48 protein-coding genes, 1 tRNA gene and 3 pseudogenes (1 of these 52 running past the window's edge) are annotated in these 57,671 nt (G+C 64.2%); 17 read left to right on the forward strand and 35 right to left on the reverse strand.

Annotated elements, in window-relative coordinates; genetic code table 11:
- Positions 1-126: 126 nt before the first annotated feature.
- The 9 genes and pseudogenes from ISG32_RS24360 to ISG32_RS24400 all read right to left on the reverse strand — a co-directional run.
- Positions 127-360: pseudogene (locus ISG32_RS24360) on the reverse strand (STY4526/YPO1902 family pathogenicity island replication protein); the annotation flags it as partial.
- A 15-nt stretch (positions 361-375) separates the two neighbouring features.
- Positions 376-1,968: a ParB family protein gene (locus ISG32_RS24365; protein WP_194773619.1), complete on the reverse strand. Its 1,593-nt coding sequence runs from the start codon at positions 1,966-1,968 to the stop codon at positions 376-378.
- On the reverse strand, positions 1,961-2,209 hold the full coding sequence (locus tag ISG32_RS24370) for a hypothetical protein (RefSeq protein ID WP_008268494.1): 249 nt from the start codon (positions 2,207-2,209) through the stop codon (positions 1,961-1,963). The genes ISG32_RS24365 and ISG32_RS24370 overlap by 8 nt, the downstream gene beginning before the upstream one ends.
- A complete protein-coding gene (locus ISG32_RS24375; RefSeq protein WP_008268124.1) occupies positions 2,193-3,068 on the reverse strand; it encodes a ParA family protein in 876 nt (291 codons plus the stop codon). Before ISG32_RS24375 ends, ISG32_RS24370 begins: the two co-directional genes overlap by 17 nt.
- 42 nt (positions 3,069-3,110) lie before the next feature.
- Positions 3,111-3,323 carry an AlpA family transcriptional regulator gene (locus ISG32_RS24380; protein ID WP_014603611.1) on the reverse strand — a complete coding sequence of 71 codons (213 nt, stop codon included), beginning with the start codon at positions 3,321-3,323 and terminating at the stop codon, positions 3,111-3,113.
- 118 nt (positions 3,324-3,441) lie between these two features.
- Complete coding sequence (locus tag ISG32_RS24385; RefSeq protein ID WP_179062976.1) at positions 3,442-4,197, reverse strand: hypothetical protein; 756 nt, start codon at positions 4,195-4,197, stop codon at positions 3,442-3,444.
- Between the two features lie 564 nt (positions 4,198-4,761).
- Entirely contained in the window at positions 4,762-6,690 is a 1,929-nt protein-coding gene (locus tag ISG32_RS24390; RefSeq protein ID WP_194773620.1) for a tyrosine-type recombinase/integrase, read from the reverse strand.
- A gap of 238 nt (positions 6,691-6,928) precedes the next feature.
- Positions 6,929-7,002 (reverse strand) — tRNA-Gly (locus tag ISG32_RS24395).
- Between the two features lie 68 nt (positions 7,003-7,070).
- A complete protein-coding gene (locus ISG32_RS24400) occupies positions 7,071-8,561 on the reverse strand; it encodes an NAD-dependent succinate-semialdehyde dehydrogenase (protein ID WP_194773621.1) in 1,491 nt (496 codons plus the stop codon).
- A 269-nt stretch (positions 8,562-8,830) separates the two neighbouring features.
- Here ISG32_RS24400 and alaS point away from each other — a divergent pair, with 269 nt between their 5' ends.
- On the forward strand, positions 8,831-11,455 hold the full coding sequence (gene alaS, locus ISG32_RS24405) for an alanine--tRNA ligase (RefSeq protein ID WP_194773622.1): 2,625 nt from the start codon (positions 8,831-8,833) through the stop codon (positions 11,453-11,455).
- A 93-nt stretch (positions 11,456-11,548) separates the two neighbouring features.
- Here the strand turns inward: alaS and ISG32_RS24410 are convergent, their stop codons facing one another.
- Positions 11,549-13,228 (reverse strand): uracil-xanthine permease family protein, encoded by a 1,680-nt coding sequence (locus ISG32_RS24410; RefSeq protein WP_194773623.1) that lies wholly within the window; start codon positions 13,226-13,228, stop codon positions 11,549-11,551.
- Positions 13,229-13,586: 358 nt separating this feature from the next.
- A complete protein-coding gene (locus ISG32_RS24415; RefSeq protein WP_194773624.1) occupies positions 13,587-14,669 on the reverse strand; it encodes a YeiH family protein in 1,083 nt (360 codons plus the stop codon).
- Between the two features lie 204 nt (positions 14,670-14,873).
- Here ISG32_RS24415 and ISG32_RS24420 point away from each other — a divergent pair, with 204 nt between their 5' ends.
- A complete protein-coding gene (locus ISG32_RS24420) occupies positions 14,874-15,803 on the forward strand; it encodes a LysR substrate-binding domain-containing protein (protein WP_194773625.1) in 930 nt (309 codons plus the stop codon).
- Between the two features lie 31 nt (positions 15,804-15,834).
- Here the strand turns inward: ISG32_RS24420 and ISG32_RS24425 are convergent, their stop codons facing one another.
- The 6 genes from ISG32_RS24425 to ISG32_RS24445 all read right to left on the reverse strand — a co-directional run bounded on the left by ISG32_RS24425 (position 15,835) and on the right by ISG32_RS24445 (position 20,942).
- Positions 15,835-16,848 carry a GGDEF domain-containing protein gene (locus ISG32_RS24425; RefSeq protein WP_194773626.1) on the reverse strand — a complete coding sequence of 338 codons (1,014 nt, stop codon included), beginning with the start codon at positions 16,846-16,848 and terminating at the stop codon, positions 15,835-15,837.
- 45 nt (positions 16,849-16,893) lie between these two features.
- Positions 16,894-17,652 (reverse strand): tRNA (guanosine(46)-N7)-methyltransferase TrmB, encoded by a 759-nt coding sequence (gene trmB, locus ISG32_RS24430; protein WP_407645092.1) that lies wholly within the window; start codon positions 17,650-17,652, stop codon positions 16,894-16,896.
- Positions 17,653-17,671: 19 nt separating this feature from the next.
- A complete protein-coding gene (gene gluQRS, locus ISG32_RS24435; protein WP_194773628.1) occupies positions 17,672-18,646 on the reverse strand; it encodes a tRNA glutamyl-Q(34) synthetase GluQRS in 975 nt (324 codons plus the stop codon).
- Between the two features lie 68 nt (positions 18,647-18,714).
- Complete coding sequence (locus ISG32_RS27850; protein ID WP_323745989.1) at positions 18,715-19,170, reverse strand: NAD(P)/FAD-dependent oxidoreductase; 456 nt, start codon at positions 19,168-19,170, stop codon at positions 18,715-18,717.
- The gene (locus ISG32_RS27855) at positions 19,170-19,838 is read right to left on the reverse strand and encodes an FAD-dependent oxidoreductase (protein ID WP_323745990.1); all 669 of its coding nucleotides are present in this window, start codon (positions 19,836-19,838) and stop codon (positions 19,170-19,172) included. Before ISG32_RS27855 ends, ISG32_RS27850 begins: the two co-directional genes overlap by 1 nt.
- 159 nt (positions 19,839-19,997) lie before the next feature.
- A complete protein-coding gene (locus ISG32_RS24445) occupies positions 19,998-20,942 on the reverse strand; it encodes a LysR family transcriptional regulator (RefSeq protein WP_194773629.1) in 945 nt (314 codons plus the stop codon).
- Between the two features lie 130 nt (positions 20,943-21,072).
- On the opposite strand from ISG32_RS24445, the gene ISG32_RS24450 reads away from it, so the two are divergent.
- Complete coding sequence (locus ISG32_RS24450) at positions 21,073-21,774, forward strand: pirin family protein (RefSeq protein WP_194773630.1); 702 nt, start codon at positions 21,073-21,075, stop codon at positions 21,772-21,774.
- Positions 21,775-21,929: 155 nt separating this feature from the next.
- On the opposite strand, the gene ISG32_RS24455 is transcribed toward ISG32_RS24450, so the two are convergent.
- The 13 genes and pseudogenes from ISG32_RS24455 to ISG32_RS24515 all read right to left on the reverse strand — a co-directional run bounded on the left by ISG32_RS24455 (position 21,930) and on the right by ISG32_RS24515 (position 31,424).
- Positions 21,930-22,676 (reverse strand): arginyltransferase, encoded by a 747-nt coding sequence (locus tag ISG32_RS24455; protein WP_194773631.1) that lies wholly within the window; start codon positions 22,674-22,676, stop codon positions 21,930-21,932.
- Positions 22,673-23,425, reverse strand: coding sequence for a leucyl/phenylalanyl-tRNA--protein transferase (gene aat / locus ISG32_RS24460; protein ID WP_194773632.1), 753 nt, complete (start codon positions 23,423-23,425; stop codon positions 22,673-22,675). Before aat ends, ISG32_RS24455 begins: the two co-directional genes overlap by 4 nt.
- A 111-nt stretch (positions 23,426-23,536) precedes the next feature.
- Positions 23,537-23,875: a YggL 50S ribosome-binding family protein gene (locus tag ISG32_RS24465; protein ID WP_194773633.1), complete on the reverse strand. Its 339-nt coding sequence runs from the start codon at positions 23,873-23,875 to the stop codon at positions 23,537-23,539.
- Between the two features lie 63 nt (positions 23,876-23,938).
- Entirely contained in the window at positions 23,939-24,409 is a 471-nt protein-coding gene (locus ISG32_RS24470; RefSeq protein ID WP_194773634.1) for an SRPBCC family protein, read from the reverse strand.
- Positions 24,410-24,415: 6 nt separating this feature from the next.
- On the reverse strand, positions 24,416-24,799 hold the full coding sequence (locus ISG32_RS24475) for a polyhydroxyalkanoate granule-associated phasin (protein WP_194773635.1): 384 nt from the start codon (positions 24,797-24,799) through the stop codon (positions 24,416-24,418).
- A gap of 174 nt (positions 24,800-24,973) precedes the next feature.
- Entirely contained in the window at positions 24,974-25,585 is a 612-nt protein-coding gene (locus tag ISG32_RS24480) for a molybdopterin-dependent oxidoreductase (RefSeq protein WP_194773636.1), read from the reverse strand.
- Between the two features lie 11 nt (positions 25,586-25,596).
- Entirely contained in the window at positions 25,597-26,253 is a 657-nt protein-coding gene (locus ISG32_RS24485; protein ID WP_194773637.1) for a class I SAM-dependent methyltransferase, read from the reverse strand.
- Positions 26,254-26,302: 49 nt separating this feature from the next.
- A pseudogene (gene mmsB, locus ISG32_RS24490) lies at positions 26,303-27,226 on the reverse strand (3-hydroxyisobutyrate dehydrogenase); the annotation flags it as partial.
- A 31-nt stretch (positions 27,227-27,257) separates the two neighbouring features.
- Positions 27,258-27,677 carry a DUF488 domain-containing protein gene (locus tag ISG32_RS24495; RefSeq protein WP_194773639.1) on the reverse strand — a complete coding sequence of 140 codons (420 nt, stop codon included), beginning with the start codon at positions 27,675-27,677 and terminating at the stop codon, positions 27,258-27,260.
- 31 nt (positions 27,678-27,708) lie between these two features.
- A complete protein-coding gene (locus tag ISG32_RS24500; RefSeq protein WP_194773640.1) occupies positions 27,709-28,149 on the reverse strand; it encodes a TfoX/Sxy family protein in 441 nt (146 codons plus the stop codon).
- A 13-nt stretch (positions 28,150-28,162) separates the two neighbouring features.
- Entirely contained in the window at positions 28,163-29,329 is a 1,167-nt protein-coding gene (locus ISG32_RS24505; RefSeq protein ID WP_194773641.1) for an acyl-CoA dehydrogenase family protein, read from the reverse strand.
- A gap of 35 nt (positions 29,330-29,364) precedes the next feature.
- Entirely contained in the window at positions 29,365-29,811 is a 447-nt protein-coding gene (locus ISG32_RS24510; RefSeq protein ID WP_194773642.1) for a lysozyme inhibitor LprI family protein, read from the reverse strand.
- 89 nt (positions 29,812-29,900) lie between these two features.
- Positions 29,901-31,424 carry a CoA-acylating methylmalonate-semialdehyde dehydrogenase gene (locus tag ISG32_RS24515; RefSeq protein WP_194773643.1) on the reverse strand — a complete coding sequence of 508 codons (1,524 nt, stop codon included), beginning with the start codon at positions 31,422-31,424 and terminating at the stop codon, positions 29,901-29,903.
- A 162-nt stretch (positions 31,425-31,586) separates the two neighbouring features.
- Here ISG32_RS24515 and ISG32_RS24520 point away from each other — a divergent pair, with 162 nt between their 5' ends.
- From ISG32_RS24520 to mdtD, 3 genes are all read left to right on the forward strand, one after another.
- Entirely contained in the window at positions 31,587-32,498 is a 912-nt protein-coding gene (locus ISG32_RS24520) for a LysR family transcriptional regulator (protein WP_194773644.1), read from the forward strand.
- A gap of 243 nt (positions 32,499-32,741) precedes the next feature.
- Positions 32,742-34,196, forward strand: a complete 1,455-nt coding sequence (gene cycA / locus ISG32_RS24525; protein WP_194773645.1) for a D-serine/D-alanine/glycine transporter — start codon at positions 32,742-32,744, stop codon at positions 34,194-34,196.
- A 109-nt stretch (positions 34,197-34,305) separates the two neighbouring features.
- Entirely contained in the window at positions 34,306-35,739 is a 1,434-nt protein-coding gene (gene mdtD / locus ISG32_RS24530; RefSeq protein WP_194773646.1) for a multidrug transporter subunit MdtD, read from the forward strand.
- 54 nt (positions 35,740-35,793) lie between these two features.
- Here the strand turns inward: mdtD and ISG32_RS24535 are convergent, their stop codons facing one another.
- Complete coding sequence (locus ISG32_RS24535; protein ID WP_194773727.1) at positions 35,794-37,647, reverse strand: ABC transporter ATP-binding protein; 1,854 nt, start codon at positions 37,645-37,647, stop codon at positions 35,794-35,796.
- 530 nt (positions 37,648-38,177) lie between these two features.
- Complete coding sequence (locus tag ISG32_RS27860; RefSeq protein ID WP_323745995.1) at positions 38,178-38,492, reverse strand: hypothetical protein; 315 nt, start codon at positions 38,490-38,492, stop codon at positions 38,178-38,180.
- Here ISG32_RS27860 and ISG32_RS27865 point away from each other — a divergent pair.
- The 8 genes and pseudogenes from ISG32_RS27865 to ISG32_RS24570 all read left to right on the forward strand — a co-directional run.
- Positions 38,472-38,924 (forward strand): annotated as a pseudogene (locus ISG32_RS27865) (CHASE domain-containing protein); the annotation flags it as partial. The gene ISG32_RS27860 and the pseudogene ISG32_RS27865 overlap by 21 nt on opposite strands.
- A 319-nt stretch (positions 38,925-39,243) precedes the next feature.
- Complete coding sequence (locus ISG32_RS24540; RefSeq protein ID WP_323745991.1) at positions 39,244-41,379, forward strand: putative bifunctional diguanylate cyclase/phosphodiesterase; 2,136 nt, start codon at positions 39,244-39,246, stop codon at positions 41,377-41,379.
- A 64-nt stretch (positions 41,380-41,443) separates the two neighbouring features.
- Positions 41,444-41,767 carry a YnfA family protein gene (locus tag ISG32_RS24545; protein WP_194773647.1) on the forward strand — a complete coding sequence of 108 codons (324 nt, stop codon included), beginning with the start codon at positions 41,444-41,446 and terminating at the stop codon, positions 41,765-41,767.
- Positions 41,768-41,883: 116 nt separating this feature from the next.
- Positions 41,884-45,408 carry a chromosome segregation protein SMC gene (gene smc / locus ISG32_RS24550; protein WP_194773648.1) on the forward strand — a complete coding sequence of 1,175 codons (3,525 nt, stop codon included), beginning with the start codon at positions 41,884-41,886 and terminating at the stop codon, positions 45,406-45,408.
- A 54-nt stretch (positions 45,409-45,462) separates the two neighbouring features.
- A complete protein-coding gene (locus tag ISG32_RS24555) occupies positions 45,463-46,563 on the forward strand; it encodes a cell division protein FtsZ (RefSeq protein ID WP_194773649.1) in 1,101 nt (366 codons plus the stop codon).
- A 211-nt stretch (positions 46,564-46,774) separates the two neighbouring features.
- A complete protein-coding gene (gene ligA, locus ISG32_RS24560; protein WP_194773650.1) occupies positions 46,775-48,868 on the forward strand; it encodes an NAD-dependent DNA ligase LigA in 2,094 nt (697 codons plus the stop codon).
- A gap of 30 nt (positions 48,869-48,898) precedes the next feature.
- Positions 48,899-51,649 carry a penicillin-binding protein 1A gene (locus ISG32_RS24565; protein ID WP_194773651.1) on the forward strand — a complete coding sequence of 917 codons (2,751 nt, stop codon included), beginning with the start codon at positions 48,899-48,901 and terminating at the stop codon, positions 51,647-51,649.
- 111 nt (positions 51,650-51,760) lie between these two features.
- Positions 51,761-53,026: a phospholipase D-like domain-containing protein gene (locus ISG32_RS24570; RefSeq protein WP_194773652.1), complete on the forward strand. Its 1,266-nt coding sequence runs from the start codon at positions 51,761-51,763 to the stop codon at positions 53,024-53,026.
- A gap of 88 nt (positions 53,027-53,114) precedes the next feature.
- Here the strand turns inward: ISG32_RS24570 and ISG32_RS24575 are convergent, their stop codons facing one another.
- Both ISG32_RS24575 and ISG32_RS24580 read right to left on the reverse strand, forming a co-directional pair.
- A complete protein-coding gene (locus ISG32_RS24575; RefSeq protein ID WP_194773653.1) occupies positions 53,115-53,684 on the reverse strand; it encodes an NUDIX hydrolase in 570 nt (189 codons plus the stop codon).
- 78 nt (positions 53,685-53,762) lie between these two features.
- Positions 53,763-54,458 (reverse strand): fumarylacetoacetate hydrolase family protein, encoded by a 696-nt coding sequence (locus tag ISG32_RS24580; RefSeq protein WP_194773654.1) that lies wholly within the window; start codon positions 54,456-54,458, stop codon positions 53,763-53,765.
- Between the two features lie 146 nt (positions 54,459-54,604).
- Here ISG32_RS24580 and maiA point away from each other — a divergent pair, with 146 nt between their 5' ends.
- Positions 54,605-55,273: a maleylacetoacetate isomerase gene (gene maiA / locus ISG32_RS24585; protein WP_194773655.1), complete on the forward strand. Its 669-nt coding sequence runs from the start codon at positions 54,605-54,607 to the stop codon at positions 55,271-55,273.
- Between the two features lie 26 nt (positions 55,274-55,299).
- Positions 55,300-56,109: a peptidoglycan editing factor PgeF gene (pgeF, locus tag ISG32_RS24590; protein ID WP_194773656.1), complete on the forward strand. Its 810-nt coding sequence runs from the start codon at positions 55,300-55,302 to the stop codon at positions 56,107-56,109.
- On the opposite strand, the gene ISG32_RS24595 is transcribed toward pgeF, so the two are convergent.
- Positions 56,056-56,358 (reverse strand): hypothetical protein, encoded by a 303-nt coding sequence (locus ISG32_RS24595; protein ID WP_194773728.1) that lies wholly within the window; start codon positions 56,356-56,358, stop codon positions 56,056-56,058. The two genes, pgeF and ISG32_RS24595, sit on opposite strands and share 54 nt — an antisense overlap.
- 136 nt (positions 56,359-56,494) lie before the next feature.
- On the opposite strand from ISG32_RS24595, the gene phaC reads away from it, so the two are divergent.
- Positions 56,495-57,671: the 5' portion of a class I poly(R)-hydroxyalkanoic acid synthase gene (gene phaC, locus ISG32_RS24600; RefSeq protein WP_194773657.1), read on the forward strand. 536 nt of this gene lie beyond the right edge of the window; 1,177 of the gene's 1,713 nt are visible here — the first part of the coding sequence; it begins with the start codon at positions 56,495-56,497; its stop codon lies beyond the right edge, outside the window.

Raw genomic sequence — 57,671 nt, forward strand, 5'->3', positions numbered from 1 at the left:
GAGGCCACCATACCCGTTTACAAAGCGAACAGGAAAGTCAATGAAATCAACGGTCTACCCAGACCACCCCCGCGCCAGTGCTAGCTTTGCGTACCGTCACTTATTGCACTGAAAACGAGGAGACCCCTTCTCCACGTCCTGCGCCTGCTGGAGCAGCCGCCGCAGCACTTCGCGGTTGACCGTCACTGAGCACCAGGAGACGTTGGCGTTGGCCAGCACGCTGATCAGCGCGGGATGCTTGAGGGCGTCCAGCTCTGCCTCGCCAAACCCCATCAGCTTGCAGCGGCGCAGTTGCCCATTGCGCAGGTCATAGAGGGCCTGGGCGATGACAGCCTGGTTGAGTGGGTGTGCTGTGGACATGCTGGCCTCCCTCGCTTAGGTTCCAGAGTCCGCAGCGCCGGCTTCGAGATCGAGCAGGCGGCGGGCCAGTCGCAGCAGGCGGAACAGCTTGACCAGCGCGGTGTCGCTCAATCTTCGGGTTACGTCGCCCTGGCCGTACAGCAGCGCCGGCAGGTCGATGACGACTTGCCCGTTGTCCAGACCGACGTCGGCGGGCTGCTGACCGGCCAGGCAAGCCAACAGCGTATGGACGGCACGGCCCTTTGGCGCCAGGCTTGAGGTATGGGCACGGCAGGCGAAGCCGATACCGTCTGGGCGGTCATCGATGCACTCGCCCAGGTCTGCCTCGACCGCAATCTCGCGGGCGAACTGCGCGACGTGGATGCGCAGGTGCTCGGGTGTGTCCAGGCCGGGGGCGATGTACCAGACATCCGAGATCGGATAGAGCCCGCCAGCCTGCACCGGGATGGACTGCAAGACGTTCGCCGAGAAGTCGCGCGGCAGTGCATCGCCCAACTGGTCGGCGACCATGCGCTGGATGGACTCAAGCCGTTCGGTTGTCGGCGCCGGGGAGACGATGTGCTCTTGAAGCAGGCTGCCATCCGTGTCGCTTTTGCCCGTTGATGGCGTTGCCGCAGGCTTCGCGGCGGGTGGCGCGGTATCGACAGGTGGGCGCGCGATGGCCTCTGGCTCTGGCAAGGCAGGCGGTGTCGAGGGCGGCGTCGGCTCGCTGACCAAGGCACGCTGGCGGCTCTCGGATTCGGTCATGTCCAGAGCGAGCACGTCGTAATCGACGTCCAGCAATTCGGCCATCTGGCCGATCAGTTCGTCCTGTACGCGCTGCGTAGAGAACTCGTCGGCCTGGACATCGAATTGCGACAGCACTTCCTGAAAGAACTCGTCGAAGTCCTGAACCAGTGAGCGGCCTTTGGCGTAATGCTCCCAGGTGCGCTCGCAGGCCTTGCGCATGACCGACAACCGCTCGACCTGGTGACGCCCCAGGCCGGCGTAGAGCACGGTCGGGATTGCGGGCAGCAGGTAGCGTACGGCGTCGGCCATCCGGCTGATGTGCGATTGCTGCACGGGGTATCCGTCGGCGGCCAGGCGGCGAGCCAGCTCGGACTGGCTCAGGGTGGAGCGGATTTCCAGTTCGTAGAACTCGCGCGCTTTCTCGACGCCCAAAGCGCGCTCGATGAAGGTGAGGCCACCGCGCAGTTCGTTTTCCGCAAGATGCCCGGTGAGCGCGACGATCTCGCCACGCTCGGGCCATGGGCGGAACAGGCATGAGACCCGAAAAAAACGTTCGTCCCTGGTCTCCGACCAGAGTTCGCGCAGGATTGCCAGTCGCGTGTTGCCGCCATTGCGGATGATGTAGTGATCGTCGCCGGGCCGCCGGGTGATGGCCGGAGCCGCGTCCAGGCCACGCTCGCGGATGGATGCCTTGATTTCCTCGTACACCGGATTGCGCTTCTTGCGCGGGTCGTGGTCGTAGGGGCGCAACTGGTCGAGCGTCACGATCATGGGCGTGTCGGCGATCGGGTCGCTCAAGGTCGTTGCTGACGGGCCGCTGCGCTCGAACCCGGACGCGAGCAGTTTGCCGGCCATCTGCTGGGAGGTGATCTCAGTCATGGCCGCCCCCCTGCGCTAGGGATCGGGTCTCGCGCTCGGCGCGACGGATCTGCGCACGGGCGTTGAGGGCTGCCCGGTGATCGCTGGCCGTCGAGCTGGTGTAGATCGCGGCGCAGCCTGCCTTGGTGAACTTGAGGTGACCGCCCGCCGTGCGCTTTACGTGCCAGCCTTCGCCGACGGCGAACTCGATCAGAGCGCGCAGCCGGCTGTGGCCTCGGGCCAGTTCATGTGCGTTGGCCATGGGGCCTCCTGGTATCAAGAGGCTGTGGCGGACGGCCGGACACTGCGGCAAATCGATCCTGCCACTGCGGGAGCAATTCGCCAGCAAGATCGCGCATGGTGGCGAGCGCGGCGGGAGCGACTCTGCCCACTGGCTGGCGGTACTCGACCCGATGCACCGGTAGGCCGCGCGTCGCGGCACGCGGATAAGCCTCAATGGCCGGCACGTCGGTGGCCAACACGCCGATGTCGGTATGGTCTTGAAACAGATCGCGCAGCGCCTGCTGGATCAGCCGGGCGTTGGCGGACACCGGATGGACGCGGTTGATGAGCAGGTGCAGCGGCGGCGGCTCGATGCCCAGCTGCCGGTACGGCGCAATGTCCGCGAGCAACTGCATGGTGCCGCGCCGCAGCTCGCGGGCGGCGAGGATTTCCGGAGTCACGGGCGACAGCGCGAGGTCGGAGGCCAGCACCGCCATCTCCAGCAGTACCGAGCGCGCGCCCTGGGTGTCGATCAGCACCAGGTCGTAGAGGGGTTTGAGCGCCGGAAGCAGATGCCGCAGCCGCAGGCGCCCGTCTGGCGCGTGCAGCAGCAAGGTGTTCAGTTCGCCTCGGTGGTCGTTGGAGAGCACCAAGTCCAGGCCCGTGATGATCGTGCGGGACACAAGCTGGTCGAGGTCGCGCTCGTTGAAGGCCAGCAATTCATAGATGCCGCCCGGCGCGCGGTGAGCCAGCTCGTAGTAGGAGGACAAGGTGGGCTGCACATCGAGATCGAGCAGCAGCACGCGCAGCCCGGCGTCCGCAGCGAGACCACCCAGGTTTGCAGCCGTGGTGGTCTTGCCGACCCCACCTTTGGTTGAAATGATGGATACGACCTGCATGGCGTTCTCCGTATGAGGATGGAAAGTCCGCGGGAGGACGGGTCAGGCCCGGTTGTTGACGCGCTCGTCGATCCACTGATCGATTTCGATGGAATCCCAGCCCACGGCGCGCACGCCCAGACGCAGCGCCTGCGGGAACTGGCGTTTCTTCATCAGGTTGTAGATGTGGGCGCGCTTGAAACCGGATTTCGCTTCGACTTCTTCCAGGCGCAGGATGCGGCGCTCGTTTGGCTGCAGTACAGGTGTTTGCGACATGGCGGTCACTCCTGAACGCTCAGTGGCGTTTGTTGGCGTGACCTCTATTCAATAGACACGGCTGCGAAAAGACATTGCAAATGCAATCTCCGCTACTGCACATACAAGCTGGCAAATCTCAGCGGGAGGCGCTACGCAACCGGCGCCTGGCGGTGGCGAACTTGCCGTTCAATGTCCGCTCCGCGATACCCATGGCGCCGCTGTGATGGGCGACCAGCGCGCTGACCACGGCCTCCTGCGTCTTGAAGCTGGAGTACGGCGTGCCCGATGGCGACTGGCCGAGCATCAGCTCTAACAGGCCGCCAACGATGTTCAGGTAGGTGGCCTCGGCCCGATCACTGATCGGACACTGCGCGCATGCCGGAATCACCGTGGACTGCTTGAGCAGCGCGTCATGCTTGTCCTGCAACTCGCGAAGCTGACGTTTGGTCTGTTCCAGGGCGGATTTCAAAGCCTGGCGTTCGACCAGCATGGCTTGCCCTGTTTCTAGGGAGATGAATGGATGGATGATGCGCTCGCTGCGGGAGAAGAGAAAGCCGGGCCGCTGCTCGGGGTAGTGCTTGCGCATCCAGCACTTCAGATCGACATGGCGTACCGTCAGATCAGGCGATTCGATCAACGCGGTGTCGCGTGTCGTGATGCCATGCTGCCCGAAGGGCAGTTCCCCGTTGAGGATGCCGTCATAGATGCGGTCGGTGTACAGCCGCAGTTCGCCCAAACGCGGGCAGTCCAGCGACTGCGGCAGATTCATCGGCGACGAGACCGAAGCCAGGATCACCTGCTCGTATCGCAGCAGTCCGGCCCAGCGGATGGACGCTTCGAGCGGGCGGTAGAACACCTTTGATGTTGGTGCATCATTTTTGTTCTCGTGCATGCTCCGTCTCCTTCCAGGAGAAGAACTACAGGGCCGACTGCTTTTGCAGCCGTTCTCATGGTCGGCCTGTTGTCCGCGCAAGACGCGAGTGATGACGCCCGCTTTTGATGACTTCTGATCAGTTCGCGCAACGAGTAGGCGTTGTGTGCTCGATGTGCAAAAATCCATCGGGCACAAGAAAACCGAGCGTCTGTCGCGGCTCGACAGTGACGCTTGCGCTATCAGGATCGTGAGAAGTGGCTGCTCTCGCAAAACCGTATCGGTATGGTCTGATGCGCCAGCGGTTTCAAAAAGCGGCGAGCGCTCGGAATCTATTGCTCGGGGCTTGAGATTGGCAACGAAAATCCGCTGGTGTCATATCCGATCGAGATACTGATATAGCGAGATAGCATTACCGAGAAGTCGCCTATGGTGACTGCCGAGCGCTGATTCGACGCTAAACGCTGCCTGCCAAAACGTGGAAATTGCGAGTTGGCCGCGCAGAAGACGGATGGGCGGCCATGCGAAGCGATCGACGTTCCGTCCTTTGACCTTGACCGGACGGTGCTGCCGCCCCGCCTCAGCTCAACGGGCGACGGGATCTTCGGGCATATCAACCAACATTGCCGTTTTTACCAGGCGCTCTACAGTCTGCCTGGCCAGCACCGGAGACGCCTCCGATTGCTCTGCAAGCTCATCGGTTTCTATGGCATGTGCGGCGACCAGTCGAGCTGCAAGATGCTGGTTTGTCGGATCGACGGCCTCGATGACTGGACACTTGCCCAGGGCATCGTATGGCCGTAGCAGTGCGTGATAGATGTGCCAGGTGTCGATACCGCGCGGCACCAGCTTCAGGACAGCCTGAATCAGCTTGCGCTTGATGGGGTCGAGTTGCCAGTCCGGGACGCGCTGCCCACGGTGACCCAGATGGATCGACAGGAGATTGCCGGCCTGAATCTCGTAAGTGATCCAGCGGCGGGACTTGCCAACCAGCTTGGCGTAATCGGCCACCGACAGGTTGTGGGATGCCTCGAACATCTCCAGCAATTGCAAGCGCTCGCGCTGCACCTCTGACAGCGTGGGTCGCGCGTACTCGGGCAGATGCACCGCCGAAAGTCGATAGACGGAAGCTGGAACCGCTGGTGCATCGGGTGCAGGCGCAACGATCAACTGAGGGGAGTTTGGATTCAGGGCGGGCGGCTGCGCTGCCGCCTGTCCGGCAATTGTGGGCAGGCCCTGCAACGTGATGGTCAAGTGCGTGCTGGCAACTTCGACCTGATTCTGCTCGAACAAGTCCAGCCGGTCGGCCCAGTCCTGCATCATGACGCGGCGCTGCTCGACGTACTCGGCGTGGTTGTAGGTCGCGCTGATCCGATCCGGATCGGCATGCGAAAGTTGGGCGTCTACCCACTTGGGCGGATACCCCAATTCATTGAGCGCAGTCGAGATGGTGGCGCGAACGCCGTGCCCAGTGAGCCGGTCTTCATAGCCCATGCGTTTGAGCGCGCCGTTGAACGTGTTCTCGCTGAGAGGGTTTTTCAGGCACCAATCACCGGGGATGAGATACACCTGCGCTGGCTTCAGATTTCCCAGCAGATGACGAACGACTTCTTGTGCCTGCAACGACAGTGGCACGATGTACGGTGGGATGTCGGCGAAACGCTGGCGCTTCTTCTTGGTGAGCTGCTTGCGTTGCTTGAGCCTGACAACCGGGATGATCCACAGACCGCGCTCCAGATCGAACTGATCGGGCGTGGCGTAGCGCAATTCACCGGTTCTCACACCCGTGAGCAGCAGCAGACGTAGGCCCAATTGCGTATTCAGGCGACCGCTGTACTTGCGCAACGTCTGCAGCATTGCCGGCAGCTCGGGCATGCGCAGAAAGGGGTTGTTCTCCACCGGCGGCAGCGGCATCGCCACCACATCCAGATCCTTGGCCGGGTTGTCGCCCATGTTGGGCACCACCACCGAGGCGTAGGTGAATAGCTGGCTGAACCAGGTGCGCAGCTTCTCGGCTACCGACAGCGAGCCACGTTTTTCGACTCTGCCGATGATGTCCAGCAGATGGGCGCGAGTGACGTCGTAGATGGTCAGGTGGCGCAATACGGGAAACACATCCTTGGCGAAGACGCGCCCGATCTGCTTGGGCGTGCTCTGGCGGCCCTCATTTTCCAGAGAGAGGCTGCGGTGGGCCAGCCATTTGTCGTAGATGGCCTGGAAGGTGTGCTCGCCCGCCAGGACGATGGCGTGGCGCTTGCGCTTGCGCTCCGAATGCGGGTTGATGCCCTTGACCAGCATGGCCCGGGCCTCGTCGCGCAGATTGCGAGCGTCTTTCAGGGAAAGCGCCGGATAGCCGCCAAAGGTGATGCGCTCACGCTTGCCCAGCCAGGAATAGCGGAAGTGCCATACCTTGCTGCCGATGGCGGAGACGTAGAGGTAAAGGCCGTCGAAATCGGCAAGCGAGTACGGCTTGCCGGTGGCCTTGGCTTGCCGAGCCATGAGGTCCGAGAGCATATGTCCAACTCCAGAAGGCGAGTTGAATGCAATCGTTCTCTTCTAGCGCCAGCTCCTCCAGCAACAATGCGGATTGGGAACCTCGCACATTGTTTGGGCCACTTTTTGTACCAGTTTGGGCCGGTTGTCAGTGGTTCTCGCTGGATGTCAGTGGATCGATGTTTGGTGAAAATCATCAATCATGACAACGACTTGCGGCGTTCCCTGGCGTTCGGTGGAAGTCCCTGGAAAGTCGAAGTGGAGCGGGTGATGGGAATCGAACCCACGTTATTTGCTTGGGAAGCAAGAGTCCTACCATTGAACGACACCCGCGAAGCCTTTTATTCTAGCGCACCGCCTGCGGTTTACTGAGACTGGCGGTGGGCTTTTTCGTGCAGGGCTTACTTCATCACATCGCCAATGCACAGGTACTTGATTTCCACGTAGTCGTCCATGCCATGGTGCGAGCCCTCGCGGCCGATGCCGGATTGCTTGACGCCGCCGAAGGGCACGTGTTCGGTCGCGAGAATGCCGACGTTGACGCCGACCATGCCGTACTCCAGCGCTTCACCCACGCGGAAGATGCGGCCCACGTCGCGGGTGTAGAAATAGCTGGCAAGGCCGAATTCGGTGGCGTTGGCTGCGGCGATGGCTTCCTGTTCGGTCTTGAACTTGAAGACCGGGGCGAGGGGGCCGAAGGTCTCCTGCGTGGCGCAGAGCATGTCGGCCGATGCGTTGGCGAGCACGGTGGGTTCGAAGAACTGGCCCGAGCCCAGCGTCTTGAGCTGATGGCCGCCGGTGACGATGCGGCCGCCCTTGGCGACGGCGTCGTCCACATGGCGCTGGACCTTGGCGATGGCCGCGTCCTCGATCAGCGGGCCCTGGTTCACTCCGTCCTCGAAGCCGTTGCCGACCTTGGCTGCCTTGACCTTGGCTGCGAACTTGGTGACGAAGTCGTCGTATACGCCTTCCTGCACGTAGAAGCGGTTGGTGCAGACGCAGGTCTGGCCCGCGTTGCGGTACTTGCTGGCGAAGGCGCCTTCGACGGCGGAGTCGATGTCGGCATCGTCGAACACGATGAACGGGGCGTTGCCGCCCAGCTCGAGGGAGAGCTTCTTGACCGTGGGCGCGCTCTGCGCCATCAGGATGCGGCCGACTTCAGTGGAGCCGGTGAAGGAGATGTGGCGCACCACGTCGCTCGCGCAGAGCACCTTGCCGACGGCGATGGAGTTGTCTGCATCGGCGGTGATCATGTTGATCACGCCAGCGGGGATGCCCGCGCGGATCGCGAGTTCGACGGCGGCCAGCGCGGTGAGCGGCGTGAGCTCCGCCGGCTTGATGATCACCGGGCAGCCTGCGGCCAGCGCCGGTGCGACCTTGCGGGTGATCATCGCGAGCGGGAAATTCCATGGCGTGATGGCCGCGCAGACGCCGATCGGCGCCTTCATCACCATGAGGCGGCGGTTGTTGTCGAACTGCGGCAGCATCTCGCCGTTCACGCGCTTGGCTTCTTCGGCAAACCATTCGACGAAGCTCGCGCCATAGGCCACTTCACCCTTGGCCTCGGGCAGGGGCTTGCCTTGCTCGGCGGTCATGATGCGGCCGAGATCGTCCTGATTGGCCATCAGCAGATCGAACCACTTGCGCAGAATGATGCTGCGCTCCTTGGCCGTCAGCGCACGCCATTGCGGCCAGGCCTTGTTGGCGGCGGCGATGGCGGTCTCGGCATCCTTGGCGCCAAGATTCGCCACATCGGCGAGATGCGCGCCGGTGGCCGGATCGGTCACCGCAAAGCGGGATTTGCCAGCGACCCACTTGCCGTCGATCAACGCGTCCGTTTTGAGCAGGCTGGGGTCCTTGAGGCTGGCCAGCGGCGATGTCTTCATGTCCATGTCGTGTCTCCTTGGAAGTGTGGGATGGCTGCGCGCGCTGGAAAACAAGAATCAAGTCAAGACTGGCGATGCAATTCAGCCGCGCTTTGGAAATGGTTTGAATTTCTTTTAACGAGACAAATTATTCCATAAAACAAAAAATCATTCGACTGAGTGCATGTGCCGCCGCCAAACCCACGGGCGACGACAAACCTATAATGCTGGGTTCACTACTGAGGCCGCCATCCGACGAGTTTTCCGCGAGGCGCGCCCGGAACCCAAGACACACCATGAGCCAACCCACTTTTTCAGTCGCAGACATTCGCAAGACTTTCCTGGACTTCTTCGCATCCAAGGGTCACACCGTGGTGGCGTCCAGCTCGCTGGTGCCGGGCAACGACCCGACGCTGATGTTCACCAATTCCGGCATGGTCCAGTTCAAGGACGTGTTCCTCGGTGAGGACAAGCGCCCCTACAACCGCGCCACGTCCGTCCAGGCCTGCCTGCGCGCCGGCGGCAAGCACAACGATCTGGAGAATGTGGGTTACACCGCGCGTCACCACACGTTCTTTGAAATGCTGGGCAACTGGTCGTTCGGCGATTACTTCAAGCAGGAGTCCATCGAGTGGGGCTGGGAACTGCTGACCAAGGTGTTCGGCCTGCCCGCTGAAAAGCTGCTGGCCACCGTCTATGAAGAGGACGACGAGGCCTTCGACATCTGGACCAAGGTCATCGGCCTGCCGCCCGAGCGCGTGATCCGCATCGGCGACAACAAGGGCGGCCGCTACAAGAGCGACAACTTCTGGATGATGGCCGACACCGGCCCATGCGGTCCTTGCTCTGAAATCTTCTACGACCACGGCGCGCACATCGCCGGTGGCCCTCCAGGCTCGCCCGACGAAGACGGCGACCGCTTCATCGAGATCTGGAACCACGTGTTCATGCAGTTCGACATGAAGGAAGACGGCTCCATCGTCAAGCTGCCCGCACCGTGCGTGGACACCGGCATGGGCCTCGAGCGTCTGGCCGCCATCCTGCAGCACGTGCACAGCAACTACGAAATCGACCTGTTCCAGGCGCTCATCAAGGCCGCAGGCCGCGAGACGAACACGGCCGATCTGAACAACCCGTCGCTCAAGGTGATCGCCGACCACATCCGCGCGACCTCGTTCCTGGTGGCCGACGGCGTGATTCCTTCCAACGAAGGCCGTGGCTACGTGCAGCGCCGCATCATCCGCCGCGCGATCCGCCATGGCTACAAGCTGGGCCAGAAGACACCGTTCTTCCACAAGCTGGTGCAGGAGCTCGTGGTGCAGATGGGCGACGCGTACCCCAAGCTCAAGGAGCAGGAAGCGCACATCACCAGCGTGCTCAAGGCCGAGGAAGAGCGCTTCTTCGAGACGCTGGCCAACGGCATGGAAATCCTCGACAACGCGCTCGCCGGTGGCGTCAAGGTGCTGCCGGGTGACGTGGCCTTCAAGCTGCACGACACCTATGGTTTCCCGCTCGACCTGTCGAACGACGTGGCGCGCGAGCGCGGCGTGACGGTGGACGAGGCTGGCTTCAACGCCGCCATGGAACACCAGAAGAGCACTGCCCGCGCGGCAGGCAAGTTCAAGATGGATCGCGCTCTGGAATACACGGGCGATGCCAACACCTTCACCGGCTACGACAAGCTGGCCGAGCCCGCCAAGGTCGTCGCGCTGTACCGCGAAGGCGAGAGCGTGAACGAGCTCAAGGTCGGCGAGAGCGGCGTGGTCGTGCTCGACACGACGCCGTTCTATGCGGAATCCGGCGGCCAGGTCGGCGACCAGGGCAAGATCACCGTGGGCACGGCCGTGTTCAAGGTGGAAGACACCTTGAAGATCAAGGCCGACGTGTTCGGCCACCACGGCATGCTCGAGTCGGGTTCGCTCAAGGTGGGCGATGCGGCTGTGGCGGAAGTGGATACCGAAGTCCGCGCCGCGACCATGCGCAACCACTCGGTCACCCACATCATGCACAAGGCCCTGCGCGAAGTGCTGGGCGCGCATGTGCAGCAGAAGGGCTCGCTGGTCAATGCCGACCGCACGCGTTTCGACTTCGCGCACAACGCGCCCGTCACGGCCGAGCAGATCCGCGAGATCGAGGCCCGCGTGAACAAGGAGATCCTCGCCAACAGCGACACGCAGGCGCGCGTCATGGACATCGAAAGCGCCCAGAAGACCGGCGCGATGATGCTGTTCGGCGAGAAGTACGGCGAGACCGTGCGCGTGCTCGACATCGGCAGCAGTCGCGAACTCTGCGGCGGCACGCACGTGCACCGCACCGGCGACATCGGCCTGTTCAAGATGGTCGGTGAATCCGGTGTGGCCGCAGGCGTGCGCCGCGTGGAAGCCGTGACCGGCGCCAATGCGCTGGCCTATCTGCAGTCGCTGGAAGACACCGTGACCGAAGCCGCCGCGACGCTCAAGACCCCGACCTCGGAGCTCAATCACCGCATCGGCAGCGCGCTCGAGCAGATCAAGGCGCTCGAAAAGGAAGTCGCCGCGCTCAAGGGCAAGCTCGCTTCCAGCCAGGGCGATGAACTGGTGACGCAGGCCGTGGACGTCAAGGGCATCAAGGTGCTCGCCGCCAAGCTCGAAGGCGCCGACGCCAAGACCCTGCGCGACACCATGGACAAGCTGAAAGACAAGCTTGGCGCAGCCGCCATCGTGCTGGCCGCCGTCGACGGCGACAAGGTCCAGCTCGCAGCAGGCGTGACCAAGGCCGAAACCGCCAAGGTCAAGGCCGGTGAACTCGTCAACTTCGTCGCCCAGCAAGTCGGCGGCAAGGGCGGCGGCAAGCCCGACATGGCCATGGCCGGCGGCACGGACGCCTCCGGCGTGGCTGCCGCGCTGGCGTCGGTGCAGGCCTGGGTGGCTGAGCGGGTGTAATCACCGTTCGCTTCTGGCCTTCGCGGCTCGCAGCGATGTTCAAAAAAATGCCTGATTTCGATCAGGCATTTTTTTGTCTGCGTTCTTTGAGCGTTAATGCTCGAAATGCAGCTTGAGCACCGATGAGTTGGCATCCGCACCCGCAGCCGTCTGCACGCGGTCGGCCAGATGGGTGAGCAGCAGGCCCGACACATTGTCCAGTGCGGCGAGCAGTGCGGACTCGTCGCCGTCGAGCAGGTCCTGTCCATGCTGCAGCGGCGTGCCTGCGGGGCCGCCGATCTTCAGCGGTGCGCCGCTGTGCAGCAGTTCCAGGTCGAGGTTGAATTCGTCAAAGCTGCCGCGGATGCCCTCTGGCTTGCGTGTACCTGAACCTTGAATGGCTTCCGCAGCCTCCAGCGCGGCCATGGCGGCGCGTTGCACCACCTTGCGGCGCACACCCCAGGCGGCGCCTTGGGTTTCGACGAAGTTGATGATGTCGTTGTGCAGGTCGGCGGGGTTGAGCGTCTGCTGCGCGCGCTGCGCGGTTCCGAGGCGAAACAGCAGGTTGAGCACAATGACCACGAGGCCCGCCATCACGAAGCCGCTGCCGATGAGAAAGCGCCAGCTGGCAGGTACGTCCTGCGTCATCTGCGGCATCAGCATGATCGAGAGACCCGTGCAGATGGCAAGGCCCACGGTGAAGATGCCACGGCTGTCCATGGCGCGGGACGCGATCAGCTCGAAACCCGAGACGATGAGGAAGCACGCGGCGTAGAGCTCGACTGCGCCGAGCACGGGTTCGGGAATCAGCGTCAGCGCGAGCGTCACCTGCGGCAGGAACGCCGCGAGCGCGAGGATGGCGGCGGTCACCAGACCGATTCGGCGCGCGGTCGAGCGCGTGGCGTGCGCCAGCGCGATGTTGGTCGAGCAGGTGCAGGTGGGGAAGCCGCCCAGCATGCCGCTGATGATGTCCCCGATGCCGTTGGCCTTGATGCCGCCGCCCACGGCCTTCATGTTGGCGCGCTTCCAGTCGGCGTCGTCCATTTTGTCGAGCATGGTGACGCTGCCCAGATTGTCGAGCTGCGTGAGGATGGCGATGAGGCCGATGGCGATGACCATCGCGAAGTCGATCTGAAAGACGGGCGCGTGCACCGTGGGCAAGGCGACCAGCGGCGTTGTGGCGAGCGCATCGAGCCCGTCAAGTCTGCCGAGCATGGCCGCGACGATGATGCCCGCCACGATGCCCGCGAGCAGACTCAGCAGGCGCAGGCGCTTTCCGGCCCAGACGGACAGCACGATGATGCAACCCAGCGTCACGCCCGAGATGGCGACGCTGCCGAGGTTGATCTTCCATTGGTGGTCGAGGCCGAGCGTGTGCCGCATCGCGGACTCGACGAGCGCCATGCCGCCCATGCAGATCACGGTGCCCACCACGGCGGGTGGGAACAGCGGGCGCATGCGCGTCATGAGCGGCCCGGCGGCGAGCGCGACGAGACCGTAGACCAGCGCGATCACCGCCATCGCTCCGGGGCCGTGCGCAGCGACCATGGCCGAGACGAACGTGATCATGAACGGGTTGGGCATGTGCACCAGCAGCGTGCCGCTGCCGAAACGCCCGCCCCAGGCCTGCAGCGCGGTGCAGATCGCCATGCCGATGAGCGTCATCGTCACCATCGACTGCATGCCGTAGCGGTCGAGCCCCGCTATCTTCGCGGCCGCGAGCACATAGGTGATGAAGGCCATCGCCGTGGTCGCGTGCTGTGCGCCCAGCACCAGCAATGGCCCGAGGGGCACTTTGTCATCAGCGGCGTAAATCAGATCCGGCGGGCGGCGGCGAAGAGGCGAGGGAGGGAGGCTGAACCGGAACATGGGGCGCGCGTGGCGAGGCAGACAGAAGTCAACGATTGTCCGATGCGCGAGGCCTGCGGGCATGCGCGTTTGTCCTGACGGATTGGAGTGAACTTTCTTCGCGCAAATGTTACCCGGCTGAACTGCCGGAGCGAGCGCCACTCGCTGAAAACGCGCTGCCTGTGACGGACGAAAAAAAGCCTCCCGATTTGCATCAGGAGGCGATGAAAGCTGGGCAATCTGCATTGCCCGGCGCCATTTTGGTTTTCCTTTTCCTAACCTTCTTTTTTCTTTTTCAGTCCCCTTACGCCCCCAGCAGCAGTCGGCTGAGCAGACCGCCACCAATCACGAGCCACACTGCAAGGATGGCAGCCAGCAGCAGCGGCTTCACACCGGCCTTCTTGATCGAGCTGACATGCGTCGTCAGACCCAGACCCGCCATGGCCATGGCCAGCAGCACGTTGGCGGCCGTGTTCACATTGGAGACCAGTTCCTTGGGCAGCAGGTTCAGCGAGTTGAACAGCACCACGGCCACGAAACCGAATGCGAACCAGGGCAGGGTCATCTTGGTCTTCTTGCCATCCGCGCCGACCTGTGCGTTTTCCGTACGGGCCAGATATGCCGAGAGAATCACGAGGAACGGAGCCAACATCATCACGCGCACCATCTTGGAGACCAGAGCGGTGGCCGCCGCTTCGAGGCCCATGTTGCGACCAGCGGCCACCACCTGGGCGACTTCGTGCACGGTCGCGCCGGTGTAGATGCCGAATTCAGTGCCGCCACCAGGAATGAAGCCGGCCGTCAGATTCCACTGGTAGAGCATGGGGTAGAGGAACATGCAAATCGTGCCGAACACCACCACGGTGGCGACCGCGACGGTCACCTGGTCAGCGCGCGCCTTCACGACGGGCTCCGCGCCCAGCACGGCGGCCGCGCCGCAGATCGAGGTGCCTGCACCGATCAGCATGACTTGCTTGCGGTCCATGCCCATCCACTTGTGGCCGATCAGCATGGCCAGAATGAACGTGGCGCCAACGATGATGGCGTCCAGCGTCACGCCGGCAACGCCGACGTGCGCGATGTCGGTCGTGGTCAGGCGAAAACCGTAGAGCACGATGCCCAGGCGCAGCAGTGTCTGCTTGGTGAAGCCGATGCCCGTGCTGGTCGCCGGTGCAATGCTGCCATACACCGTGTTGCCGATGAACATGCCGATGAGGATGGAGAGAGTCAGCGCGCTCAGTCCGTTGGAGGCGAACCATTCGAATGCGCCAAGGTAGGCGGACACGCCGGCAATCACGCCGCAAAGCAGAATGCCCGGCAGGCGTTTGAACCAGATGGAGCCTGATGGTGGGGGAGCGTGGTGGGTAGCGGTCTTTGCGGTGGACATGGGAGTCTCTTCCTCGTTCTAATTTTGGTTAGAAGCTTTTTTGCTTCATTGGAACGAAATGTCTCAAAAACCTCATAAGCAATCCAACAGATTGTTTTTCTATAATCAATCAATGAATTCGCTTAATAACCAAAACTTCTATTAAAATCAATAGCAAACGATGACCTGCCAGTCGGGTCAAGCATGGGTTTGAAGGAAATTCCAATGGACGTGTTGCGCCTGACATTGAGGCAATTGCAGATTTTCATGGCCGTCGCGCGCACCGGCAGCACGGCCAGCGCGGCCGAGGCGATTGCGCTGTCACAGTCGGCTACCAGCTCGGCGATCAACGAGCTGGAGCGGCTGCTGTCGCTGCGCCTGTTCGACCGCACGGGCCGCCGCCTGCTGCTCAACGACAACGGCCGCGCCTTGCTGCCGCGCGCGCAGGCGCTGCTGGAAGGCGCGGTGGACGTCGAGCGCATGGGCCTCGCGCCTGAGGAGCAACTGCAGATGCTGCGCATCGGCGCGAGCACCACGCTTGGCAATCACGTGCTGCCACGCCTTCTGGCCGAATACCTGGGCGACCGCCACGCCAAGGCGGCTTCGTGGCATGCGCGCCTTGCCGTCAACAACAGCGCCGAGATCTGCGCGCGCGTGGCGGCGTTCGAGCTCGACATCGGTCTGATCGAAGGGCCGTCACACGAACCGGCGCTGGAGGTGAATCCCTGGCTGCGCGATGAACTGGTGCTGGTGGCCTCGCCATCGCATGCGCTCGCGGAGGCGGCCAGAGCATCCGGCAAGCCGCTGTCCATCGACGAGCTGCGCCGTGCCGTGTGGCTGGTGCGCGAGCAGGGCTCGGGCACGCGCGAGGCGTCAGACGCGGCGGTGCTGCCGCATCTGGGAGGCTACCAGCGCAGCATTGAACTGGGCAGTTCCGAGGCGATCCGCAGCGCGGCCGCACTGGGCCTGGGCATCGCCAGCCTGTCGCGTTTCGTGATCGATGACTACGTGCGCGATGGTCGCCTGATCGTGCTCGATTCGGCGATGCCGCATACCGACCGCCAGTGCTACTGGGTGGTGCACCGGGACAAGCATTTCACGCCCGCGCTCAAGGCGTTCGTGGCGCTGCTGGAGAGTTCGGCTAAGGTGGCTTGAGCCCGCGGTGCGACGCCAGCTCCCGCGGGGTTCAGAACAGCTCGATCTCGCCGTGCGCGATCTGCGTCTTGACCTCGCCGCGTGAGAGCATCAGGTCGTAGTAGCGCACCTGGTTGCGGCCATTTTCCTTGGCGTAGTAGAGGGCCTGATCGGCGCGGCCGAGCACTTCGACCGGGGCGCCGTCCATGGTGGAGGTGAAGCCGATGCTCACCGTGATGCCGCCGATCTGCGGGAACATGTGTTCCTCGACGGTGGAGCGAAAACGCTCGAAGGCCTGCGCCGCGTGCTCGAGCGTGGCTGAGCGCAGCAGCACCACGAATTCCTCGCCGCCGAAGCGGAATACCCGGTCCTGCGCGCGGAACGACGAGCGCAGCAGGTTGGCCACGAGGATCAGCACCTCGTCACCATAGAGGTGTCCGTAGACGTCATTGACCTGCTTGAAGTGGTCGATGTCAATCACGGCCAGCCATTGCTGGGGCGTGTCGGCTCCGGGCTCGAGCGGGCCGAAGTCTGAATTCGGTGCGGTGATGCGCGCGAAATGCTCTTCGAAGGTCTTGCGGTTGAGCAGGCCGGTGAGGGCGTCGCGCTCGCTGTAGTCGAGCAGGCTCTGGTAGTTCTGGTAGACCTGAAACACGCCCATGATGACGTCACGCTGGCGGCGCGTGAAGGGTTTGGTCTGGGTGATCTCAAGGCAGCCGTAGGCCTTTTCCTCGATCCACACCGGCAGCCAGAGCGTGTGGCTGTGGGGGGCGCTGCGCAGGGCCGCCTCGCAGTGCTCCCTGAGGCACTCGGTGAGCTCGGGCATGTTGGCGAGAATGCCGCGGGCCGGGTCGGCCGGGGCCTCGCACTCCGAGGAGATCACCTCGCCGCGATGGCTCCAGCTGCGGGGGCGCACCATCACCTGCGAGTCGCTGAAGAAGAACTCCAGCGCGCGCACTTCCATGCTCTTGCCCAGTTGCAGCAACGTGGTGAGCACCGATGCCTCCAGACGCAAGTGGTCCCGGTGTCCGGTCATCTCCACAAGGTGTTGAAGTATGGGTGTCATCGCTGACTGTTCCTGGGTTTCTTCCATGGCATTTCCGACGAAGGTTCAGCGCCTTTTGAAGACGAGATCCCACACACCGTGACCGAGGCGCAGGCCACGGTTTTCAAACTTGGTGAGTGGACGGTAGGCGGGCTGCGGTGCGTAGCCCTCGGCGCTGTTGAGCAGATGCGGATCGGCGCTCAGCACCTCGAGAATCTGTTCGGCATAGGGCTCCCAGTCGGTCGCGCAGTGGAGGTAACCACCGGGCTTGAGACGGGAGGCAAGCTTGGCCACGAGCGGCGGCTGGATCAGGCGGCGCTTGTGGTGGCGCTTCTTGTGCCATGGATCGGGAAAGAAGATGTGCACGCCATCGAGCGAGCCCTCGGGCAGCATGTTGTCGATCACCTCGACGGCGTCGTGCTGCAGGATGCGGATATTCTCGATCTGGCCTTCGCCCACGCGCTTGAGCAGCGCGCCGACGCCGGGCGCGTGGACTTCGCAGCACAGGAAGTTGTCTTCGGGGCGCACCTGGGCGATGTGCGCGGTGGCGTCTCCCATGCCGAAGCCGATCTCGAGGATCAGCGGCGCAGCGCGGCCGAAGGCCGCCGTGGCGTCGAGCGGGGCGGGCGCGTAGTCGAGCACGAAGCGCGGACCCAGCGTCTCAAGCGCCTTGGCCTGGCCCGTGGTCACGCGGCCGGCGCGCAGCACGTAGCTTTTGATGGCCTTGGGGTGGGCGACGTCGGCGGGAGCCGCAGTTGCGCCTTGCTGGCTCGATGCAGCGTCCGGGTTCGCGTCAGATGCGATAGGAGAAGTAATTGTTGTCACAGGAATAGATTGTAATTTCTTAATTGAGTCTGTAGGGCCAGGCATTCACCCAAAAAGCGAGAGCTTCCGCGATCGTGCCCTGACGTTGAGCGTCGCTCACGGGCAGGGCCAGCGCGGCGGCGGCATCGCACAGGGCGAGCAGCGGTCTGGCGCTGTCGATGGGCGGTGCGCCGTGTTGCTTGGAGAGTTTTTCACCGTCGGCGGCACGCACCAGAGGGGTGTGCAGATAGCGGGGGCTGCTGAACCCCAAAGTGGCCTGCAGCATGATCTGGCGGGCCGTATTGTCGGTCAAATCCTCACCCCGAACGACGTGGGTGACGCCTTGATCTGCATCGTCTGCCACCACCGCCATCTGATAGGCCCAGATGCCGTCGGCACGCAGCAGCACGAAGTCGCCGACGGTGGCCGCCACATCCTGAATCTGAGGCCCCAGTCTGCGGTCGTGCCACTTCACGCCCGCACTTGAGAGGGTGATGGAGCCCTCGTTGCGCACCTCGGTGGCTGACGATTGTTGACGCCGCACGGTGTGAAAACGCCACGAACGGGCGGGGCGTCCCTGCAGTCCATCTCGGCAGATGCCGGGGTAGACCTGTTCGGTGTGGCGTTCGTGCGTGTGCCCCTCGGCTTGCAGTGCCTGCGCGATGTCGCGCCGGGTGCAGGCGCACGGGAACGCCCAGCGTGCGGTCAGCAGCTGGTCGAGCAGTGCCTGATAGCGCGCGGTGCGCTGGGTTTGGTGGACGGGCGGTTCATCCGCATGCAGTTGGCAAGCGGCGAGCTGGGAAAGAATCTCGGCCGACGCGGCCTCGGAGCACCGCGGCTGATCCACATCCTCGATGCGCACCAGCCAGCGGCCACCGGCGGCGCGGGCGTCCAGCCAGCTGGCGAGCGCCGCGACCAGCGAGCCCGCGTGCAGCGGGCCGGTGGGCGAGGGCGCAAATCTTCCCGTGTACTGACCTGCCCACTGGCTGTCCGTCAACGCTGCTTCTTCTGTCATCTGCCGTCTGTTCCTTGGGGATCCTTCGCACGATCAGTTCTCGTGCGAAAGGTCTCAGAACGGCGATTTTACGAAAAAGCCTTGTTGGAATGAGCGACATCAATGGCGGCGAGCGCCAATTCGAGCCCGGAGATGAAGGCGTCCTCGAGCCGGTGGCCCAGACACCAGTCGCCACAGAGGCCGAGCTGGGCGTCGTCGTCCCACAGCGCTGATTGACCGAGCGGCATCATGGTGCGCGCGTGCGTCCAGCGGCGGATCTCGATCTGGCTGGGCGTTGCGCGTATGCCGGTCACTTCCGAGAACGCGCGCAGCAGCTTGGCCTGCACGCGAGCGGGGTCGTCTTTCAGATGCTCGAGCGACCACTGCGGGCTGGCCTGCACCGTCCAGCGTTCGACCTGCGAGCGAGCGGGCTTGGAGGATTCACGCGCCAGCCAGGCGATGCGGTGGTGGGTGCTGCGCGCCGCATTCCACTGCGGGCCGAGCGTGGTGAGGCCGGGGCGCACGGCTTGAGGAAAGCCGATCATCAGCGTCCAGCAGGGCGCGGTTCGACCTTGGCGAGCTCTTCTTCCCAAAGGGTCCGGTGTTCGCCCTGAATGGCCTGAGCGAGCGGCGCCGGCACGGCCAGCAGCACGGTGTCGAAGCCGGCGTGCACGCTGTTGCCGCCGTCGGGCAGCTGCGCGCGCAGCTGCCATTGTTCGGGAGAGACCACATCGCGCTCGATGGCGGAGATGGTGGTGTTGGTGACCAGGCGGCCCTTGTCGATGATTGGCTGTGCCCAGGTCTTGACGAGGGCATCCATCGCGGGAGTGGCGACCCAGTGGCGCTCGCCCGGTGGCGGTGCGGCGGCGACCACGCGGCCGGCCTCATCGAGCACGCGCACCGTGTTCACGCTCCAGGCGCGGCACAGGCCGGGAACCGTATCAAGCGCCTTCTGGAAACGCGCGTCGCGCACGGTGAAATACTGCGCACCCACGTCATAGGTGCCGCACACCGAATGCACGACCGAGGTGCGCCCCGAGGCTTCCGGCTGCTTCTCGAAAACCGTCACGTCATGGCCCGCCTGCATCAGCGTGCGCGCACAGGTGATGCCGGCCATGCCGGCGCCGATCACGGCGATTCGCTTGGGCTTGGAGCGGATGCCTCCATAGGGGCGGTGTTCGGGCTCGGAATTCCTGGAAGTAGTGTCTAGCATGACGGACCCAGTCTAAAAAAGTGGATGCAGCCCAAAGGAGTCATCGGGAGTCCACGGAGATCGTCACGGCGGCGCGCCCGAAAATCCCGAATGTGTCTTCCTTCGCGATGCGGCTTTGACACTCTACACGGCTTATGACTCCAATTGGCCGCGACCGGCTCAGAAGTGATGGTGGTTTTCCAGTAAGGAGCGTTGCGTGGCCTCGCTCTTGAGTTGCTTGAGCCACCATTGCAGGGCCTGGCCGGGCGACTTCTGCATGCTGCGGCCCCAGACATAGCTCAACCGCACCGTGCGCTGCGGGCGCTGCACGGCCTTCACGACGAGGTGACCGGCGTTGACATAGGAGCGCACCATGGGCTCGGGCAGAAACCCGGCGCCCATGCCGCGCAACTGGGCCTGGATCTTGGCGCTCATCGAGTCCACCGTCAGCACGTCCTGACCGGGAAGAATGCCCATCGTCACGTTCGAGCGGCTGGCGGAATCGGCCACGGCGATCATCCGGTGCTCGCGCAGCGTGGCGTCGCTCAGCGGCTCGGGCAGGTTGGCCAGCGGGTGATGCGGTGCGACCACGAACACGAACTTGAGCGAACCCAGCGGCGCGCTCTGCAGCCCCGCGATGCTCGGCGTGTCGACGGCCACTCCAATGGCGATGTCGGCACGGCCCGAGGTCAGGCACTCCAGCGTGCCGCTGAGAATGCCGTCGGTGAGCTTGAGCCGCGTCGGCGGCGTCGGCTTGATGTCGTAGAACGACTGCGCGAGCTCCAGCATCGTGGGCGTGGAGATGATCTGGTCCACGCTCAGCGTGAGCTGGGGTTCCCAGCCGGTCGCGACGCGGCGCACATGGTTGGCCACCGAATCCACGTCTTCGAGCAGACGCGCCCCTTCGCGCAGCAGTTCCGCTCCGGCCTCGGTCGGGTGGGCCTGGCGCGAACTCCGGTCAAACAGCAGCACGTCCAGTGCGTCCTCGATCTGGCGCACGCGGTAGGTGAGCGCGCTCGGCACCAGCTGCAACTCGCGCGCGGCGGCCGCAAAGCTGCCCGTGTCCGCTATCAACTGCAGCATGGTGAGATTTTCCGGTGTCAGTACATCGCGTGCGTTTTGCATGGTGGCGCCACTTTACTTCAATTCATTTGAACGATGCCTTCAACCGGCTTGAGACACGCGGCAGCACGCCCCATCTACAGTACATACATCGGGTTCGACGAAGCCCGCAACCCACACGAAGGAGCTTTTTATGTTGACCATTCGCCATTCTGATGACCGCGGCCTTGCTGACCATGGCTGGCTCAAGTCGCGTCACAGCTTTTCGTTCGCAGATTACTATGATCCACGCCACATGGGCTGGGGCAATCTGCGTGTGATCAACGAAGACCGCATCGCCCCCGGCACCGGCTTCGGCACCCACGGTCACCGTGACATGGAAATCATCAGCTACGTGCTTTCGGGCAACTTGGCACACAAGGACAGCATGGGCAACGTCAAGGGCATCCCGCCCGGAGACGTGCAGCGCATGAGCGCCGGCACCGGCGTGCGCCACAGCGAGTTCAACCATGCCGAAGGCGAGACCACGCACTTCCTGCAGATCTGGATCGAGCCCAACGAGACCGGCGTGCCTCCGAGCTACGAGCAGATCACGGTCCCCGACGACCAGAAGCAGGGCCGCCTGCGTCTGGTGGCCGCGCCCGGCGGCGATGAAGGCGTCGTGAACATCCACGCCGATGCACGCCTGTATGCAGGCCTGTTCAACGGCGCGGAACAGGCCGACCTGAAGATCGACCCGACCCGCAAGGCCTATGTGCATCTGGTCAAGGGGGAACTCAAGGTCAACGGCCAATCGCTCAAGACCGGCGATGCCGCGCTGATCAAGGACGAGGCCGACATCAAGCTCACCGACGGCAAGGACGCCGAGGTGCTGGTGTTCGATCTGCAGGCTTGATCCGACGCCATAGGAGCGTGTTTGCGATCTCGGCCCCCGCACGGGCCGGATGCAACGCTCAGTTGAACGAGGTAGAGAAAAGAGAGAAGACGCCCTCGCATGCTGGGATGCGAGGGCGTCTTTTCATGCGTCAAGGCGAACCTGACTCGTCGCTCTCACTTGGCGGCTGCGCCGCGCTGCCACTGTCCCTGCACCAGCCGCTCGTTCGGCTCGAAGCGGGCCTTGTAGTTCATCTTGGGGCTTTGCTCGATCCAGTAGCCGAGGTAGACGAAGGGCAGTCCAAGGGAGCGGGCCTGCTGGATCTGCCACTGCACGTTGTAGGTGCCGTAGCTGGTCTTGTCCTCGGGCTCGTAGAACGTGTAGACGGCGGAGATGCCGTCGTCGAGCACGTCGAGAATCGACACCATCTTGAGCGCTCCGGGCGTGCCGTCCGCGTGCGTCTCGCGGAACTCCACCAGGCGTGAGTTGACGCGGCTTTGCAGCAGGAACTGGGTGTACTGGTCGATGCTGTCGTGATCCATGCCGCCGCCTGCATGGCGCGCGTTCTGGTAGCGCAGGTAGAGCTGGTAATGCTCGGGCAGATAGCACAGGCGCAGCACGCGGGCCTGCAGATGGGAGTGCTGGGAAAAGGCGCGGCGCTGGCTGCGGTCGGGTTTGAATTCGTTGACCAGCACGCGCAGCGGCACGCAGGCCTGACAGCCGTCGCAGTAGGGACGGTAGGTGAACATGCCGCTGCGGCGGAAACCGCGTGCGACGAGGTCGGAATAGACGTTGTTGTGGATCAGGTGACTGGGCGTGGCAACCTGGGAACGCGCCAGCCGGCCCGGCAGGTAGCTGCAGGTGTAGGGGGCTGTCGCATAAAACTGCAGCGATTGCAGTGGCAGGTCGTTGAGCTGGGTCACACGGAAGATGGCGAAGACAACAATGAATCCCAGTATACGGGCTTGAAAGTCCAGTCGAGCTCATCGTTGGCACGGGCTTCGTGAACCTTGGTCAGAAACTGCGCGCGCGAGACTTCGCGGCCACCCAGCGATGCGAGGTGCGCGGTGTTCTGCTGGCAGTCGATCATCTCGACGCCCTGCGTGCGGCACAGGCCCACCAGCGCGGACAGGGCGACCTTGGAGGCGTCGGTCGCATGCGCGAACATCGATTCTCCGAACACCGCGCGGCCGATGGCGATGCAGTAGAGCCCGCCCACGAGCTTGCCGTCCACCCAGGTTTCCACGCTGTGGGCGGTGCCCGCCGCATGCAGCTGTTCGTAGGCTTCGATCATCGCGGGCACGATCCAGGTGCCGCTCTGCCCGGAGCGCGGCGAGGACGAGCAGGCGTTGATGACCGCGCTGAAATCGCTGTCGATGCGCACCTCGCACGAGGGCAGGGTGCGAAAGCGCTTGATCGTCTTGCGCAGCGAGTTGTGCAGTTTGAATTCCGCCGGGTACAGCACCATGCGCGGATCGGGGCTCCACCAGAGAATCGGCTGCCCCTGGCTGAACCACGGAAAGATGCCGTTGGCGTACGCCGCCTTCAGGCGCCAGACATCCAGGGTCGCCCCCGCCGCCAGCAGCCCCGGCGCGGGAGAGTCATGGCCCCAGCTGTCGTCGACGCAGGGAAAGGGTTCATCGGGATCGAGCCAGGTCAGCGATGGAGTCATGGATGAATGCAGCACGGTATCGAGGGATATCGTATTGCATTGTGGGCCCCATGGCAGACCGCCCGCTGAATTTCTCCAGCGGGCGGTCTCGTCACGCGTGCAGGCCGGTGATCAATCCTGGACGTACCAGGCGTCCTTCAACTCGCTCACGCGAACCGGCGCGTCCTTGAACTGCGCCTTGAGCCACTTTTCGACGACCTGGCGGTCTTCTTCGGTGGCGGAGCCGCGCGGGTAGGCCGTCACGAAGCCTTCGCTGAGCCAGCCGCCGAGCATCAGGCTGCGGGGCACGACGACCTCGGTGAGGAACTGGTCCATCAGCGCTTCCTGCGCATCGGGGGAGAGCTTGTCCTTGAGTTCGACTTCGTATTCGAAGCCCAGCTCCTGGAACTCTGCGATGTGCATCTTCTTGCGTTGGCGGCGGCTGCGTTGCTTGTTGGGTGGCAGGGACATGATGTGTGCATTGCGCGCCGCTTGGGGAGCGGCGCGGTGTTTGATGGATGAAAGTACGCCACTTTATTGCAAATGCAAAGGCGCAGCCTTGAAGTCGGGTGCCTTGTCGGCCACGACATTGAGCTTGACGCCGAACTCCAGCCATGCCTTGCATGCGGCGATCACCAGATTGAAGCCCTCCGTCTGGTCGAGCACCTGGCGGTACTGCTCCTGCGGCGAGCCCTCGAAACCCGAGGCGGTGATGGCCACGAAGGTGGTGCCGTCGGCCCGCTCCTCGAAGTCCCACTGAGCCCGGGCGGGCCATTCGATGACGAGGCGCCGGTTGGTGTCCAGCGTCACGACCCGCACCTTGGCGCTCACGCCGTAGTGCTCCCAATGCCAGGTGACTGTGGCGCCCTGGTTGAGCGCGCCACTCGCCCGGTCGAACCAGAATTGCGTGGTGACGCGGGGATCGACGAACGCGTTGAACACCTCGGCAACGGGCCGGCGGATCAGCATCGTGATCTTGGCGGTGGGCGCGGGAGTGCCGAGCATGCGCGATCAGAGCAGCTTGGTGCGGGACAGCCGCTTGGAGTTCTGAACCGCCTTGCGATGGATCGGCGCGACGGACTTCGCGCTGATGCGCTCCAGCGTCTTCGGCATGCGCGACAGCTGACCGGAGAGCGCCATGGGGCCGCGCATCCACGACCAGAACAGCGACTGCTGCATCTTGCCCATCTCCATGCACAGGGTCCACCACGACTGCGCGAAGGCAATCTGCTTCTCGGCCACCATGCCGGTGAATTCCTTCTGGTCGCGTTTGGAAAGATGGGTGGGGGAAGACAGCGCCATGCGGGTGACGCGGTGGGCGATGACCTGCGGCGCGGCGACGCTCAGCTCCGCCAACTGGCGGCCGGTGGATCGGGTTCTCGAGGGGCGGGACATGTAATGAAAACTCCTTGCGCATCGAGGCGTGCATCACGCTCTCGATGAGAGATCACGCTGGGAAGAATCAGCCGATCCATTCTGACGATTCCATATGACACGCGCCAGTGGGCCGCTTGTAGGAGGAGGGGACGAAATGCGCCGCGCCTTCGCGCTCCACCAGATTGGGCGCGTTCACCCTGCCGACACATCGACGTGATACGTCCCCCACGGACACAGCGCAAAGCGCTCCTTGAGGGACTTGCTCGCCATGTCAGGAAAACGATCGGCTTCGTAGACCGACCACAGCGGGCCGATGCCGCCCAGGGCGAGCGGCGCATCGTCGATGTGGGTGGCGATGATGAAGCGGCGACTCGTGATTTCCGCGGCGGAGATGGCCACGCCGTAGCCATCGATGGCGCGCACCAGAAAGGACAAGTTGGCGGCCCACGTGACGCCCGCGGCCTTCATCACGTCGCTGAACAGCGGGCCTTTGAGCGCATGCTTTTTCGCGTCGTATTCGAGCGTGGGATGGATGGTGACGGACGGGAGCGCCGTGATGGCGTCGTAGTCAAAGGCGTGGGCCTTGTCAAAGCGCACCTGGTGCTTGCCCATGAGCTGATCGAGCTGCGGATCGAACGCTTGCCGATTGCCCGTGCCGATGCGGCCGCTCACCGTGAGCAGCACGGGGCCTTTGGCGGCCTTGGGGGCGTGCTGGGCCTGAGCGGCAAGGGCGCTCGCGCCAAGGCCAAGAGCCGCGCTGCGGGCGGCCAGCTTCATGAAGTCGCGTTTGGGATGGTTGTGCATGGTGATTGTCTTCAAGCCAGACGGTAGCTCAGCGCCCAGAAATAGGGCCATTCGCGGACTTCGATCTCGCTTGCGTGCGGGGCCACCGCTTCGCGCAATTGCTGTTCCGTCGGGAAGTTCTTGAGCACGCGGTGAGTGCTGCCATCCTTGAGCGACCGGGACTGGTAGCTGTTGCCGTCCACGTCGGTGCCGGAGATCGGCGTGCTGCTGCCTTCGACATAACGGTTGTCGATCAGCACCACGCGGGCTCCAGGCCGGAGGGTTTTGTGCAGGCCGCGCAGAAACTCCTGTTGGCGAGCGATCGGCACGTGCGACCACCAGAAGCCCGCAAAGGCGGCGTCGTGGCGCTCGACGGGCGAGGGAAGCTGGTAGGCGTCGCCGACGGTGAATTGCACCTGCGCGAGCGGTACGCGGGCGCGGGCGATCTCCAGTGTTTCGACAGCCGCGTCGATGCCCAGCACCTGCTGGCAATGCGGGGCGTAGAACTGGGTCCAGTAGCCGGTGCCGCAGGCGATTTCGAGGACGGAGCCTGTGCCGATCCGCGTTGGAAGCCAGGCCTTCATGGCGCGCAGATCGTCCTGACGTTCGGGTTTCAGATAGATGCTGTCGTATTCCCGTGCGCGGGCGGCGTAGTAGCCAGGAAGGGATTCAGGCAGGGCGTCTTGCATGAGTCGCCATTGTGGGACGCATGCAAGACCCTGACAGGGAAAAGGACGCTCAGGCCTTGTTGGCCTGCAGCATCTTGATGATGCTCGAGAAGTCCTCGCCGCCATGCCCTCCGATGCTGTGCGCGGCGTAGATCGCGCGGGCCATGCCGCCGAGCGGGGTGCTGGCCTTGACCGACATGGCGCATTCTTGCGCGAGGCCGAGGTCCTTGAGCATCAGGTCGGTGCCGAAGCCGCCGGTGTAGCCGCGTGTGGCGGCGGAGTTTTCCTGCACGCCGGGGCAGGGGTTGTAGACCTCGAGCGCCCAGTTGCCGCCCGAGCTGCGGCGCATGATCTCGGAGAGCACCTTGGGATCGAGTCCGTTGGCCACGCCCATGGCGATGGCTTCGCTGGTGCCGATCATCAGGATGCCGAGCAGCATGTTGTTGCAGATCTTGGCGGTCTGGCCCGCGCCCACGTCGCCCGCGTGGAAGATGTTCTTGCCCATCTTTTCGAGCAGCGGACGCGCGCGCTCGAGATTTGATTCGGAGCCGCCCACCATGAAGGTCAGCGTGCCCGCAATCGCGCCGCCCGTGCCACCCGAGACCGGGGCGTCGATGAAGGCGATGCCCGCAGCTTCGGCGGCCTTGGCGACCTTCTGGCTGGTGGCGCCCGCGATGGTGGACGAATCGATGATCAGCGCGCCCTTGGCGATGCTCGCGAGCAGGCCGGCCTTGCCATTGCCGCCAAGGAACAGGCCCTCGACATGCTGGCTCGCGGGCAGCATGCTCACGACGACTTCTGCGCCCTGAACGGCGTCTTCAGCGGACGTGGCGACCTGCGCGCCTTCGGCCTTGACGCGCTCGCAGGCGTCCTTGGAGAGGTCGAACGCCTTGACGCTGTGACCCGCTTTCTGCAGATTGATCGCCATGGGCGCGCCCATGTTGCCGAGGCCGATGAAAGCGATTTGCATGTGTGTTGTCTCCTGTGGGTGAAATGGGTGGTTTGAAAGTTTTTCGCGGCGTGGTCTATTCGGCGATCAGCGCACCGCGTTCCTTGAGCAGCGAACGCAGGATGCTGCGATGGCAGCGGCGTTCCTCGTCGCAGTAGCAGCCGATGGAAAACGCCGCCGTCTGCGAGAGCGCGGCCAGCAGATCGAGCGTGCGGCTGCTCGCCGCGTCGGCCAGTTGCTTGCGGAACTGCTTGTCGAACTGCGACCAGAGCTTGGTGGCCTCGGCTTCGTGGCCGTCGGCGAACAGCTTGATGGCCTCCTGCGCGAGCGTCATCAGATCGGGCTCGGGCGAGAGTTCGGGATACCAGACGTCGTAGTAGTTGCGGCTCGAGAACTCGGCCTTGGGCACGCCACGCGGCGGACGGCGCACGGTGCCGATGCGCAGGCCTTCATCCTTGATGCGGGCAGTGCCGAGTTGAACGATGCGTACTGACATGTGCGGATCCTTGCGTTGTGGGGCCGAAGAATTACAGATCGCTTTCGAAGATGCTGTGGCGTTTTTTCTTGGTGACAGCTTTGGCGGGCGCTTTCTTCGCGGCAGCCTTGGCGGATGTCTTGCGTCGCGCGGAGGCCTTGGCCTGAGGGTTGTAGGCCAGCGCGCCATCGATCCAGTCCTGCCATTGAGCCCTCGTGGCATAGGCCGAAGGCTCGACGCAGAAATAGCCCTGCATCTTTCCCTGTGCATCCAGCGTCCGCACACCCGGGCGCTCGGCGACGCGGTCGTGTTCGGACGGCGGCAGGCGCACCAGCAGCTCGTCGCCCTTGACGCCAAGGCACATCTTGTCGTTCACCATGAACACGTACCAGCCGAACATCGTGCGCTCATCGACATCCGCGCAATGTGACAGGGCATCGCGCACCGCGGCGATGAGCTGCAGGGTGTCGTCGGAGAGAGGGCGGGTGGCCATGTCAGTGCATGATTCAGCGAATCACATCCGGCGCATCGCCTTCGAGCATGCGCCGCCCAATGATCACCCGCATGATCTCATTGGTACCTTCCAGGATCTGGTGCACGCGCGAGTCGCGCATCAGGCGCTCGAGTGGGTATTCGCGGATGTAGCCATAGCCGCCGTGCAGTTGCAGCGCCTCGTTGCAGACCATGAAGCCCGCGTCGGTGGCGAAGCGCTTGGCCATGGCGCAGTAGGTGGAGGCGTCGCGCGCGCCCGCGTCGAGCTTGCTGGCGGCCAGGCGCACCATCTGGCGCGCGGCGACGAGTTCGGTAGCCATGTCGGCGAGCTTGAACTGCAGCGCCTGGAAGCTCGCGATGGGCTTGCCGAACTGCTTGCGCTCCTGCATGTAGCTTTGCGCCTGCTTGAGCGCGCCCTGTGCCGCGCCGACCGAGCAGGTGGCGATGTTGATCCGGCCGCCGTCGAGTCCCTTCATCGCGATCTTGAAGCCTTCGCCTTCGCGGCCCAGCAGGTTCTCGGCGGGAATGCGCACGTTGTCGAAGCTGATCACGCGCGTGGGCTGGCTGTTCCAGCCCATCTTTTCTTCCTTCTTGCCGTAGCTGATGCCTTGGGCATTGGCGGGTACGGCGAAGGCGCTGATGCCCGAGGCGCCCGATTGCGCGTCGCCCGTGCGCGCCATGAGCACCAGCACGTCGGTTGCGCCCGCGCCGCTGATGAAGGCCTTGCTGCCGTTGAGGATGTATTCATTGCCGACGAGTTCGGCACGCGTCTTGATGGAGGCAGCGTCGGAGCCCGCACCAGGTTCGGTCAGACAGTAGCTGGCGAGCTTTTGGCCGTTTGTGAGCTGCTCGCCCCATTCGGCGCGCACGGCATCGGTCGCCCAGGTGCCGAGCATCCAGGTCGCCATGTTGTGGATGGTGATGAAGGCGGCGGTCGACGGATCTACCGCTGCGAGCTCTTCGAAGACCAGCGTGGCGTCGAGCCGGGGCAGGGCAAGGCCGCCAGCGTTCTCCGGAGCGTAGAGACCGCAGAAGCCCAGCTCGCCCGCCTTGGCGATGGCTTCGCGCGGGAAGATGCCTTCGGCGTCCCATTGGGCGGCATGCGGAGCGAACTCGGCTTCGGCAAAGGCGCGGGCCGTGTCGGCAAAGGCGCGCTGGTCTTCGGTGAGTTCAAAATCCATGGCGATGTCTCCTCGGATGGTCCGTGTCGTGATTGTTATGGGGTCGTCGGCAGGCTGGCCTCAGGTGGCGGCGGGTTGCCTGTGTGCAGCCATTGCGAGAGCGCGGTGCGGCGTGAGCGCGTCACCTTGACCATGCACTCGTGGTAGAGCTGTATCCATTCGGGCTTGCCTTCCTTGCCGCGGTTGTGGCGGTTGCAGTAGTCGCGGCGCGAGCGCTGCCAGTTCTTCTGGTCCTGACGCAGCTGCGGGCGCTCGTGCGCCGACAGCGCGGTCATCACGTCGCCGTAGTAGATGTTCAGGGCCGAATCGGCCTCCTGGAACTTCTTGACGGCGCAGGCGTTGACTTCGGCGACCGTGCCGTCCGGTACGCATTCGGCACCGGCCTGGGCCAGCGCGCCGGTGGCCGCCAGGCCCAGAACGAAGGGCAGCGCAGCATGCGTCACATGCGCAACGAGAGAGGTGAGTTTCGATTTCGCAGACATGCGTCCGATTTCAACACGGCCAGCCACGTTTGCGCGAACAAAGCCCGTGCCCGTGAACGAATCACGATGCACAGGCTTTGCCATGCCGCTTACTTCAGGCTGATCGTGGTGTTCACGCCGTGGCTGGTGGTCGAGTCATCGAACCAGCGGGCGGTCACGGTCTTGGTCTGCGTGTAGAACATCACGACCTGCTTGCCGTAGGGGCCCAGATCGCCGAGCTTGGAAGCGCGGCTGCCGGTGAACGAGAACAGCGGGACCGGCACGGGGATTGGCACGTTGATGCCGATCTGGCCGATATCGATGTCTTCCTGGAACTTGCGGGCCGCTGCACCCGACTGGGTGAAGATCGCGGTGCCGTTGCCGTTCGGGTTGGCGTTGATGAACTCGATGGCCTCGTCGATGTCGGCCGCCTCGGCGATGCACAGCACGGGGCCGAAGATTTCCTGGTCATAGACCGACATGCCGGGCTTGACGCCGGAGAAGATCGTCGGGCCGACGAAGTTGCCCTTTTCGTAGCCTGGCACGTTCGGCTTGCGGCCGTCGAGCTCGAGCTTGGCGCCGTCAGCGATGCCGCGCTCGATCAGGCCTTCCACGCGGGAGAGCGCCGCGCAGGACACGACCGGGCCCACATCGGTGCCCTTTTCGGTGCCGCCGGAGACCTTGAGCGTCTTGGCCTTTTCGACCAGGTCGGGAATCCACTTCTGGGCCTCGCCCACCAGCACCACCACCGACAGGGCCATGCAGCGCTGACCTGCCGCGCCGAAGGCTGCACCGGCCAAGGCGTTCAGGGCCTGTTCCTTGTTGGTGTCGGGCATGACGATGGCGTGGTTCTTCGCGCCCATCATGCATTGCACGCGCTTGCCGTTGAGGCTGGCGCGGTTGTAGACGTGCGTGCCGACCTTGGTCGAGCCCACGAAGCTGATCGCCTTGATGTCGGCGTGGTCGCAGATGGCGTTCACGGCGTCTTCGCCGCCGTGGATCACGTTCAGCACGCCAGCGGGAATGCCGGCTTCCAGCGCCAGTTCGCACAGGCGCATGGTGACCATCGGGTCCTGCTCGGAGGGCTTCAGGACGAAGGTGTTGCCGGTGGCGATCGCCATCGGGAACATCCACAGCGGAATCATCGCGGGGAAGTTGAACGGCGTGATGCCGGCGCACACGCCCAGCGGCTGGTTGATGGTGTAGGTGTCGACGCCGTTGGCCACGTTGTTGGCCAGCTCGCCGAGCTGCAGCGTGCCGATGTTGGCCGCGTGCTCGACCACTTCGAGGCCACGGAACACGTCGCCTTCCGCGTCGGGCAGGGTCTTGCCTTGCTCGGCCGTCAGCAGGGCGGCCAGTTCGCCCATGTTTTCACGGATCAGTTGCTGCAGCTTGAGGAAGATGCGGGCGCGGGTGCCGATCGGAGTCTTCTTCCAGGTCTTGAACGCTTCCTTGGCGGAGGCGACGGCGGCGTTGATTTCCTCGGGTGTCGCGAACGGCACGCGGGCCAGCACTTCCTGGGTGGCGGGGTTCACCACGTCACGCCATTGCGTGGTCTTGGACTCGACGAACTTGCCGCCGATGAGCAGCTTGACGGAAGGGGCCAGCACGGCGGAATGGGCGGGTGCGTTCATTGATGTCTCCTTGAAATCCAGTGGTCCGGTGGTCCGGTTGTGGTTGATTGGCGAATGTGCGGATGTTAGTTGTGCAAATATGTCTTATCAATAGACAATCCTGCAGTCTGGTTTTGCAAATTTGCACAATGACGGCTGGACTACTGCTTCGGATGGATCAATATGGACTGGGACAATCTGCGCTACTTCCTCGAACTCGCCCGCGCGGGCACCCTGATCGGCGCGGCGCGGCGCACGGGGGTGGAGCACACGACGGTCGCGCGGCGCATCCAGACGCTGGAAAAGCAGATGGGCATTCCGCTCTTCGTTCGGGAGGCATCGGGTCACCGGCTGACGGAAGCGGGGCGGCAATTGCTGCCGTCGGTGGAGGCGATGGAGACCGCCGTGCTGGGCGTGGAGAGCTCGGCCGAGGCGCACAGCGGCGCGAGCGGGCTCACCGGCCTGGTGCGCGTGGGCGTGACCGAGGGGTTCGGCACCTCGATCCTCGCGGCGCATCTGGCGCGCTTCACGCTCGACCATCCCGGCCTGTCCATCGACCTGCTGGCGCTGCCGCGGCTGCTGCATCTGTCGCGGCGCGAGGCGGACATCGTCATCTCGCTCGAGCGACCGACGCGCGGCTCGGTCATCGTCACCCGGCTGGCCGACTACACGCTGTGCCTTTACGGTCAGCGTGAGTATCTGGCGCGCCGCCCGCTGGTCACCCGGCGCGAGGACCTGCGACACCACGCCTTTGTGAACTACGTGGACGACCTGCTCTTCACCAAGGAACTGCAGTTCATCGACCAGCTCCACGCGCCTGAGCGCTTTGCGTTCCGCAGCACCAGCATCACCGCGCAGTACGAGGCCGTGCGGATCGGCGCGGGGCTGGGGGTGCTGCCGGCGTTTCTGGCGGACCGCGACCCGGTCCTGAGCCGCGTGCTGCCGCAGGAGGCACAGTTCACCCGCACTTTCTGGATGAGCATGCCGCAGGAGGCCAAGCAGCTCGCGCGCATCCAGGCGGTGTGGAATCTGCTCAAGGAGGTGGCGGGCAAGGAGAAGGCTCTGCTGCAGCCGGACTCACAGATCCGGCGATGAAGCCAGCCATGCCGCAAGCATCTTGCAAGCTTGAGGAATAAAATAACGGAAGTTTTTGATTTTTCTCTTTTCAGAGCAAGGTATTCAAGAAACTCCACGGATTCGGGCTGCATCATTGGCGGCTGATTCCTGCGTTCTCACATCCTTCCCGTGATTCATGTCCGAGCCGGTTTGTGATTCGGACAGGGCCTGCCTTCGCCGGTCGGCCTTGCATTGTTTCTTCCATTTCACGGAGTTCCGCCCATGACAAAGCCGGCCCAGCCAGCCCGTCAGCAAGCGCCGGAGGGTCATGACGACCTGCAGCGCAACCTCACCAACCGCCACATCCAGCTGATCGCCATCGGCGGTGCCATCGGCACGGGGCTGTTTATGGGTTCGGGCAAGACGATCAGTCTGGCCGGGCCGTCGATCGTCTTTGTCTACGCCATCATCGGCATCATGCTGTTTTTCGTGATGCGCGCGATGGGCGAGTTGCTGCTGTCCAATCTGAAATACCGGTCGTTCATCGATTTCTCGGCAGATCTGCTCGGGCCGTGGGCGGGTTTCTTCACCGGCTGGACCTACTGGTTCTGCTGGATCATCACCGGCATCGCCGACGTGATCGCGATTTCGGCCTATGCGCAGTTCTGGTTTCCCGACATTCCGCAATGGGCGCCCGCGATTCTCTGCGTGGGCCTGCTGCTGTCGCTGAACCTGCTCACCGTGAAGCTGTTTGGCGAGATCGAGTTCTGGTTCGCGATGATCAAGATCGTCGCCATCGTGACGCTGGTCGGCACCGGCATCTACATGGTCGCCACTGGCTTCGCGTCGCCTGCGGGTCGCGTCGCGAGCCTCTCCAACCTCTGGAATGACGGGGGCATGTTCCCGCATGGCGCGATGGGCTTTTTCGCGGGTTTCCAGATCGCCGTGTTCGCGTTCGTGGGCATCGAGCTCGTCGGCACCACGGCGGCCGAGGCCAAGGACCCCGAGAAGACGCTGCCCCGCGCCATCAACTCCATCCCGATCCGCATCATCATCTTCTACGTCTGCGCGCTGATTGCGATCATGGCCGTGACGCCCTGGCGCGACGTGGTGCCGAGCAAGAGCCCGTTCGTCGAGCTGTTCGTACTCGCCGGGCTGCCCGCTGCCGCCGGCATCATCAATTTCGTCGTGTTGACCTCGGCGGCCTCGTCGGCCAACAGTGGCGTGTTCTCGACCAGCCGCATGCTGTTCGGCCTCGCGCTCAAGGGTGATGCGCCGCGCTCTTTCGGCGTGCTCTCCAAGGCCAGCGTGCCCTCGCGCGGCCTGCTGTTCTCCTGCATCTGCCTGCTTGGCGGGGCGTTTCTGATGTGGGTGATTCCCGATCTGGTCGAGGCATTCACGCTGGTGACCACGATCTCGGCGATCCTGTTCATGTTCGTCTGGTCGCTGATCCTGCTGTCCTACATCCAATACCGCCGCACCCGTGCGCATCTGCATGCGGCATCCAGGTACCGCATGCCCGGCGGCGTGGCGATGTGCGTGCTGTGCCTCGCGTTCTTCGCGGGCATTCTGGTGCTGCTGACGTTCGAGGCCGACACCCGTTCGGCCCTGATCGCCACGCCGATCTGGTTCGCGATTCTGGGCGCGGCCTATGCCTGGCTGCGCGGCAAGCGCGCGTCGCAGGCGCTGATGACACCGGTCGAAATCGAGCACGCGGAACAGGCCAATCAAGCCTGATGCGCCTATCTCCCAAGCCCGCTGATGGGCTTGCGGGCGGCGACAAGCGGCGGTGCAGGGGCGGTGGCAAACTTGTGGCCCGCCCGCTGCCGATTGACCGTCGCTGCCCATGACTTCCACGCCCGCCGCCGAACTCTCTCCCGTCAAGAACAAGCTCCTGTGGCTGGTGTCCCTCGGGTTCTTCATGCAGACGCTCGACGGCACCATCGTCAATACGGCGCTGCCGGCCATGGCCGAGGAACTGGGCGAGAGTCCGCTGCAGATGCATTCGGTCATCGTCGCGTATTCGCTCGCGATGGCGGTGCTGATTCCGGCCTCGGGCTGGCTCGCGGACAAGTTCGGCACGCGGCGCGTGTTCATGTCGGCGATTGCGCTGTTCGTGCTCGGCTCGGTGCTCTGCGCGCTGTCTCCCAATCTTCAGTTGCTGGTGGCCTCGCGCGTGGTGCAGGGCCTTGGCGGCGCCTTGCTGTTGCCGGTCGGGCGGCTTGCGGTGCTGCGGGCCTTTCCGCGCGAGCAATTCATCCGGGCGATCAGCTTTGTGGCGATTCCGGGGCTTGTCGGGCCGCTGATCGGGCCGACGCTGGGCGGCTGGATGGTCGAGTTCGCCTCTTGGCACTGGATCTTCTGGGTGAATGTGCCGGTGGGGCTGATCGGCCTTGTCGCCGCGAGCAAGTACATGCCGGTCGGCGAGAAGATGCCACCGCGCGGCTTTGACCTGCTCGGCTATCTGATGCTGGCGGCCGGCATGGCGCTGGTCTCTCTGGCGGTGGAAGGCATGGCGAGCGGCGGGGGCGTGCGCGGCGCTTCGGCGCTGATCATGCTGGTGTTCGGCCTTGCGTGCCTCTGCGGCTACTGGCTGCATGCGCTGCGCAAGCCCGAGCCGCTGTTCGCGCCCGAGCTGTTCACCGTGCGCACGTTGCGCGTGGGACTCCTTGGCAATCTGTTTTCGCGTCTCGGCAGCTCGGCGATGCCGTTCATGATGCCGCTGGTGCTGCAGGTGAGCCTGGGCTACTCTCCCATGCACGCCGGCATGATGATGTTGCCCACGGTGATCGGCAGCATGGCGATGAAGCGCTTCGTCACCCGGGTGATTTTCCACTTCGGCTACCGCGAGGTGCTGGTCACCAACACCTGGCTGCTGGCGCTCCTGATCGCGAGCTTCGCGTTCATTTCACCGGACGTTCCGACGCCGGTGCTGATCGCGCAGCTTCTTGTCTTCGGCGCAATCAACTCGCTTCAGTTCTCGGCCATGAACACCGTCACCCTCAAGGATCTGCTGCCGCATTTCGCGAGCAGCGGCAACAGCCTGCTGTCGATGGTGCAGATGCTCTCGATGGGCATGGGCGTGGCCATCGCGGGAGCGGTGCTTGCGGGCTTCCAGGCCCATCTGGGCAGCGCCGCGGCGGGTGACACCCTGTGGGCGTTCCGGGGCACGTTCATCGTGATGGGGCTGCTCACGCTGGCGGCCACGGTGCTGTTCATGCAGTTGCCCGACAAGGAGCAGCCGAACTCGCAACCGTCCGGCCCAGAGTCTCACAACTGAAAGAGCAAAAAGCAAAAAGCCCTGAAACGTGACACGGTTCAGGGCTTTTTGTCGTCAGCTTGCGATGAGGTGATCGCTGGAGTTCTCTCCGAGGAAGCCGCCGCTCTGGTGCGCCCAGAGCTTGGCGTAGATGCCCGCTTTCTCCAGCAGTTCCTGGTGCGAACCCTGTTCGACGATCTGGCCCTTGTCCATGACCACGAGTCGGTCCATCGCGGCGATGGTGGACAGGCGGTGCGCGATCGCGATCACCGTCTTGCCGTGCATGAGACCGTCGAGGCTCTGCTGGATGGCGGCCTCGACCTCGCTGTCGAGCGCGCTGGTGGCCTCGTCGAGCAGCAGGATGGGCGCGTCCTTGAGCATCACGCGTGCAATCGCCACGCGCTGGCGCTGGCCGCCCGAGAGCTTGACGCCACGCTCGCCGACCTGCGCGTCGTAGCCGCTGCGGCCCTTGAGGTCGGTGAGGTTGTCGATGAATTCGGCCGCCTCGGCCTTGAGAGCGGCGGCGCGCATGGCCTCTTCGCTGGCGTCGGGGCGACCATAGAGGATGTTGTCGCGCATCGAGCGGTGCAGCAGCGAGGTGTCCTGCGTGACCATGCCGATGGCGCCGCGCAGGCTGTCCTGCGTGACCTCGCGGATGTCCTGACCATCGATGGTGATCCGGCCGCCTTGCACGTCGTGAAAGCGAAGGAGCAGGTTGACCAGCGTGGACTTGCCCGCGCCCGAGCGACCGATGAGGCCGATGCGCTCGCCGGGACGGATGTTCAGGTCGAGATGGTCGATGACGCGCTTGCCGCCATCCTTGTAGCCGAAGCTCACGTTCTCGAAATGGATGCGGCCCTGGTCGACCACGAGCGGCTGGGCTTTCGCCGAGTCCACGATGGTGCGCGGCTTGGTCAGCGTGACGATGCCGTCCTGAATCGTGCCGATGTTCTCGAACAGGCCGGTCATCTGCCACATCACCCAGTGCGAGTAGCCCGCAATGCGCAGCGCCATGGCGATCACCGCAGCCACCACGCCCGTGCTGACTTCGCCTTTCGTCCACAGCGACAGCGCGAATCCGGTGCTGCAAAGAATCAGCAGGGTGATCATCGCGTGGTTGGCCAGTTCGAACTGACTCACGAGACGCATCTGCGCGTAGCCGGTCTTCTTGAACGCATCCATCGCGTTGCGCGCGTATTCGGCTTCGCGGCGCGTGTGGGCGAACAGCTTGACCGTGGCGATGTTGGTGTAGGCGTCCGTCACGCGGCCCGTCATCAGCGAGCGCGCGTCGGCCTGCTCCTTGCCAATCTTGCCAAGGCGCGGCACGAAATAGAAACACGCTCCCACATAGCAGGCCAGCCAGATGCCGAACGGCACCATCATGCGCCAGTCGAAGCTTGCGGCCAGCAGCAGGATGCTGACGAAATACACGACCACGCCGATCAGCACGTCCACGACGATGAACACGACTTCGCGCACGGACAGCGCGGTCTGCATGATCTTGGTGGTGATGCGACCCGCGAACTCGTCCGCGTAGAACGACATGCTCTGGCCCAGCATCAGCCGGTGGAAGATCCAGCGCATGCGCATGGGGAAGTTGATAGCCAAAACCTGATGCATCACCATGGTGTGCAGACCAAGCAGGGCGATGCTCGACAGCAGGATCACCACGATGCCGGTGAGCTTGCCCTGATGCACCTCCCACAGCTGCACGGCGGGCGTGGTGGCGAGCCAGTCGACCACGCGGCTCATGACGGCGAACAAAAACGCTTCGTAGATCGACAGCAGCGCCGAAGTCAGCGTCAGCAACCCGATCCAGCCACGCATGCCGCGCGTGCAGGCCCATAAAAAGGCGAAGAAGCCATGGGGCGGCAACTGGGGATCGTTGGGCGGGTAGGGCGGAAGACGCCTCTCAAAGAAATCGAACAGCACTCGTATGTAACTCCTGCTGCGATGGTACGGGCAGGGGGCGCCATTGTCCCCGGCTCCCCGAGAGACCGTAATTTTTCAGGGGCCTGCCAGATGCAATCGACGATCTGGATTGCCCCAAACCTCGCAAGCCGACCCTCTGTCTTCCAAGGCACGTCGGCTTTGTTGCATTTGCGCCAAAGGCGTTTGACTGGCGTAGAGGTGGTCTGAAGGCGTTATTTTGAACAAAGGTCAAAGCGTCCGATATTTGCGGACCTTGACAGACACCAGCAAGTTTCAAAGGCAACGATGCGAAATACTGCTGATCGCTTTTCTTGAACTCTGCTCTTTACGGGCCGACAAAGTTCGGTCAATCAGCCAGATGTTTGTAACGTGCATGTGTAAGAAAATGCGTAATTGCATAACTATTAGTTGCCATCTCAACATAGCTGGAAACATAATCGCCGGATAGTGCCTCGGCATGCGTCGATCCGATTCGTGCCGGGGGTCCCAAGGCCACGATTTCATGTTCATTCGTCCACTCCGCAGGTTCACCTGATTCCTTGATGTCCGAGTCTCCCTCTTTGCGCTTCCCGCTTCGGTTCTGGGTGCCGGGCCTGGTCGTTGCCATTCTGGGATTGCTGGGCAGCTTCGCGTTGTGGCGCCATCAGGAGAATTCGGCGGCTGCGGTGGCGCACATGCGTTTCGAGCAGGAGGCGAGCTCCTTCACCCAGGCAGTCCAGCGCCGCTTTCAGTCCTATATGGACATCTTGAGCGGCCTGCAGGGCGTGATGAAGCTCAATCCGCATTTGCAGCGTCGCGATTTTGAAAAGCTCGCGGACAACATGGAACTGGGGCGGCGCCATCCTGGCGCGCTGGGAGTCTCGTTCACGCGGGTCGTGCCCGGAGCCGAACGGCAGGATTTTCTGGCCCGCACGCGCGCCGAGCCGTCAGCCACAGGGCAGTCGCACAGGAGTTTCGATTTTCAGCCGGCGGATTACTGGCCTGAATATTACGTGGTCGAGTATCTGTGGCCGCTGCGAGGCAACGAAAAGATCGAAGGCCTTGAAATGCACTCGCAGCCACTGAACCTGCAAGCGGTCGTCCGGGCGCGCGATACCCGCAACATGGCGATCTCCGCGCCGTTCCCGCTGATCCAGAAGTCCCTCGCGTCCAATGGCGTGGTGATGCGCATGCCGATCTTCACGGCAAAGGGTCCTTTGGGCAGGGACAGCGACTTCTTCGGCACGGTGGATGTCGCCGTCAGCATGAGCGAGCTCATCGACAACGTGCGCGGTGAAGGCCCGTGGGCGCATCTGGTTCTCAATATGTCCGACATGGGCGAGCTTGATGCCGATGGCCTGCTCGTGCCGCAAAAGTCGCCCGCAACGCTCTACGAGTCCAAATCCATGGACGGCGTGGACAGCGCGCGCCTGCAGAAGGATGTGCATTTCGGCGGTCGCCTGTGGCGCCTGAGCTTCGAGCACGATACGCCGCTGCTCTCGCCGCTGGAGCGCAGTCTGCCCGCGCTGATGGCGGGCGCGGGCGTGCTTCTCACGGCGCTGATCTCGATTCTGGTGACGTTGTTGAGCCTGCGCCGCGCCCAGGCGCAAAGCCATGCCGACAATGTCAATGCCAGCGCTGCTGGCGAGCGAGGAGCGCTTTCGCTCGCTCTTCGGACAGGCGGCGGTCGGCATCATCCAGGTGCAAAGCGGCACGGGAGTGATCGAGCGTGCCAACGAGACCTTCGCCCAGATGCTCGGCTACACGGTCGCGGAAATCGAGGGCAAGAGCTTTCAGCATTTCACCCACCCCGCAGACATTGCCGCTGGCGGCGAGCAGATGCGCCGCATGGTCGAGGGCAATCTGGCCTCGGTCCGACTCGAGAAGCGCTACCTGCGCAAGGACGGAAAGCCCGTCTGGGTGGACCTGACGGCCACGCCGGTATCGCATCGCAACGGTCGTCCGATGCAGAACGTGTCGGTCATTCTGGACATCAGCGAGCGCAAGCACATGGAAGAGGCGCTGCGCACCAGCGAGGAGCGGTTGCGCGGCATTCTGGACCGGCTGCCCATCGGCATCGCCAAGGTGCGTGCGGATGGCTTCAACTTCAGCAACGAGCGCTTTTCGCAGATCTGTGGCTACGACACGCATGAACTCGCGAGTCTGGACAAGTGGTGGGAGGCGATCGTGCGCGATCCGCAGGAGCGCGAACTCTACCTCACGCGCTGGAACGAGGCCTGCCGCGAGGCCCGCGAGGGCAATGGCTACATCCGGGCGATGGAATGCGTCATCACCCACAAGGGCGGACATTCCCGTTCGCTCGAGATGGCCGGCGTGATTCTTGGCGACGACGATGACGACTATCTGATCACGCTGGTCGACGTGAGTCAGCGCAAGGCGGTCGAAGAGCGTGCGCGCTATCTGGCCTACTATGACCCGCTCACCCAGTTGCCCAACCGCCGACTGCTGCTCGACCGCTTGCAGCAGGCGCTCGCGATGAGCGCGCGCCACCAGAGCTACGGCGCGGTGCTGATGCTTGATCTGGACAACTTCAAGAGCCTCAACGAAACCCAGGGGCATGACATGGGCGACCGGCTGCTGGGCATCGTGGCGCAGCGTCTGCGCAGCTGTGTGCATGCCGACGACACGGTGGCCCGCCACGGCGGTGACGAGTTCGTGGTCGTGCTGCGTTCACTGGGCGAGAGCGAACAGGCGGCAGCGGCAGGAGCGGAAGAGGTCGCGCAGAGGATCCTCAACGTGATGCGCGAGCCGTTCGATCTCAGCAACGAGCACCATCACACGACACTCTCCATCGGCATCACGCTCTTTCATGGGCAGCGCGAGTCGGCCGATGAACTGCTCAAGCGCGGCGATCTGGCGATGTACCGCGCCAAGGCCGAGGGCCGCAACGCGCTGCGTTTCTTTGATCCCGAAATGCAGGCGGTGGTGGAGGCGCGCGTGGCGCTTGAATCCGACATGCGCGCCGGCATCGCGCAGGGACAGTTCGAATTCGCCTATCAGCCTCAGATGCTGCATGGCCAGATCGTGGGCGCCGAGGCGCTGCTGCGTTGGCAGCATCCGCTGAAGGGGGCGATCTCTCCGGCGCAGTTCATTCCGCTGGCGGAGGAGAGCGGTCTGATCCTGCGTCTAGGGGAGTGGGGCGTGAAGTCCGCCTGCGAGCGGTTGGCGAGCTGGGCGAATGATCCGGTGATGAGTGAATTGACGCTCTCGGTGAACGTGAGCGCGCGCCAGTTCCACCAAGCCGGTTTCGTGCCGCAGGTGCTCGCGGCGCTGGCCAGCACGGGGGCGGACGCGCGACTGCTGCGCCTTGAGCTGACGGAAAGCCTGCTGCTGGAGGACATCGACGACACCGTCAAGAAGATGGCCCATCTCAAGAGCTACGGCGTCGGGTTCTCGCTCGATGACTTCGGCACCGGATATTCGTCGCTGTCGTATCTGAAGCGCCTGCCGCTCGATGAACTCAAGATCGACCAGGGTTTTGTGCGCGACGTGCTGACCGATCCGAACGATGCCGCCATCGCCAAGACCATCGTCGCGCTGGGTACGAGCCTGGGCCTGCAGGTCACGGCCGAAGGCGTGGAGACCGAGGCGCAGCGCCAGTTCCTCGAGCGCAATCATTGCTATGGCTGGCAGGGGTATCTGCTGAGCCCGCCACTGCCGATCCGCGAGTTCGAGGCGCTGGTGCAGTCGCTGGCGATCGCCCACGGCAAGACGTCTGCTGCCGTCTGAGATCCTCACCACGCTCTGACGCTCTGGGGTCGTCAGCACGTTCCAAACGATTAGTATCGGAGGCATGACCACCCTTGGCTTGTATCTATTGACCGCGTTGGCGGAAATCATCGGTTGCTATCTGCCGTGGCTGTGGCTGCGCAAGGACGGCTCCATCTGGCTGCTGGTGCCCGCTGCCGCCAGCCTCGTTCTGTTTTCCTGGCTGCTCACGCTGCACCCCGACGCGTCCGGGCGCGTCTATGCGGCCTATGGCGGCGTCTATGTCTGCGTGGCGCTGGTCTGGCTCTGGGCCGTGGATGGCGTGAAGCCGGGGCTGTGGGATGTGGTGGGGGGCGCGGTGACGCTGGCCGGCATGGCCATCATCGCGTTTGCGCCGAGAAGTGCGTGAGTGCCGTTTTTTGTCAAATTTGGTAGCACCTTTGCGGCGCTGGCTTGAACAAGGCGCTTGCACGGTATGATTCCACTCTGAACATCCATTGCGCCCTGATCAACACCTCCTGACTCGTGCGTCTCAACTCCATCAAACTCGCCGGCTTCAAGTCGTTTGCCGAACCCACCAATTTCCTGCTTCCCGGCCAGCTCGTGGGCGTCGTCGGGCCGAATGGGTGCGGCAAATCCAACATCATGGATGCCGTTCGCTGGGTGCTTGGGGAGTCGAAGGCGAGCGAGTTGCGCGGCGAGTCGATGCAGGACGTGATCTTCAACGGCACGACCCATCGCAAGCCCGCGAGCCGCTCGAGCGTCGAGCTGACGTTCGACAACGCCGACCACCGCGCGGGCGGGCAGTGGAACCAGTTCACCGAAATCGCCGTCAAGCGCGTGCTCACGCGCGACGGCACCAGCAGCTACTTCATCAACAACCAGCCGGTGCGCCGCCGGGACGTGCAGGACGTGTTCCTCGGCACCGGCCTCGGGCCGCGCGCCTACGCCATCATCGGTCAGGGCACGATCAGTCGGATCATCGAGTCGCGTCCCGAAGAGCTGCGACTGTTCCTTGAGGAGGCCGCTGGCGTCTCCAAGTACAAGGAGCGGCGCCGCGAGACTGAAAACCGTCTCTCCGACACGCGCGAGAACCTGACCCGCGTCGAAGACATTCTGCGCGAGCTGAACGCCAACCTCGAAAAGCTCGAGAAGCAGGCCGAGGTCGCCGCCAAATACAACGCGCTGCAGGCCGACGTCACGCTCAAGCAGCATCAGCTGTGGTTCCTCAAGCGGGCCGATTCCGAAGCCGATCAGGCCAAGGTGCGCGCGGAGGGGCTGCAGGCGGTCAATGATCTTGAAGCCCGCATGGCCGATCTGCGTGCTGTCGAGGCCGATCTCGAGACCATCCGCCAGTCGCACTACGCCGCAGGTGACCAGGTCAATCAGGCGCAGGGCAGGCTGTACGAGGCGACCGCCGAGGTTGGCAAGCTCGAGGCCGAGATCCGTTACGTGGTCGAGGGCCGCCAGCGGGTGGAAAGCCGCCTCACGCAGCTGGCCGAGCAGATCGCCCAGTGGATGGGCCGCAAGGAAGAAGCCGAGATCGAGCTCGAAACGCTCTCCGGCGCGGGCATGGATGCCGAGGAAAGGGCCGAGCTGCTCGCCGCGCAGGTCGAGGAACAGGCCATGCAGATGCCCGACCTCGAAGACGCTCTGCGCCAGAGCCAGCAGCGCGCGTCCGAGCAGCGCGCCTCGGTCGTGCAGGTGCAGCAGCAGATCCAGGTGCTGGCCGCCGAGCAGCGTGGCTTTGGCGAGCAGAGTCGCCAGCTCGAATCGCGTCAGGAGCGTCTGCGCACCGACCGCAACGCGCTGGCCGCTCCTGATGAGGCGCGGCTCACCAATCTGCGTTCTCAGCTGGACGAGGCGACCGAGCTTGCCGAAATCAGCGAAGCGCAACACATGGAGCTGCAGGAAACCGTTCCGCAGCTCGACGAGGACCGCCGCACGCGCCAGCAGACGGTGAACACCGAAAGCGCGCGTCAGGCTGACCTCTCGGCGCGCCTCGAAGCGCTTAAGGCGCTGCAGGAAAAGGTCAAGACCGACGGCAAGCTCCAGCCCTGGCTCGCCAAACATGGGCTCGAAGGCATGCAAGGCCTGTGGAGTCGCATCCACGTCGAGCCCGGCTGGGAAAGCGCGCTTGAAGCGGCGCTGCGCGAGCGCATGAATGCGCTGGAGATCGGCCGCCTCGACATGGTGCGCGGTTTTCTCGGCCACGGAGGCAACGACGCGCCCCCCGCGCGACTGGCCTTCTACAACAAGCCGCAGGCCGGGGCGCCCGCAGCGGGCAACGGCCAGCCGCGACTCTCCGAGCTGCTGCGGGTGAGCGATGCCGGACTGAACGCGGTGCTCATCGACTGGCTGACCGGCTGCTACACGGCCACGTCGCTCGACGAGGCGCTCAACCGCCGCTCGCAACTGCAAGCTGGCGAGACCATCTACATGGCCTCGGGCCATGCGGTCACGGCCAACAGCGTGAGCTTCTATGCGCAGGACTCCGAGCAGTCCGGCATGTTGGCGCGCGCTCAGGAAATCGAGCATCTCGAAAAGGAACTGCGCGCGCAGTCGCTGATCAGCGAAGAGTCGCGCACCGCGCTGATCCGCGCCGAGGCGGCCTATGCCGATGCCTCGCAGCGCCTGGTCGCGGCGCGCCGCGAGGCCTCCGAGGCGCAGAGCAGGGCGCATGAGCTGCAGGTGGAGACGCTGCGTCTGACCCAGATGGCCGAGCAGACGCGCGCGCGCAGCGAGCAGATCGGCGCGGACCTTGCCGAGGTCGATGCGCAACTGAACGATCTGCAGGAGCGCAAGGTGTCCGCCGAGGCACGCTTCGAAGAGCTGGACATGCAGCTGGCCGACAGCCAGGAGCGCCATGCGCAGCTCGACGAGCGGGTGATCGACGCCGAGCGCAAGCTGAACGAATGCCGCGAGCAGCAGCGCACGCTGGAGCGACAGGCGCAGGAGGCAGTGTTCTCCCGGCGCAGCATGGAAGCGCGCCGCGCCGAGCTCTCGCGCACGATCGAGACGGCGGCCAATCAGGCCAAGTCGCTTGCTGACGAAGATGTTCGTGCCCGCGACGAAATGGGTCGCCTGTCAGCTGCTGCCGCGCAAGGCGGTCTGCAGACGGCGCTCGATGAAAAGATGGAGCGCGAGAAGTCGCTCGCCGCCCAGCGCAGCCAGTACGACGACCTGACCGCCAAGCTGCGCGCGAGCGACGAACGCCGCATGCAGCTCGAGCGCGCCATGGATCCGCTGCGCGCGCGGATCACGGAATTCCAGCTCAAGGAACAGGCTGCGCGTCTGGGACTTGAGCAATACACCTCGCTGCTCAACGACGCCGAGGCCGATCTCGCCGCGATCCAGCAATCGATCGCCGAGGGCAACGTGCGCATCGGCGGACTGCAGGGCGAGATCGACCGGCTGCATCGCAGCATCACGGATCTGGGTGCGGTCAATCTAGCCGCGCTCGACGAGCTGAATCTCGCGCGCGAACGCAAGACCTTCCTCGACGCGCAGACCGAAGATCTGACGCTGGCGATGAACACGCTCGAGGACGCGATCCGCAAGATCGACGCGGAAACGCGCACCCTGCTGTCGGGCACCTTCGATACCGTCAACGGCCACTTCGGGCGCATGTTCCCCGAGCTGTTCGGCGGCGGGCAGGCCAAGCTGGTCATGACGGGCGATGAAATTCTCGATGCCGGCGTGCAGGTGATCGCGCAGCCACCGGGCAAGAAGAACCAGACGATTCACCTGCTGTCGGGCGGCGAGAAGGCGCTGACCGCGATTGCGCTGGTGTTCGCGATCTTCCAGTTGAACCCCGCACCATTCTGTCTGCTGGACGAGGTGGATGCGCCGCTGGATGACGCCAACACCGAACGCTATGCCAAGCTCGTGGCCGCGATGTCGAAGGGAACGCAGTTCCTTTTCATCAGTCACAACAAGATTGCCATGGAAATGGCGGAACAATTGATCGGCGTGACCATGCAGGAGCAGGGTGTGTCACGTATCGTGGCGGTGGACATGGAGTCCGCGCTGTCCATGGCGGATATCTGACCATGACAGCGCAGCCGTCCGTTGCCAGATGCCACGCCAAGTTTTGAATTCACCATGAGTACTTTTCAGATCGCATTAATCATCGCCGGCGGACTCGTGCTGGCGGTCGTCGTCGGCTACAACGCCTGGTCCACCCATCGCAACGCGCCCAAGCGCGCCAGCCCGGCCGAGAGCGAGACGTCGTCCGACGCGCCGCCGGTGCGCCACGAACCTGGGTTCGAGGGCATGGGCTCGGCCAGCATCGGCCCGGACAATGGCATCGAGCCCAGTTTTGACGGGCATTCGGTCGATCTGAAGGATGCGCTGCAGATGCCTCTGCCGCCCGCGGAGCGCCGTGGCGGGCTGGATCCGCTGATCGACGCGCTCGCGCCCATCGTGGCCGATCAGATCGTCTCCGGTGACGCCGCGCTCGCCGCCTTGCCGCCCACGCGCCGCGCGGGCAGCAAGCCATTTGCGGTCGAAGGTCTCAATGAAGTGACCCAGCAGTGGGAAGTGCCGGTGGCAGGCCAGCGCTACCGCCAGTTCCAGGCGGGGGTGCAACTGGCCAACCGGCTGGGAGCGCTCAACGAGATCGAGTTTTCCGAATTCGTGATGAAGACCCAGAGCTTCGTCGATTCCATTGGTGCTGCGGTCGATTTCCCCGACATGCTTCACGAGGTGGCGCGTGGCCGGGAGCTGGACCAGTTCGCGAGCGAGCACGATGCGCAATTGAGCTTCATGCTGCGCGCGCGCCATGCCGCATGGAGCCCCGGCTACGTGCAGCAGAACGCCGCCAAGGTCGGCTTCACGGCAGGTGCCATGCCCGGTCGTCTGGTGCTGCCGGCCGCGGAGGCCGGTCTGCCGCCGGTGCTCACGCTGTCCTACGACACCCAGGCCGCGCTCTCCGACGACCCCGAGCAGTCCGCGATCCGCGATGTGCTGCTGAGCCTCGATGTGGCTCAGGTGCACCGTGTCGAGCAGCCGTTTGGCCGTCTGCGCGAAGTGGCCGCCGAGCTGTGCAAGTCGATGGATGGCGTGCTGTGCGACCAGAACGGCTCGCCGCTGCCCGCGATGACGATGGACCCGATCACGGCTGACCTCGAGACGCTCTACGACAAGCTCGACAGCCGCGAGCTGTCGGCGGGCTCGGCGCTCGCGAGGCGCTTGTTCAGCTGATGGTTGGCAAGAGCGTGTTGATGATCCCCGCGTGGAGATCGTGAACACGTTCTTACAGTCTGGGGGGCATTGTGTTTGCCCGACACGGGGCCGCTCATTCACAATGGCGGCCGCTTTCATTTGGAATGTGTCGTTTTGACGCGCGTTGACCGCGCGCCCATGCCAGCGAATGGTGCCCTGCGCCAGCGCAGCAGAAAGTATGCAACCGGCCATGTCCGACAGTTTTGATCTCTTTTCCCAACCCGCGCAGGATGTGCCTGCCAAGGTCGTCGCCAAGGTGAGTGCTCTGCGCGAGCAGCTTGACCGCTGGGCGCATGAATATTATGTGCAGGACGCCCCCACCGTGCCCGATGGCGAATACGACCGGGTGTTCCAGCAACTGCAGGCGCTCGAGGCGTCCTACCCGCAGATCGTCACACCCGATTCACCCACGCAGCGCGTGATCGGTGCGGTGCTCGACGGCCTGACGCCGGTGCGCCATGCGGTGCCGATGCTGAGCATCCAGACGGAGACCGACAACGAGGCCAGCGGCGCGCAGGCCTTCGATGCCCGCGTGCGCAGGGAGCTGGAGCTGTCTCCCGCGAGCCCGGCGGTCGAGTACGTGGCCGAGCCCAAGTTCGACGGTCTCGCGATGAATCTGCGCTACGAAAACCGCAAGCTGGTGGCGGCCACCACGCGCGGCGATGGCGAGGTCGGCGAGGACGTGACGCACAACATCCGCACCATCCGCCAGATTCCCCTGACGCTGCCCGCCGACCAAGGCGTGCCTCCAGTCCTTGAAGTACGTGGCGAGGTCTACATGCGCCGCGCCGATCTGGACAAGCTCAATGAACGTCAGGCGGCGAGCGGCGGCAAGCTGTTCGCCAATCCGCGCAATGCGGCAGCCGGAGCGGTGCGCCAGCTGGATTCGAACATCGCGGCGCAGCGGCCGCTGTCGTTCTTCGCCTATGGACTGGGCGAGATCACCACAGCCGCCGATGGCGGCCCGGACTTCCAGACGCATTTCCAGATGCTGCAGAAGCTCAAGGACTGGGGATTTCCGGTCGCGCCGCAGGTCTGCGTGGCGCATGGCGCGCCAGAGCTCGTCGCCTTCCATGAGCGCATGGGCGCCGAGCGCGCGACGCTGCCCTATGAGATCGACGGCGTGGTCTACAAGGTCAACAGCCTCGCGCTGCAGCGTCAGCTCGGCTTCAAGTCGCGCGAGCCGCGCTGGGCCGTGGCCCACAAGTATCCGGCGCAAGAAATGCCGACGCGCATGGAAGCCATCGACGTGCAGGTGGGACGGACCGGCAAGCTCACGCCGGTTGCGCGTCTCGCGCCGGTGCAGGTGGGCGGCGTGGTCGTGACCAACGCAACTCTGCACAACGTATTCGAGATCCGCAAGAAGGGCGTGCGCACCGGCGATACGGTGATCGTGCGCCGTGCGGGCGATGTGATCCCCGAGGTCGTCGGCCGCGTTCCGGGTGAGCGCCGGGCGTACGTGCCGAATTTCCGCATGCCGACAGCTTGCCCGATCTGCGGCAGCACCGTGGTGCGCGAAAAGGGCGAGGCCAATCACCGCTGCTCGGGTGGGCTGTTCTGCGCGGCCCAGCGCAAGGAGGCCATCCTGCATTTCGCCGCCCGTCGCGCGATGGACATCGAGGGCCTTGGCGGCAAGCTGGTCGATCAGCTGGTGGACGGGAACGTCGTGCGCGTGCTGCCCGATCTCTACCGCCTCGGCCTGGTCGCGCTCGCCTCGCTGGACCGCATGGCGGAGAAGTCTGCGCAGAACGTGCTCGACGGGCTCGAGAAATCCAAGCAGACCACGCTGCCGCGTTTTCTGTTCGGCCTCGGCATCCGCCATGTGGGTGAATCGACCGCCAAGGATCTGGCCAAGCATTTCGGCAACATCGACGCGATCATGGACGCGGGCGTCGAGCAGCTTCTGCAGGTCAACGACGTGGGGCCTGTGGTCGCCGAATCGATCCATACCTTCTTTGCCCAGCCGCACAACCGCGAGGTGGTCGAGCAGCTGCGCGCCTGCGGCGTGACCTGGCCCGAGGGCGAGGCCAGGCCGCAGGGCGAGCTGCCGCTCTCCGGCAAGACGGTGGTGCTGACAGGCACCTTGCCGACGCTCAGCCGCGACGAAGCCAAGGACATGCTCGAAGCCGCAGGCGCGAAGGTCTCGGGCTCCGTCAGCAAGAAGACCAGTTACGTGGTCGCCGGAGCCGAGGCTGGCAGCAAGCTCGACAAGGCCCAGGAGCTCGGTGTTCCGGTGCTCGACGAGGCGGATTTGCTGGCCCTTCTGGGCCGCACGCCAGAGTAAACACAGCAAGCCCGCCCAAGAGCACCAGCCATGCCCCCACACAGCGAAGACAACCCGCAGGCCGAGCAGCCCGCAACCATCCAAGACAGGGCGACAGGCGTGCTCGGGCGGATTCCGTGGCCGGGCAGGCCCTGGAAGTCGCGGCGCAATCTCTGGTGGCTGCTGGCTTCCGGGCCGATCGCGCTGTTTCTCTATGTGCTGATCCTGATCCCGTTCACGCCGTCGATCAGCGATCTGCGCAAGGCCAAGACCGACCAGCCCGCGCAGCTCGTGTCATCCGACGGCAGGCTGCTGGCCGAGTACAAGTGGATCAACCGCGAATGGGTCACGCTCAAGGAGATCGCGCAGCCGGTCAAGGACGCGCTGATCGCCACGGAAGACCATCGCTTCTACGATCACTTCGGCCTCGACTGGAAGCGCACGCTGTCTGCCGTGGTGCGCACGCTCGGCGGCGACAAGCAGGGCGGCTCGACGATCACGCAGCAGCTCGCGCGCAATCTCTACCCCGAGGAAATCGGCCGCGCGCCCACGCTCAACCGAAAGCTCAAGGAAGCGATCACGGCGCTCAAGATCGAGATGACGTATTCCAAGGACGAGATCCTGGAGACCTATCTCAACACCGTGCCGTTTCTCTACAACGCGTTCGGCATCGAGATGGCCGCGCGCACCTATTTCGACAAGTCGGCCGACGAGCTCAACGTGATCGAGAGCGCGACGCTGATCGGCATGCTCAAGGGCACGGTCTACTACAACCCGGTGCTCAACCCCGAACGCGCGCAGGACCGCCGCAACACGGTGCTCGCGCAGATGAAAAAGCGCGAGAAGCTCTCGGCGGCCGACTACGACAAGCTCATCAAGCGTCCGCTGCGCATCCGCTTCGAGCGGCAGGCCGAGGTCAACGGCCTCGCCCCTCATCTGGCGCAGCAACTGCGTCGCCAGCTCATCGACTGGGCCGATCGCGAGGGCTACAGCCTCTATTCAGACGGGCTGGTGATCCGCACCACGGTCAACGGCAAGCTGCAGGAGATGGCCAATCAGGCCGTTGAGAAGCAGGGCAAGGCGCTGCAGGCCGTCGTCAACAAGGCCTGGGCGCCGCAGAGCGTCTGGGGCGCCAAGAGCACGCTGGTGCAGAAACTGGTGCGTGAATCGACCCAATACGAGCAGGCCGTCGCCAAGGGCGGCGAGCCCGATGAGGTGCTCAAGAGCCTGCTCGAGAACAGCGATTTCATGGGCAAGCTCAAGCAGCAGAAGACGCGGCTGCAGGCGGGCTTCCTCGCGCTTGATCCGCGAGACGGCACGGTGCTCGCGTGGGTCGGCAGCCGCGACTACGCGCAGGACCCGTTCGACCACGTGCAGGCCGCGCGTCGCCAACCGGGCTCGACCTTCAAGCCCTTCGTCTACGGGGCGGCCTTCGCCAAAGGCATGAGGCCGGGCGATACCCTGATGGATGAGCCCGTCGAGATCCCCATCGACGGCGGCAGACAGGTCTGGAAGCCCACGGATGGCTCGGCACCGAGCTACGCTCCAATGACGCTGTCGGATGGCCTTGCGTACTCCAAGAACATCATCACTGCGCAAGTCATGCAGCAGGTCGGTCCCGAAAAGGTCGCCCAGCTCGCGCGGGCCATGGGCGTGCGTGAATCCAAGCTCGACGAGGTTCCCTCGCTCGCGCTGGGCACCAGTCCCGTCACCTTGAAGGAAATGGTCGCGTCCTACGGCTCCATCGCCAACGCGGGCGCCTACCTTGCCCCCACGGTGATCACCCAGATCGAGGACAAGGACGGCAAGGTGCTCGAAAAGTTCGGTCCCGCCAAACCGCAGCGCGCGCTGGCCATGGCGCCCGCGCAGGAATTGCGCAACGCCATGCGCGGCGTGATCAACAAGGGCACGGGCGTGGCGATCCGCTCGCGCTACGGCATCACCGCCGATGTGGCGGGCAAGACCGGCACCACGCAGGACAACACCGATGGCTGGTTCATCATGATGCATCCGCAGATCGTCGCGGGCGCGTGGGTGGGCTTCAACGACGGCCGCATCACGCTGCGCAGCGACTACTGGGGGCAGGGGGCGCACAGCGCGCTGCCCATCGTCGGCCAGGTGTTCCAGCAGGCCGTGCGCGGCAAGCTCGTCGACAACAACCTCAAGTTCGTCGACGAGCAGGAGCACAGCATCATCGGCGACGCCATCGGCTCGGTGCGCAACTGGGTGGTGGACCTGTTCGGCCGCTCGACCGAGCAGATCCAGCCGCCGGCGGCGACCACGCCGGAAGTCCAGGGCTCCCAGCTGCCGCAGACGCCGCGCACGCAGGCGCCCGTGACCTACGACAGTGACGAGTCGCGTCCGCAGATTGGCGAGGCCCCCCTCAAGCCGCTGCAGAACGCCACGCCCGATGCCGATCCCGAGCCACCACAAGCGCCTGCGGGCGCGGGCGAGTCTCAGGACCCGTTCTGGAATCCGCCGCAACCTCAACCCCAACCCCAACCGCAGCATCCACAACAACAACCGCCGCAACCGACTCAGGCGCCGTCCGGCGTGCAGCCTCCGATGCCTGCGAACGGCCAGATCCAGCCGCCGCAGGGGCGGGTGGTTCCGCCCGCCCAGCCGCAAGCGCCGGTACAGCCCGTACCAGCGCCCTATGTCCCGCAGCCGTCGCACAGCCCGGCACCGCCGATGCCCGGCGGCGGGCAGACCGTGCAGCCTCCTGCACCCGTGCCCGGAACGGTGGTGACGTCGCCGGTTGAACGCGGCAACGCGTCGCCGATGCCTTCGGGACTGAACTGAAGCGCACAACCGGACGAGAGCCGTCCGGTGGACAGGACGCCGAACCAACGTCCTACAGGCAAGTGACTCAGGCTGCTTTAGGCTGGCGGCTGGAGTCACGTTCACTTGCCTATGTTCTGGACCATTTTCTGGACTGCGCTGGTGACGCTGGTGCTCGTCATCGTGGCGCGCAATTTCGCGCTGTCCGAAAAGAAGATCGAGCGCCGCGTCAAGCATCTCTACCCGATCAGATCGCCCCAGTTCCGCCGCGACATGGGCAATCTGCTCGGTCCGGCCATCGTGTCCGGCAACCACATCGAGGCGCTGCAGAACGGCGACGAGATCTTTCCCGCCATGCTCGAGGCAGTGCGCGGTGCGCGCACCAGCATCTGCTTCGAGACCTACATCTACTGGTCGGGCGAGATCGGAGAGGCCTTCGCCGATGCGCTGGCCGAGCGCGCGCGTTTGGGCGTCAAGGTCCACATCACGCTCGACTGGATGGGGTCGCTCAAGATGGACAACGCGCTGATCGAGCGCGTCACACAAGCCGGTGCCGAGGTGCAGCAATACCGGCCGCTGCGCTGGTACAGCGTGGACAGACTGAACAACCGCACGCACCGCAAGTTGCTGATCATCGACGGCACCACTGCCTTCACCGGCGGTGTGGGCATCGCCGATCAATGGGCTGGCCATGCGCAGGACGAGGAACACTGGCGCGACATCCACTTCCGCATGCATGGCCCGGTCGTGCTGCAGGCCCAGGCGGCGTTCAGCGACAACTGGATCAAGACCACCGGCGAGGTGCTGACGGGGGAAGACTATTTCCCCGCGCAGCATCGCCACGGCGTGGCGGACGCGCAGTTGTTCATCGCCTCACCCGCAGGCGGCAGCGAGAGCATGCATCTCATGTACCTGATGGCGATTGCGGCGGCGACGCGCAGCATCGACCTGCAGGCCGCGTACTTCGTGCCCGACGATCTCATCATCGGCGAGCTGATCGCGGCTCTCGACCGCGGCGTGAGCGTGCGCATCACCGTGCCGGGAAAGCACATCGACTCGGGCACGGTGCGCACGGCCTCCAAGGCCACATGGGGCGATCTACTCGAGCGCGGGGTGAAGATCTACGAATACCTGCCGACGATGATGCACAACAAGATGCTGATCCTGGACGCCGAAATGGTGTCCGTTGGTTCGACCAACTTCGACGTGCGCTCGTTCCGCCTCAACGACGAGGCGAGCCTGAACATCTACGACGAGGTGTTCGCCGCCGACATGACGCAGGTGTTCGAGGCCGATCTGCAGCATTGCCGTGAATACACCCATGCCATGTGGGAGCGGCGCTCGCTGCGTCAGCGCGTGCTTGAATGGGTTGTGATGGCGTTTCGCTCGCAACTCTGACGGCAGATTTGACAGCAGTGAAGTGTCCGCGACTCGTGGCATGACCCTAGGCGAGGGCAGCCGCAAAGCGACCGAGGAGGCGTTCCTGTCAGTGTTCTGGCTTGGGGGCCGAGAGGTCGACGTTGTGCACGTTGTGTGCGCCGCTCTTGCAATCTTCGAACCACAGGCGCAGCGTGGTGCTGACGGTGCGGAAGGCCAGTTCGTCCCACGGAATCTCGTCCTCGCGGAACAGGCGTGCCTCGATGGTTTCGTGGCCCGGGTTGAACTGATCGCTCAGCAGATCGGCGCAGTAGAACAGGTGCACCTGGCCTACATGCGGCACGTTGACGAGCGAGAACAGTCGGCCCATGCGGATCTGCGCGCCGGCTTCCTCGTCGGTCTCGCGCGCTGCGCCTTCGGACGTGGTTTCGTTGAGCTCCATGAAGCCCGCGGGCAGCGTCCACTTGCCCCAGCGCGGCTCGATGTTGCGCTTGCACAGCAACACGCGACCATCGGGCATCACCGGGATCGTTCCGACCACGTTGAGCGGATTGTCGTAATGGATGGTGTTGCAGGCCGGGCAGACGGCCCGCACGCGGGTGTCGCCATCATCGGGAACACGTTGCTCGACGGCGGTACCGCAGTTGCGGCAGAAACGAACGGGGGAGCGAAAGGTCATGTGGGCTATTGTGGCGCAGGAAACAAGGGCACAGAGCGCACGCAGGCATGCGGCGGCGCTCCGTGCAGCGGGGCCGGATCAGACCAGCTTGACCTTCAGCGCCGGCAGGCCCTGAACGCCGCCTTCCAGCACATCGCCCTTGGAGACCGCTGCCACGCCTTCGGGCGTGCCCGAGAAGATCAGGTCGCCGGCCTTCAGCTCCCACGCCTGGGACAGCACTTCGATGGTCTCGGCGATGGACCAGATCAGTTGGGTGACTGTGCTGGCCTGGCGCTTGGCGCCGTTCACGTTGAGCCAGATCGGCGCGTTCTGGATGTCACCGGCCTGCGTCGCGGGCACGATGGGCGTGATGGGGGCGCTGAAGTCGAAGCCCTTGGCGATGTCCCAAGGACGGCCTTGCTTCTTGGCCTCGGCCTGCAGGTCGCGGCGCGTCATGTCCAGACCCACGGCGTAGCCGTAGACATGATTGAACGCATCGGCGGCCTTGATGTTCCTGCCGCCCTTGCCGAGCGCGACCACGAGTTCGATTTCGTGGTGCAGATCCTGGGTCAGCGTGGGGTAGGGCATCTCGCCTGTGCTGCCCTCGTTCACCACCAGCACGGCGTCCGCGGGCTTCATGAAGAAGAACGGCGCTTCGCGGCCCGAGAAACCCATTTCCTTGGCGTGCTCTGCGTAGTTGCGGCCCACGCAGTAGATGCGGTGGACCGGGAACAGGCTGTCGCTGCCGACGACGGGAACGGTGGTGACGGGCGCGGGGGTAAAGACGTAGCTCATGATGGGGTCGGTGGAGGAGGTGTGAATGAATCGACGAATCGACGCGGAACGCGTGTCGCGCACAGTTTGCCACGCGGATCGGGCTCGGGCATTCAGTAATGTCCACGCTGGCGCGATGCGGTGAGGTTGCGTATGCTCTTTCTTCCATGAAGCTCTACAACTACTTCCGTTCTTCGGCTTCGTTCCGCGTGCGCATCGTGCTGGAACTCAAGGGCCTGTCCTACGACTACGTGCCGCTGCATCTGGTGCGCGCCGAGCATCGTGCAGAGGACTTTGCAAAGCGCGTGGGCGATACCCTGGTGCCCGCGCTGGAGACCGACGATGCGCATCTGCTGACGCAGTCCATGGCCATCATCGAGTATCTGGACGAGACCCATCCCGAGCCCGCCGTCATGCCCAAGGACGCGCTGGGTCGCGCCCACGTCCGCGCGCTCGCGCAGATGATCGCCTGCGAGATCCATCCACTGAACAACCTGCGCGTGCTGAAATACCTCAAGAACAATTTGATGGTGGACGATTCGACCAAGGATGCCTGGTACCGCCACTGGACGCGGACAGGACTCGAGGCCTACGAGCGCCAACTGGCGCTGCTGGGCAAGGAGCGTGAAGCGGCGGGGCAGTCCGTCTCGCGCTTCAGTTGGGGGGCGACCCCGACCATGGCCGATTGCTGCCTTGTGCCGCTGATCTTCAACGCCCAGCGCTTCCATGTCGATCTGCAGGGACTCGACCGCACCATGGCCGCGTTCAAGGCCTGCATGGAGCTTCCCGCATTCCAGCGCGCCCAGCCATCCGCTTGCCCTGACAATGAGGCCTGAATTTTTCTGGATGGATGGAAGTGGTGATGAAGGACGAAAGCGCCTTGGCCGTTGATTGGCTGATTCCCGACTGGCCCGTGCGAGAGCATGTGCGTGCGCTGTGCTCCACTCGGGCGGGCGGCGTGAGCGAGGGGCCGTTCGGCAGCCTCAATCTGGGCGACCATGTACAGGATGATGCGTTGGCCGTGCAACGCAACCGCGAGATCTTCGGCGCCGCGTTGACGACGGCTGCGGGCGTGGCCCATCCGGTGTTCCTGAATCAAGTGCACGGAACCCATGTCGAATGGCTCAGGCGTGGGACGGCCGATGGCACGCAGGCCGATGCCTGCGCCACGCTCGAAGAGGGCGTGGCCTGCGTCATCATGGTTGCCGACTGTCTGCCCGTACTGTTCACCAACCGGCAGGGCGATCAGGTGGCCGCCGCGCATGCGGGCTGGCGCGGCCTTGCGGGGCCGACGGGGGGCACAGGCATTCTGGAAGAGGTAGTGGCCGAATTCGCCCGCACGGACGAGGTGATCGCATGGCTCGGGCCCTGCATCGGGCCTACAGCATTTGAAGTCGGTGCTGAAGTGCGCGCCGCGTTCTGCGAGGCAGGCGCAAGCGCCGAACGGTTTTTCAAGCCGCTCGGCGAGCACAAGTTCCTCGCCGATCTCGCCGGGCTTGCGCGCCATCGGCTTCAGCGCGCGGGCGTGGCCTCCATTCATGGCAACGACAGCAGCCTGCCGTGGTGCACGTTCAGCAATCCCGAGCGCTTCTTCTCGTACCGCCGTGACCAGCGCGCGCTAGGTGGAAGCGGGCGGCTGGCCGCCGCCGTCTGGCTGGACCGCAGGGTCTGACTTCTGGGTCGCAGCAACGCCTTGTTGTTGCTGCTCGTCCTGCCACTTGCGCATCGCCTGTTCCTCGCGAATCTGGCGCATGCGTTTTCGCACGGGCGTGCTGAAAACGTAGACGATGATGGACACCGGCAGCAGTCCATAAAGAACAAACGTGATGATCGCGCCCAGCAGGCTGCCGTTCGATGCGGTGGCCTCGGCGACCGCCATCATCAGCGTGACGTAGAGCCACGCGATCACTACCAGAATCATTGCCGTCAATGTAAAACTCCGAAACAACAAAAAGCCAAGGCGGCACGCCTAGGATTGATGGAAAGGTCCTGCAAGGGCTGTACGATGTTCGGACCGGAACCAATACCGGCATCGCAACGCGAACGTAGGAGACACCATGGATTCTGACGCACAATGGGCCGAGGGAGCCCGCCAATTCCAGCAACTTTGGGGAGACAGCTGGAACAAGCTGCTGCAATCAATGCCGCCAGCGGATCTGGGTGCCATGACTGCCATGATGCAGCCGCACAATCAGCTCAGCGTTTCGCCCGAGAAGCTCACCGAGCTCCAGCAGAATTTCCTCAAGGAAATGCAGGCGCTCATCGCGAGCGGCGTTCAGGAAAGCGGCAAGCCGCTGACCGACAGGCGCTTCACGGGGGAGGGGTGGTCGCAGAATCCCGTAGCCTCCAGCATCGCATCAGCCTACATGCTGCAGGCCAAGACGCTCATGGGCATGGTCGATGCGGTCCAGGCCGATGAAAAGACCAAGGCCCGCATCCGCTTCGGCGTGGAGCAGTGGGTGGCGGCGATGTCGCCGAGCAACTTCCTGGCGTTCAACGCCGAAGCACAGAAGATGGCCATCGACACGCAGGGTGAGAGCATCGCCAAGGGCGTGGCCAACCTGCTGCACGACATGCGCCAAGGCCATATCTCGATGACCGACGAGAGCCAGTTCGAGGTGGGCCGCAACGTGGCGACCACCGAAGGTGCGGTGGTTTTCGAGAACGAATATTTCCAGCTGCTTGAATACAAGCCGCTGACCGCCAAGGTCTACGAACGCCCGTTCCTGCTGGTGCCGCCGTGCATCAACAAGTTCTACATCCTCGACCTGCAGCCCGAGAACTCGCTGATCCGCCATCTGGTCGCCGAGGGGCACCGCACCTTTGTCGTGAGCTGGCGCAATCCGGACGAGACCATGGCGCAGCGTACCTGGGATGAATACATCCAGGATGCGGTCATCAAGGCCATCGAGACGGTGCAGGAGATCAGCGGCGCGGCGCAGATCAACACGCTCGGCTTCTGCGTGGGCGGCACCATGCTGGTCAACGCGCTTGGCGTGCTCGAGGCGCGCGGCGAGTCTCCGGTGGCGAGCGCCACGCTGCTGACCGCGCTGGTCGACTTCACCGATACCGGCATTCTCGACGTGTTCATCGACGAGAACTTCGTGCGCTACCGCGAGATGCAGATGGGCAATGGCGGTCTGATGAAGGGGCAGGATCTCGCCTCGACGTTCAGTTTCCTGCGTCCCAACGACTTGGTCTGGAACTATGTCGTCGGCAACTACCTCAAGGGCG

The sequence above is a fragment of the Diaphorobacter caeni genome (assembly GCF_015354245.1).
GTDB classification, from domain to species: domain Bacteria; phylum Pseudomonadota; class Gammaproteobacteria; order Burkholderiales; family Burkholderiaceae_C; genus Diaphorobacter_A; species Diaphorobacter_A caeni.

Coding starts and splice junctions, on each gene's coding strand:
- ISG32_RS24570 (WP_194773652.1), top strand. CDS start 51,761: ATGTTCTGGACCATTTTCTGGACTGCGCTGGTGACGCTGGTGCTCGTC.
- ISG32_RS24505 (WP_194773641.1), bottom strand. CDS start 29,329: ATGGATTTTGAACTCACCGAAGACCAGCGCGCCTTTGCCGACACGGCC.
- ISG32_RS24425 (WP_194773626.1), bottom strand. CDS start 16,848: ATGACACCCATACTTCAACACCTTGTGGAGATGACCGGACACCGGGAC.
- ISG32_RS24545 (WP_194773647.1), top strand. CDS start 41,444: ATGACCACCCTTGGCTTGTATCTATTGACCGCGTTGGCGGAAATCATC.
- ISG32_RS24565 (WP_194773651.1), top strand. CDS start 48,899: ATGCCCCCACACAGCGAAGACAACCCGCAGGCCGAGCAGCCCGCAACC.
- ISG32_RS24575 (WP_194773653.1), bottom strand. CDS start 53,684: ATGACCTTTCGCTCCCCCGTTCGTTTCTGCCGCAACTGCGGTACCGCC.
- ISG32_RS24415 (WP_194773624.1), bottom strand. CDS start 14,669: ATGTCCACCGCAAAGACCGCTACCCACCACGCTCCCCCACCATCAGGC.
- aat (WP_194773632.1), bottom strand. CDS start 23,425: ATGACTCCATCGCTGACCTGGCTCGATCCCGATGAACCCTTTCCCTGC.
- ISG32_RS24485 (WP_194773637.1), bottom strand. CDS start 26,253: ATGCAAGACGCCCTGCCTGAATCCCTTCCTGGCTACTACGCCGCCCGC.
- ISG32_RS24465 (WP_194773633.1), bottom strand. CDS start 23,875: ATGTCCCTGCCACCCAACAAGCAACGCAGCCGCCGCCAACGCAAGAAG.
- ISG32_RS27850 (WP_323745989.1), bottom strand. CDS start 19,170: ATGATCGGCTTTCCTCAAGCCGTGCGCCCCGGCCTCACCACGCTCGGC.
- ISG32_RS24475 (WP_194773635.1), bottom strand. CDS start 24,799: ATGTCCCGCCCCTCGAGAACCCGATCCACCGGCCGCCAGTTGGCGGAG.
- gluQRS (WP_194773628.1), bottom strand. CDS start 18,646: ATGACAGAAGAAGCAGCGTTGACGGACAGCCAGTGGGCAGGTCAGTAC.
- ISG32_RS24450 (WP_194773630.1), top strand. CDS start 21,073: ATGTTGACCATTCGCCATTCTGATGACCGCGGCCTTGCTGACCATGGC.
- ISG32_RS24555 (WP_194773649.1), top strand. CDS start 45,463: ATGAGTACTTTTCAGATCGCATTAATCATCGCCGGCGGACTCGTGCTG.
- ISG32_RS24445 (WP_194773629.1), bottom strand. CDS start 20,942: ATGCAAAACGCACGCGATGTACTGACACCGGAAAATCTCACCATGCTG.
- ligA (WP_194773650.1), top strand. CDS start 46,775: ATGTCCGACAGTTTTGATCTCTTTTCCCAACCCGCGCAGGATGTGCCT.
- ISG32_RS27855 (WP_323745990.1), bottom strand. CDS start 19,838: ATGCTAGACACTACTTCCAGGAATTCCGAGCCCGAACACCGCCCCTAT.
- ISG32_RS24365 (WP_194773619.1), bottom strand. CDS start 1,968: ATGACTGAGATCACCTCCCAGCAGATGGCCGGCAAACTGCTCGCGTCC.
- pgeF (WP_194773656.1), top strand. CDS start 55,300: ATGAAGGACGAAAGCGCCTTGGCCGTTGATTGGCTGATTCCCGACTGG.
- ISG32_RS27860 (WP_323745995.1), bottom strand. CDS start 38,492: ATGGCGCCGCCCCAGTTCCATGTTGTCCGCGAGCTTTTCAAAATCGCG.
- mdtD (WP_194773646.1), top strand. CDS start 34,306: ATGACTTCCACGCCCGCCGCCGAACTCTCTCCCGTCAAGAACAAGCTC.
- ISG32_RS24540 (WP_323745991.1), top strand. CDS start 39,244: ATGCCGACAATGTCAATGCCAGCGCTGCTGGCGAGCGAGGAGCGCTTT.
- alaS (WP_194773622.1), top strand. CDS start 8,831: ATGAGCCAACCCACTTTTTCAGTCGCAGACATTCGCAAGACTTTCCTG.
- maiA (WP_194773655.1), top strand. CDS start 54,605: ATGAAGCTCTACAACTACTTCCGTTCTTCGGCTTCGTTCCGCGTGCGC.
- ISG32_RS24510 (WP_194773642.1), bottom strand. CDS start 29,811: ATGTCTGCGAAATCGAAACTCACCTCTCTCGTTGCGCATGTGACGCAT.
- ISG32_RS24500 (WP_194773640.1), bottom strand. CDS start 28,149: ATGGCCACCCGCCCTCTCTCCGACGACACCCTGCAGCTCATCGCCGCG.
- ISG32_RS24520 (WP_194773644.1), top strand. CDS start 31,587: ATGGACTGGGACAATCTGCGCTACTTCCTCGAACTCGCCCGCGCGGGC.
- ISG32_RS24420 (WP_194773625.1), top strand. CDS start 14,874: ATGGACGTGTTGCGCCTGACATTGAGGCAATTGCAGATTTTCATGGCC.
- ISG32_RS24580 (WP_194773654.1), bottom strand. CDS start 54,458: ATGAGCTACGTCTTTACCCCCGCGCCCGTCACCACCGTTCCCGTCGTC.
- ISG32_RS24495 (WP_194773639.1), bottom strand. CDS start 27,677: ATGTCAGTACGCATCGTTCAACTCGGCACTGCCCGCATCAAGGATGAA.
- cycA (WP_194773645.1), top strand. CDS start 32,742: ATGACAAAGCCGGCCCAGCCAGCCCGTCAGCAAGCGCCGGAGGGTCAT.
- ISG32_RS24370 (WP_008268494.1), bottom strand. CDS start 2,209: ATGGCCAACGCACATGAACTGGCCCGAGGCCACAGCCGGCTGCGCGCT.
- ISG32_RS24515 (WP_194773643.1), bottom strand. CDS start 31,424: ATGAACGCACCCGCCCATTCCGCCGTGCTGGCCCCTTCCGTCAAGCTG.
- ISG32_RS24400 (WP_194773621.1), bottom strand. CDS start 8,561: ATGGACATGAAGACATCGCCGCTGGCCAGCCTCAAGGACCCCAGCCTG.
- ISG32_RS24480 (WP_194773636.1), bottom strand. CDS start 25,585: ATGCACAACCATCCCAAACGCGACTTCATGAAGCTGGCCGCCCGCAGC.
- ISG32_RS24470 (WP_194773634.1), bottom strand. CDS start 24,409: ATGCTCGGCACTCCCGCGCCCACCGCCAAGATCACGATGCTGATCCGC.
- ISG32_RS24380 (WP_014603611.1), bottom strand. CDS start 3,323: ATGTCGCAAACACCTGTACTGCAGCCAAACGAGCGCCGCATCCTGCGC.
- ISG32_RS24595 (WP_194773728.1), bottom strand. CDS start 56,358: ATGATTCTGGTAGTGATCGCGTGGCTCTACGTCACGCTGATGATGGCG.
- ISG32_RS24390 (WP_194773620.1), bottom strand. CDS start 6,690: ATGCTCTCGGACCTCATGGCTCGGCAAGCCAAGGCCACCGGCAAGCCG.
- ISG32_RS24385 (WP_179062976.1), bottom strand. CDS start 4,197: ATGCACGAGAACAAAAATGATGCACCAACATCAAAGGTGTTCTACCGC.
- ISG32_RS24375 (WP_008268124.1), bottom strand. CDS start 3,068: ATGCAGGTCGTATCCATCATTTCAACCAAAGGTGGGGTCGGCAAGACC.